Origin of the sequence: Maribacter aquivivus, from assembly GCF_900142175.1 — a bacterium.
GTDB classification, from domain to species: Bacteria; Bacteroidota; Bacteroidia; order Flavobacteriales; family Flavobacteriaceae; genus Maribacter; species Maribacter aquivivus.
Window position 1 is genome coordinate 2,074,912 of record NZ_FQZX01000001.1, and the last position, 57,671, is coordinate 2,132,582.

Sequence of the window (57,671 nt, forward strand, 5' to 3'; positions counted from 1 at the left end):
GATGCCATTCTCACTGGTTTAACACCGCCCCCAGGTTATTTTCCTCAGAATGTGATGTTGAATATACAGGGGTACGAAAGTATTGATGAAGTTGTCAAAAAAGGGACTAAACCATTAAAAGTCGATGAATTTGAATCATTATTAAAAGAAGAATCAGCAATTGTTATAGATACTAGAGAAGCTCAGGTTTTTGCCAAAGAATATATTCCAGATTCTTACAATATAGGTATTGACGGAAGTTTTGCCAACTGGGTAGGAACAACTATTGTAGATGTTAAAAAGCCAATATTGATAGTTGCCGAAAAGGGTAGGGAAGAAGAGGTGGTTACTCGCTTGGCTCGAATAGGTTTTGATAACACCTTAGGATATTTAAAAGGCGGTATTAATGCTTGGAAAAAAGCCGATAAAAAAATAGAGACCATACCAACTATAGAGGTGAAAGCACTTGCACATAAAATGATAGATGCCGATTTAAATATATTAGATGTACGTAGAGCAAGTGAATACAATAGTGAACATATTGAGGGAGCCATTAATGCTCCACTTGACTATTTAAATGATAGTATGACCAAAATAAATAAGAACAAAACATACTATGTTCATTGTCGAAGCGGATATCGTTCAATGGTTTTTGTGTCAATTCTAAAATCATTGGGCTATACCAATTTAATAGATGTTAAAGGCGGCCTAAAAGCAATAAAGGAGTTGGGGAAATTTAAACTATCCGATTATCATGAACCAACTACCATGCTTTAATTAAAATCAAACAAAATGAAATCAAGGTATCAAATATTGATTATAGGGGGAGGTACGGCAGGTTTAATGACCGCAAGCAGTTTATTACGTAAAAACCCTAAGTTGCAGGTAGGTATTATAGAACCATCTGAAGATCATTGGTACCAACCCGCCTGGACTTTGGTTGGTGCAGGCACTTATGATTATAATAATACTAAAAGACCAATGGCAAAAGTTATTCCGACCAATGCAGATTGGATTAAAGACAGTGTCAACTCTATTGATCCAGAGAACAATAGTCTTGGTTTAAAATCTAACCGAAAATTGGTTTATGAATATTTAATTGTTGCACCCGGTCTTAAACTAGATACCAGTTTAGTAGAAGGTTTATCAGAGGCTATTGATAAAGGGGTAGTATGTAGTAACTATACCAACCCGAACCATACGTGGCAAGTTATTAAAAATTTTAAAGGTGGTACAGCATTGTTTACACAACCACCTAAGCCCTACAAATGTGGTGGCGCACCACAAAAGATTATGTACTTGGCCGATGACCATTTTAAAAAAATGGGTGTTAAGAAAAAGACTAAAGTTGTTTTTGCAACCTCCGGCGATGCTATATTTTCGGTTCCTGAAATAGCCAAAACTTTAATGAAAGTAATAGATGAAAAAGGTATACATATTAAATTTTCTTACGAATTAAAAAAAATAGAAAGTAAGAAACAAATAGCTTGGTTTTTGGTAAGTCCGCAATCTAAAGAGCATAATCCGATAACGCTAGATATTTTAAAAGAGAATGGTTTAGTAGGTATAAAATACAACATGTTACACCTTGTACCACCAAATACGGCTCCAGATTTTATAATAAATTCACCACTTGCAGATTCTTCTGGATGGATGGATGTTAATCAATATTCCTTACAGCATACTAAGTATAAGAATATTTTTGGTTTAGGCGATGTAACCAATGTGCCTACATCTAAAACCGGTGCAGCAATACGCAAACAGGCCCCGGTCGTGGTACAAAATATGTTGTCGTTGATAGGTAATGGCAAACTAAGCTCTAAAAAATATGATGGGTATTCTTCATGCCCCTTTGTTACAGGTTATGGCAAAATGGTATTGGCTGAATTTGATTATACCAAGAAATTTACACCAGACCCTAAGCTAAAACGAATGCTCATTAAAGATTCTTCAAAAGAACATTGGCGACTTTGGATTCTTAAAAAATATATACTTCCATATCTATATTGGCACAAAATGCTTAAAGGAAAAGAGGTATAGCTATGTTGTTTCTAAACTCAAATATAAATTTTTAAGGTACGGCTACACAGTTTTATCAAGCAAATTATAAACTGTAAAACACAGTCATATTTTTCTATTTAACTGGTCTATAATGACTTGAGTCATTTCGATGTTTTGTTAGATAAAATACATTTGTTAAAGGAATTTAATTTATTAAAGCTATAACAATGAAAAATTTATCCTTATTACTATTATTTACAATGTTGGGAACAAGTATAACTATTGCCCAAGATCAAATACAAGATCGTGATCAAGACCGGCTCATGATGGTAGATGGCGATGTACTTCAAATTCGCGATCGTGATCAAATTCGTTTGCAAGAACCTATCATTTTAAATGATGGTACAGTGGTCAACTCAGACGGTTCGTATGTTACTAAAGACCGCAAGAGATTAGTTTTAAAAGATGGTGAATGCTTAGATAATGATGGTATCAAGTATAGAAATGAATACCAATATAGATATAAAGTTAAGCGAGAAAATACGGGGTTAAATCAAGATCAAATTAACGAGCGTAATCAAAATAGATATCAAATAATGAAGATTGATGGTGAAACCTATCAAATTAGAAACAGGGAGCAAAATCGAATTCAAAATCAAGTAAATCTTGGTGACGGTATCATAGTAAACCCAGATGGATCTTATCAAAATGAAAAGCGGGAACAATTACGTCTAAAAGAAGGGGAATGTTTGAATATGAACGGTGCCATGTTTAAAAATCTTTATCAACATCGTAAAATGACGGTTCAAAAAAATAAGATGATTAACAGAAATACAATTAAATCTGGCGTAAAGAAGCCTAATACCAAAAAGAAGGGTAAAAAATCGGGTCAATAATGACATTTTAATACACCAATACTAATTTATCATGAATGTTAAAATTCTCTCTTTTTTGTTGTTTTATGGTTTGCCCATAATTTTAATAGCTCAGAATAATAGAGATTTAGCTAAAGAAATTTCTAACGATATTGAATCTTATTTTTTAATGGATATTAGCTATATTAATGATGCTGTATTTATGGGAAGGAGAGATTCAATAGCGGCACCGTATATATATCCTTCTATAGGTTATTATAATGCATCGGGCTTATTTGTTGATATTTCAGCATCATATTTAGTTGGGTCAGAAGATAATAGAATTGACCTATTTATGCCCAGTTTAGGATATGATTTTAGCGACCTTCATTTAAGTGGAAGAATTTCTGGTACCGCGTATTTTTTTAATAAAGAAAGTTATAATGTAAAATCTGCAGTGCTTGCCGACGTTTCGGGCTTTTTGAGTTATAATCTGAAAATACTTGAAGCAACTCTTATGACCAATATCTTTTTCAATGATGGCGGCACGTCTGATTTTTTTGTTGGGTTAATGGTCAACCGTATATTTTACACCAATGATCGTAATTTTTTAGTAAATCCTACAATAAGCCTTTATGCGGGATCTCAAAACTTTTATGAGGTGTATTATAAAACAAGTAGGTTGGGTAATCGTAGAGGCTCTGGTCAAGGTTTGGGAGCTACAAATTTAAATTCTGCAACTACGGTTGAAATCTCAGAAGCGACTAAATTCAATATTTTAAATTTAGAACTTAGCTTTCCATTACAATATTATCATAAGCAATTCATTTTTTCATTGAATCCAATTTTAGCAATACCTCAAAGTAGTGCAACTATTACAACCGAAAATTCAGTTATTTCTGAAGATTTAGAAAGCACATTCTATTTTACTGCGGGTATTAGTTATTGGCTTGATATGGCTAAAAGAAAGTCTTAAAACCTTTTTTATAGAAATTTCTCAGCATGAAATTGAGTACGGCTTGATTCAGATAAGATTGTAAAATATTATTTTTGAAATTTGGATTTTTAAGTTTCAAACTAGTAATAGAATTCTTTACTTAATATTCATTCTCGTCAATAAAAAAAGATGGTACGTACTATCACTTTTTATATAATTCGATAAGGGTTATTTCGGGTCTCATACCCAACCTACCAGGAAAACCCATCCATCCCAAGCCACGAGTTACATATAGATATTGATTATTTTCTTTGTACAAACCTGCCCAATGTTTGTATTTATACTTTATAGGGCTCCATTTTTTTGTTCTAAAGTTGATTCCTGCTTGCATACCATGTGTATGTCCTGATAGTGTTAAGGTAATATTGGTATGGTGGGCAACTTCTTCTGACCAATGGGTAGGGTCATGAGACAGTAGTATATTGAAGTTAGCACCATCTACGTTTTTCATTGCTTTTTGCAAATCACCATATTTTTTAAATTCTGGATTGCCCCAGTTTTCAACACCAATAATAGACAAAGATGTATTAGCTTTTTCTATTAATTTTGCTTCGTTTCGTAAAAGTGAAAAGTCTGTTTTTATGTAAAATTCTTGTATTTCATTAAAATTTATTCGCTTTTCTTCTGGCGTCGCCCATTGACTATAATCACCATAATCGTGATTTCCTAGCACTGCAAATTTTCCATATTTGGCTTTTAATTTTTTTAATACCGTGTGCCACCCTCTAAGTTCCCAAGAAAAATTATTTACTAAATCTCCTGTAAAGACAATTAAATCAGGATTGAGTTCATTTATCTTTTTAACGGCACGTTCTAAAATATGATACTTGTAATTAAAACTACCTAAATGAAGGTCAGATATGTGAACGATACGTATACCGTTAAACTGCTGAGGTAAGGTTTCTAATTTTAAACTGATATGATGAACCTTAAAACGATAAACAGCACTAAAAATGGCATAAAGAATTATGAAGAATGGTAAAAACCCTGAAAGAAGACCTATAACAGGTATAACAATTAATGACGCTTCTTGTGAAAACATAAAATTAGAAAAGTAGAGTAGACTAATTACAATTACGAAAATAAGTTTGGGGATAAATGAAGATACGGTTAAACCATATAATTTTGATATAATCAATTGTTGACGCTCTGGTGCAACTAAATCTAGTTTTATTTTAAGAAGTAGAATAGAGGTAATTAAACCAATGGTGAAAACCCAGAAAAGAATATATATTAAGTTTTTTAAAATTTCAGATTCAATTGGTCTTGTTATTGAAAGTAACCAGTAAAAAGCGAAAATATCAATACCTAATATCACTAAACATAAAAGAACAATAGAAAACAAAGAATAGGATCGCATATTATGATTTATTATTTATGTCTTTTGATCTTCTTTCATCGTTTAAAGCATAAAGAAAACTTTTTACATCTGCCACCCAAGTATCGTACATAAAAATGAGGGTAATTTCTTCAATGGTTTCCAAAAGTCCGATAACGATCATACAATAGAACAACCAGTAAACAGGACCAAAGAATAAAAACCAAATAATAAATACTGCCTGAACAACAGCAGATATTTTCGCTAAATAAGTGTGAAACGCGGTCGCCTTACCATATTTTACGAATGCAATAGCCATTTGAAGTAAATAAGGTATAAAAGCTATTGATATCAAAACTAAATTCTCTTTAATGAAGTTAACTTCAAAGACTAACAGACCAATTAGACCCATAATAAAGGTTAATTGATCTCCTATCGAATCTAATTGCGAACCTCTCTCGCTCGTAATTTTTAGTTTTCTGGCTAAATACCCATCAATAGCATCTGTACTATAACTTATTAGAAGAAACCATGTAAACAGTTTTCTCTCATTAAACCATAAAAGAAGTATTAAGATAGGTATTGCAGCTACCCTATAAAATGAAAACCAATCTGCAATATTAAAATTTTTAAATTTCCACATAGGTGTTTCTAAACAATTAGTTTCTTGCTATTTATGATATTTTAAACAGGTATTTGTTGTCCTAAAGCTATAGAAATTAAAGGGTTGTGTAAATGATATTTATCATAGAGGTAATTGTTGTAAGCTATAATGAACTTTAAGATTTTCTAACTTATATAGTAAGGTTTAATGTAAAGAAAATGTGTGCTATAAATTATCTTCTACTAATTATGAGATAGGTTTAAAAAGTAATTGTAAAAAAATATACTGACTGACCTACATCATTTTGAACGCTTAAAGTTGAGTGTATTTTTGGTATATAATTTAATGTATAACCTTAAAACAAATTAATATGTCACTAGTAAAATTTAAAAGAAGACCTTTCGGGAACTTGATTACACAAGATTTTTTTGACATGGATGATTTTTTTGATAATCGCCAATGGGTAAGAAATATGATGCCAGAAAATTTTTGGAACGGCAAGAGATCAGAACCTGCTTTAAACATCAAAGAAACTGATGATAATTTTGAAATTGAACTTGCTGCTCCGGGCTTTAGCAAAAAAGATTTTGAGGTAACCATTGAAGATGGGTGTTTGAACATTAAGGCTGAAAAGTCTACTTCAGAAGAAGAAACAGACGATAATTACACGCGTAGAGAGTTTAGTTATAATGCTTTTGAGCGGTCATTGCAACTACCCGATAGTATTAAACAAGAAGCTATTAAAGCAAAGTATAATGATGGTATTTTAAGTTTCAACCTAGCAAAAAAAGAAGAAGCGAAAAAACTACCGCCTAAAAAGGTACTTATTGCTTAGAAATTGTCTTAAAGACAATTTTAACCCCACATTTAATACCCTTCAAACCTTAACCTATTTAACTTTTAAGTTAGTAGATAAGGTTTAGAGGGTATTATAATTTATAATCAACTGATTTCATTAATAAAAATAAACTAATGGTCCAAAAACCGTTTGCTCTGTCTATTGAAAAGGTTGTAACTATTTTAGAAAGCAATGCTCAATCTGGACTTGAAGAACAACAGATTCAAAATTTATTGAACAAATATGGCCCAAACCAAATACCAAAAGATGCACCTAAAAAAAGGTGGCGTATACTAGTAGACCAGTTTTTAAATCCTATTCTATATATTCTAATAGCTGCAGCCATACTAGCTTTCATTTTTAGTGATGTCATAGAAGGTTTTGCTATTCTTGTTGTTATTGTAATTTCAGCAGGTATTGGTTTTTTTATGGAACTAAGAGCAATACGATCTTTAGAAGCACTTCGTAAAATGGGTCAATCTAAAATACATGCTATAAGATTAGGAAAAAGGGTTCATATTAAAGGGATGGAAATAGTGCCCGGTGATATTATTTTATTGCGAACAGGTGACATTGTGCCTGCTGATGCCCGTTTAATTACAGTAGATAATCTATTGGTCAAAGAATCTGCATTAACTGGCGAAAGCGTACCAATACGCAAAGTGGTTAAGGTATTAAAGGGAGATTCGCCAATTACCGATCAATACAATATGGTCTTTAGAGGTACCATGGTAACTTCTGGGTTTGGAAAGGCAATTGTTACCTCTACGGCAAAATTTACCCAATTAGGTCATATACAACAACTAGGTATTGATGCATCGCAAGAACATACTCCATTAGATAAAAAGCTAAATCATTTAAGCAAATGGCTCATTTGGCTCACTTTATTTTTTGCATTCGTAGTTATTGTTGCAGGTTATATTAGGGGAAAGGATATTTTATTAATGATTGAAACCGGTGTGGCGTTAGGGGTAGCGGCAATACCGGAAGGTTTACCCATTGTTGCTACCATTGCCTTGGCACAAGGTATGTTGAGATTATCTAAAAGGCAGGTTATTATTAAAAAAATGGAAGCTGTACAAACCCTTGGAGCTACAGATATTATCTGTACAGATAAAACTGGTACCCTAACAGAAGATCGTATGAAAGTACATACCATTCTTTTTGGCGACAAATCTTTGGATGATGTTTTTATGACCCATGTTTCGATGGCAATAAGAGAACAGCCTATTTTTAAAAATATAATTTTGGCTAGTATTCTGTGTAACAATGAAAACTTGGGCACTGCAATTGAGGGTCAAGGCGACTCAATTGAACATGCATTACTAGAATTTGTTAAGTACTTAGGCTATGACTCTGTAGCTTTTAAAAATACTAATCCAGAAGAATTGGAATTACCTTTTGATGCGACCAGAAAATTTATGGCGACAGCACATAAAAATGGTAAGATTATTAGAGTATACGCAAAAGGAGCATTTGAAGCTCTTATACCTCATTGCGATTATATAATGGATGAAAAAGAAATTACACCTTTTAAAACAAAAAGTGAATGGCATACTAAAGTGAATACTCTTGCTGACCATGGTCTACGTACTTTGGCCTTTGCCTTTAAAGAAATGAATGAGCTACCGACCTCAGAAACTATAGTTGACCGATTAGTTTTTTTAGGAGTAATCGGTTTTCTTGATCCGGCACGTAGCGACGTTATGGCGACTATTGATGTTTATAAAAAAGCTGGAATAAAAGTGGTTATGGCTACTGGTGACCATCCTGGTACCTCAAAAAAAATTGCAGAGGAAATTGGTTTGTTGAAAAGGGATGCTGATCCAGATGAGGTATTAATAGCCCAAAATCTTAAATTCATAGAGCATATAGACCCAACATTATTTGAAAAAATTTCTAAAGCTTCGGTCTTTGCCCGTGTTTCGCCAAAGCAGAAATTAGATCTTGTTAAATTCTACCAAAAAAACAACCATATTGTAGGTATGATCGGTGATGGGATCAACGATGTACCGGCGTTAAAAAAAGCTGATATTGGCATAGCAATGGGCATTCGAGGTACAGAAGCAGCTAGAGAGGCAGCAGATGTAATTTTAAAAAACGATAAGTTTACAGCCATAGAAATGGCTATAAAACAAGGTAGGGTAATCCTTGAAAACATTAGACAGTTTGTGGTTTATCTTCTTTCTTGTAATCTGGCAGAGATTCTTTCTGTTGGTATAGCGGCATTTTCCAATTTACCATCTCCTTTGCTACCAATGCAAATTTTGTTTCTCAATTTAATAACCGATGTTTTTCCCGCATTGGCGCTAGGTCTTGGAAAAGGAGAAAATGACATAATGGAAAGAGCTCCAAAAGACCCCAAGGCACCTATCATTAGTAAGAGCGACTGGAATTCAATTGTGTTATTTGGAATGTGCGTAAGTGTAGCAGTTATAGGTATAGTAATGTATACCCATTTTGTGTTGAATTTATCAGAAAAAATTATAAATAATATGGCTTTTTATACCTTAGTAATGGCTCAATTATTCAATGTTTTTAATTTACCACGCCAGACCGAATCTTTTTGGGTCAATGAAGTCACTACCAATATCTGGGTATGGGCTGCAATAGTCATATCTCTATTGTTAACATTTGGAGTAACTCTTATTGCCCCAATTTCTGATGTTCTTTCATTGGAATCTATTACAATTTATCAATTGTTTTTGGTGATAATTTTTGCCATGGGGTCATTGGTGTTGGCGCAGATTATAGGTAGGTTAATGGTTTTTTTAAAAAATTAAAAATCAAATTTTATTAAATAGAGTTGGTCAAATATTAAAACTGTCACTTACCTGTATATTCTAATACCACGAATGCCTTATTAGAAAGTGTCAAAACTATTTTCAAAATGCCTTATATTTTTTACTATTCAAATACATGACAATTATCATATTGAATTATAGCAATGACCAATGTCATTTTTATAATTAAGGGTGAATAATACATTTATAATATAAGGTGGTAGGATCTCGGGTTTCTTTATCGCTAAAGAAATAGTATTTGTCACGAATAGGCGATGTGTACTTTAGGTCAAAATAACAGTCAAGTATGCGATTATAGAATATTCTTTTAGAATAAGTACGCTACATAACAGAAGGTGAAGAGAGTCTTAGATACTTGCTTAAATAGATGGAAAGTATGGAATACTAAGATTAGTTAACCTACTAAATTAACTGCTTTTTAGATGTTTTTATTTAAGCTAAAAATGTACTGTTTTAATTAACGGTTATCGTTTGTGAAATAATTAATACAAGCATTGATTACCATATTGAAAAATTTGAATTAAAATGACCAAATCAAAAAAAATAATAAATAAAAAGCTAAGGGTAAGTGACACTGCCTTATATCAAGCCGTTTTTGATTCTTCAATAGCAGGTTTGTTTGTTATTGATAGTAGTGGTACTATCTTAAAAGTGAACGATCAAGCAGTACAAATGTTCGGTTACTCAAAGAGTGCTTTAATTTCAGAAAAACTAGATATTATTTTTTTAAATGATAATTATAAAACCATTAAATTATTAATGAAAAATTCAATCTCTGAGCATGTTCAGCTCATGGGGTTGCATACAAGTGGAAAAAAATTTGAAATAGATCTTAGATTAGTTAAAACCATTGCAGAAGGACAAACGGTTTTCGTCATTTTCTGCAAACACGTCGATATTTCGGTTTTTGAAAGTGATAGAAAGCTTCGTTACCTTATTGCTAATGTGCCAGGCATTGTTTTTAGGTGTACAACTGATGAAAATTATTCTATAGAGTTTATAAGCAATGCATGTGAAACAATTACTGGTTATTTGCCGGAGCAATTTTATGATACAGGAAATTTAAAATGGTTATCACTAGTTCATATACAAGATAAAGCTATTGTAATTGAGAAAAGAAGAGAAGCTATATTAGAAAAAAAAACGTATCAGATATCTTACCGAATTTTAACATCAACCAATAAAATTAAATGGGTTTCAGAAATAGTTTCTTGTGTTCAAGACCGATCAGGTAAGGTAGCTTTTTTAGAAGGTTTTATTCAAGATGTTACTGAACGTACAGAAGCGAAAATATTATTAACCAAAGAAAAACAATTGCTTTGGAAATATTTAGACACTACAGCTTCTGTGTTTTTAGTCATAAATAAAGATCATACTATTAAAATGGTCAATAAAAAAGGTTGTGAGGTTCTGGGATATAGTGCCAAAGAATTACAAGGTAAGAATTGGTTTGACATATGTATTCCAAAAGGAAAGAGAAATAAATTAACTCATTTTTTTGATGATTTAATTAATGGAGAACAAGAAGTACCCGAAATTAAAGAGAACTGGGTACTAACTAAAGGAAATATAAAGAAGTTCATTCGTTGGCAAAATGCATTATCTAAAGACGAAAATGGAGCGGTGACGGGTATGATTTGTTCTGGCATTGATGTTACTGAGAAAGTATTGGCAGAACAACGGCTACATTTCAGTATAGAAAAGAATAAGGCTATTTTAAAAGTGGTTCCTGATGTAATGACAGTACATGATAAAACAGGAAATGTTTTAGAAATACATATACCTGCAGATTCAAATGCAATTCTCTCAAAGGAAGATATTGAAGGTAGTAGTTTAAATGAACTTCTTCCATTAAGAGTTGCAAATATGTTTAAAAAAGCTATGGCTAATGTATTACAAAAACAAACAATGCAAATATTAGAAATACAAGTGCCTATAAGAAATAGGATATTTGATTTTGAGTGTAGGCTTGTACCGTTAAATAATAATCAAGTTCTGACCATATCTCGAAATATATCTGAAACCAAAGAAATTCAAAAGACCTTACGTTTAAGAAATAAGGCTTTAAATGCTGCTGGAAACGGAATTGTAATTGTAGATGCCCAGAAATCTAACTTACCTATAATTTATTGTAATGATGCCTTTACTGAAATTACCGGTTATGACAGAGAAGAGGTAATTGGAACTAATTGTAATTTTCTCCAGAACGATGATACAGATCAAGATGCTAATATAATTATGGTGAATGCAATTGAAAAAAGGGAGGCAAGCCGGGTGCTTTTACGAAATTATCGTAAAGATGGTACATTGTTTTGGAATGATTTAAGTATCACACCCCTTTTGGATGAAAACAATAATCTCACTCATTTTATAGGTGTTCAAAATGATGTAACAGAAATTCAAAGAGATAAGAATAAATTAAAGCAATACGCAAATAGTCTTGAGGAAAAAGTAGCTGATCGTACAAAAGAAATAGAATCTACAGTACAAAAATTAGTAGAGAACAATCTTATTCTTGAAGATCAAATTTACGAAACCAAACTAGCTGAAAGAAAAGCACAAAGTAGTCAAGCTCAACTTATAGCAATAGCTGAAAATTTTCCAAATGGATTTATCGCTGTCTTCAACGCTAATTTTGAACTTGTTTTTATTGAAGGTGAAGAATTGAAGCGAATGAAATTAAAAAAATCAAAATTTGAAGGCAAGAAAGTAGATCATATTTCAGTTTTTACAGAAATACAGGCAAATGCGATCAAGCGTAAAATTTCAACTACCTTTTCTGGTATAAGTCTTTCTTTTGAAGTTACGTTCGGCGGACTCATATATGCTGTTAATACCACTCCATTAAAGTCTGATAACGGACAAGTGGTGTGGGCTCTTTTCGTTTATAATAACATAACCCAACAAAAGAAAGTTCAGGAGAAATTAACTAAAGCATTAAAAGTTGAACAAGAACTTAACGAGTTGAAATCACGTTTTATTTCAATTGCTTCGCACGAGTTTAGAACGCCTTTAAGTGCAATTTTATCTTCTGCAATTTTAATTGGAAAGCAAAACGAACCAGGTTTGGAAGATAAACGCCAAAAACATGTGACAAGAATTAGAACCCATGTAAAACGTTTGGTTGTCATATTGAACGATTTTTTATCGTTAAGCAGATTAGAAGAAGGTAAGGTAGAGGCAAAACCTACGTTTTTTGAATTGATAAAATACTGTAAAACCCTAATAGAAGAAATGGAATCAGCGAAAAAGGAAGAACAAAGCATACATTTTATTCATACCGAAGCAGAAATAATGGCTTTTTTAGATCCAAAATTATTGAGTCACATTTTAATTAATCTACTATCGAATTCATTGAAATATTCAGATGAGGGCAAAGCAGTTACATTAGAAATTAAAAGAAATAATAAAATAATAGAATTTAATATCATTGATGATGGAATTGGTATTGAAGAAAAAGAGCAAAAACGATTATTTGAACGTTTCTTTCGGGCAGAAAACGCCACCCATATTCAAGGTACCGGTCTTGGACTTCATATTGTAAAACAGTATGTTGAGTTAATGGGAGGTACTGTAAGTTTTAAAAGTGAATTTGGCATCGGTAGTACTTTTACCGTGCAACTTAATCTTAACCATAACCTATACAAATATGAAAAGGATTTTATTAATAGAAGATAATGATGATGTACGTGAGAACACTGCAGACATTTTAGAACTTGCCAACTATGAGGTCATCACTGCCGAAAATGGTAAAATAGGAGTTCAAAAAGCGAAAGAATTTCTTCCAGATTTGGTAATATGCGATATCATGATGCCACAAATGGATGGTTTTCAGGTTTTACAAAGCTTTGAGAAAGATATTTCTATGGCAAGTACCCCATTTATTTTTCTTACCGCTAAAACTGAAAAGGAAGATATGCGTATGGGTATGAACCTTGGTGCTGATGACTATTTAACGAAACCTTTTCAAGAAAATGAATTGCTAGGGGTAATTGAATGCAGGTTAAATAAACATGACAACCTAAAAAAGGAAATTGCCAGAAATTTAAAGGGTATAAATACTTTTATCGAAGAGGTTTCTGAGTTTGAAGATATGGAGGGCTTATCTAAAAACCATATGCTTAAATCTTATGAGAAAAAGGAAATTATCTTTTGGGAAGGCGATAATGCTCATTCATTATTTTTTATTGAAAGTGGTAATGTAAAAACTTATAAGGGTACTGAGGCTGGTAAAGAACTGGTAACGGGACTCTATGGTCCTGGAGACTTTATTGGTCAGTTATCACTTTTACATGCGGCAGGTACTTATGTAGAAAATGCCGTTATTTTAGAAGATGCACAACTTTGTGCCATACCAAAGGCAGATTTTATAAAATTGTTATATGGCAATCCTTCAGTCTCACAAAAATTTATAGCTATAGTATCCAATAATTTAATCAATGTACAGTCTCATTTGGTAGATATGGCTTTTGCTTCTGTAAGGCAGCGTGCGGCAAAAGCTTTATTAGAGTTATATGAAAAAGGTCTTATAAAAGATAAGCCTAATGGAGGCATGTCAATGCCCCGTGAAGATTTTGCAGGTATGATTGGTACAGCAACTGAAACAGCCATTCGTACACTTTCAGATTTTAAAGATGAGGGTTTAATAACAACTGATAGCGGTAGAAGAATTATAATTCTGAATAAAGAAGAATTGTTAAGTATTGCAGATTTTTAATTTTAAAATAAATTGTGATAAAATTTATAACTGATTTTGGTCATTCTTTAAGGTACTGCTTTTAATTAAATTAGATATCTCGGAAAGTGTTTTAATACTATTAGAACCGAACTTTCTAAGTTATGAAAGCAATACTTTTAAAACAGGAGCAACAAATTTTTTCAATTAATAGTTATCAAAAACTTTGGCAATTGAAGACGGTAATTCATCAATTGAATATGCTTACTGCAAATAGTTTACAACTTTCTGTTCTAGGTAAACTAAACCAAAATGTAGTATTGAAAAGTAGCCAGAATGAACAAGCTAATACGGAGTTAAATCAAAACTTAAAAAGTATTTTTGGAATTGAAACCGATTTTGCAACTTTCAACAATCCAGAAATAGGTACGCTTTTTATCACCGGTACCGTAGTATCCCATTTTTTACAAGAGATGTATGGCAGCAAACAATTGGGAGAATTCCCTTCTGGACCTTACGGCATACTTAGAGGTCTTGGAATTACGGAGAAAAATACATACAACTGTCTGCAAGACTTGAATAATAACTATTTTCTACTCATCATAAGATGTCAAAAACGTGAATTGAAGTTTGTAAATGAATTGTTTCAATAAAAATGAATCAATACTATATGCTAACTGTTGTTATAGATTCTTCGAATTTTAAATAAGGACAAAAAAAAACAGGAAACCAAAGTCTCCTGTTTTCCCGCAATACTTTTGAATTTATGTATGCTTTCAACCAAACTTGTACGCCATCTTATTTCTAAAATGATTTATAAATCGATTTAAACAATCACAAATTTTCTGGCATCGCTATGGTCATCTTTCCCTTACGGAAATGAAAACCAATATCAATTATTTAAAAGAAACCGAGGTGCCGAAGTACCTCGGTTTCCTAGAAGATGTTCTTCAACCCAACCGCCACTTAATGATCCTACTTAAATATATTGCTATAACCGTTCGAGATACAATTAGTATTGAAAGAGTGGTCGTAACCTCTTCTTTTCTTAGATTCTAGGCTTTTAATAAAAAGCTAGATCTGTATGGTTTTCAATGAACGTTTAATTATACAGCTAAAATACAATGTTGTGTCGTTGTTTAAAATGACCTAGGTCAGTTTCTCTATTTTTTTTAAACAAATTCAGGATATGATTGTACTACTATTTCATTTTGTACATTTCTTACTCCGGCAGCTTTATATGCTGTTTTTTCAATTAATTCTCTTTCTTTTATAGAATGCACTCTTCCCTTTAATTGTACTGTGTCACCATCAACTTGAACTCGTATGCCTTTTGCCATTATACTGGTATAACGTTCTAAGGCTTTGGTAATTTGATCTTCAATATTATCAGCTTTTAATAAAGGTGTTATTTCTATGTTATTGACGACACCTTTTACACCCAAAAGATTTTGAAGTATATTTTTAGCAGCTTCACGTTGGTGAGACCAGGTTACTTCTCCTGATAAATAGATATATCCGTCTTCAACAAAAATTTTCACTTTTTCGCTAGGTATAGTAGCATTCCATTCAAGGGCATTAACTGCTGCTTTTGCAATTTCTTTATCTGTTTTAGCATATTCGTCACCATATTTTACTTCAATATCTTCGGCAACAGCTTTTACACCTTTAACACGTTTAGCAACCTTATTGGCTAAAGCTTTTTTAAAATATTCGTTGACTACACCACTTAATGTAACAATACCGTTTTCTACAGTAACTCCAATTTGAGTTTCATCAATATTAGGTTCAAAAACAAGTTCGTCTAAGATGTCTTGTTTTATTTGTGCATCTGTTTTCATATGGCTTTATTTTGAATAAAAATACGTTGTACTATTCATTTGTAAAATGATGTGAATCAGTAATGCATATTGTTCTCTTTCAGTTTATAAGTCGATAATTGACACTGATCTAAATCATTTGATAGTTTCAAGCAAATTTCAATTTTTGGGGGTATTAATATCTAAATTGAATGAAAATGACAACAACAAAAACAAATACAAAAGCTGCATTATTGTTACTAGGAGCAAGCCTAGAATTGCTGCATCAAGAGAGTATGGAATGGTTAGACATTGTTGCCTTTTGGAAAGATGAGACAAAATTCTTCGCCAATCTTTTAAAAAATAAAAAGACTACGGGTTCTGAGTATGCGAAAATGCTTGAAAATCTAGATAAAATTCATGAAAACCTATTTGATTATTTAGAAGATGATATAATACTTCATGAAAAGTTATTATCTCGTTTACATAAAGGTGAAAAAGGGTTGTCTGATTGGGATTATCGTGAAAAACATAGAAGTTTAGGGGAGCGAATGGATTTGTTTACCACCGACTTTAGGGAATTTAAAAAAATGGTTTTTGGCTATGTAAAGAAGCTTTGATAATTAAAAACAAAAGCTATGGAAATGACCATCTTTATTAAAGAATTTAGGCAGTTAGATAGTATTGCCCGATTCATGGATTTTTACCATAGCTTACAAATGAACTATTTGGCAAGTGATTTGTTAGAACAAGGTTTATCACCACAACAGATTACAGATGCTGTAATCAAAGCAATTAACATTGGCAAGGTCTCAGGGTTGATGATGAAAGAGCATTTTAAACCTGTTTTTAGTGGTTTTAACAACGAAATAATTAACGATTGTAAACTATCTCACTTGGCATATGGTCTTGTATTGTTAAATGCCGATATAAAACTTACTGTTGTAGGCAATTTTCAGATAAGTGTTTTGAGGTCTCATATAAATAGATCTTAGTGCATATAAAATCTATAGGAGATTACAATGGTGGTTAATTAGGCACTATATAAACTCTCTTTCTAACGACTAACTGCCCTATTTTTAGTTGAAAACAGCTACACACATTTATAGATTATAGGGTAATATTTAAATACAGCACATTGTATTTTTCATTAAAGCTCACAATTCTTTTATTTGAATGGCAGCATTGATTATTTAAGGGGTGGTTATTCTATGGAACACCATTTAAAAATCTATTTTTTAAATCTCATTTAGTTAAAACATTCTTACGGCTACAATGTCTTTAAGGTTTGACTTTTTTTTGCCCATGTTTTTCTGTGATTTTTTATAATTTAATTCTTCTTATAAAATATTAAAAAGCCTTCGTTTAACTAGTAAACGAAGGCTTTTATTGGTTGGAGTGTAGTAGGTTTTAATTATTATTATACATATGAAGGGTAATATTGTATTTTAAGTTTATTAACAACATCTAAAACCCCTGGAGCTCTATAAGCAGCTTTTTCAGCTTCTTCTTTCTCTTTTATAGAATGTACTTTTCCACTAAGGGTAACGGTGCTGCCATCTGCTGTTACCACAATGCTTTTGGCATCTATACGAGCAGACCTCTCAAAAGCTTCCTCAATAGTATCTTTTACTAAAACTGGTTTAACTGTTTGTTTTAATTTTATATTATTGGAAACACCTTTTACACCTACTAAATTTTTAATCGCATTTGAAGCAGAATATTTTTGGTAAGACCATTTTACTTCTCCCGTTAGGTATACCCAACCATTTTCAACTTTAACAATAACAGCATTGTCTGGTACTGATGAATGCCATTCTAAAGCTTCTACCGCTGCCTTAGCGATATCGGTATCTGATTTATCTATGCTTGATGGATATTTAACTATAATGTCTTCTGCTACCGCTTTTACGCCGCTAACACGTTTGGCCGCTTTTTCTGCTGCGAGTTTTTTAGAGAAGCTATCCACCTCACCGCTTAAGGTAACAATACCTTCGTCTACTGCAACACCAATTTTTGTTTCATCTATACTAGGTTCCCAAGATAATTCGTCTTGTACATCTAGTTTAATTTTTGCGTCTGTTTTCATCTTTATATAATTTATAAGTTACTATTCTTTCTTACTATTTATAGTTTAGGCTAATTGAAAATTTACTTGTTTTTATTCATTTTTATTAGATTTAGGTTATACTTATACAAGTAAATGTATATTGATAATGAACTGGTTAAAATGATGTTTATCAGTATCTTATATTTTAACAAATGGTTATGTTATCTTTAAGAAGAATGATTTAAATCATGTTCAAGATTATATTTTATTGCCTTTTCAATTTTTCTTAAAAGGCATTGGTCTAACATCTATTTTAAACTGATGCCTATGTTTTTTTATGGTCAATTTTGTGATTGTAGACGAGAATCAATACAAACTACCTCTCAGTTTTTAGTTGTAGATCGTTGAATACAAATAAAAATGTATGAGTTACCATATCATTTTTATATCTAAATATGGTTTATTACCGTAGAATGATGGTCGAGCCTTTATGAACTATTTTAAAGATCGTTACTTTCTATTTTAAGTACATTAATTATAAAATTCAAATTCTAAATTTTTACATTTCGTCGTAGCCATTTAAAAATGAGTTCTACATCTTTAAGTTGACAAAGTTTAGTTCCTCTTTTGAGTGTGGCTGCTGCGCCACATGCAATACCATATTCGGTCATAACTTTGGCATTTTTGCCTGCTTGTGCTTTTATGAGCATACCAGCTAACATGCTGTCGCCAGCACCGATAGTATTTTTTTCATCGACAATAGGTGCAGCTATGTATTGAAATAGATTTGATGTGACCAATAAGGCACCACGTTTTCCTAATGATATCACCATAATTTCGCAAGCATGAGTAGCCATAAATTTTTTTGTTGCTTCTTCTAAAGATTTTGTAGATAAAGTCTGTTCATTGTAGAGGCTCGCAAGTTCATTTAGGTTAGGTTTAAATAAATACATTTCAGATGTTATGGCAGGTGCTAAAGCTCTACCCTTTGTATCTACTACAAACTTTGCCTTTTTTCGCTTTACGATGTCACCAACTAGTTTATAATAATTATCGGGAATACCCGCTGTCAACTTTCCGCTAGCAACTAAAAAATCATTTTCATTTAATAAGCCTTGGATCTGTTCTAAACTATTTTGCCATTCATGTTTTTGTACAAAAGGACCAGGTAAGCCAAATCGATATTGTAAATCAGAATTTGTATCATATACAGAAAGATTTTCTCGGGTATTATCCTTCAAATTAATTATACATTGGTCAATAGAATCCTTTGATAATAATTCTTGAAGATGATTCCCCGTTCTACCTCCTGACAGGTATAGTGCAGTTGATTCGCCACCCAAATTTTTAATAGCACGAGAAACATTAATACCACCGCCTCCAGAATAAAATATAGGTTCGGTACAATTTAATTTTTGATTGGGAATTAAGCTAGGTATTGTGGTGCTTTTATCAACAACAGGGTTTACGGTAAGAGTTAGTATACGGCTCAAAAGAGTGATTTTAAATGAATATTTAGTCGCTAATCTCGGTTACCTTCTTAGTAGTATGTTTTTGTTCTGCCTTGTTAATGTTTTCAATACCTTGAAGTAAAGCATCTGGATTAAAGGAAATACTATCTATGCCTTCATCGACCAAGAATTGTGCAAATTCAGGAAAATCACTTGGCGCCTGTCCGCATAACCCAATTTTTGTATGGGTTGATTTTGCGCTTTGTATCGCCATTGAAATCATTTTTTTGGTAGCTACATCATTTTCATCAAATAGCTTTCCCATTATTTCAGAGTCTCTATCTATACCTAAGGTTAGTTGGGTAAGGTCATTAGAACCAATTGAAAATCCATCGAATATTTCAGCAAATTCTTTTGCGAGAATAACATTGCTCGGTATTTCTATCATGGTATAGATTTTTAAATTATTATCCTTTCTTTTCAGTCCATTTTCAGCCATTACAGTAACCACTTTTTTTCCTTCTTCTATAGTTCTGCAAAATGGTATCATAACCTTTAAATTGGTTAAGCCTATGTCTTCACGTACTTTTTTAATTGAGGCACATTCTAGTGCAAATCCTTCTTTATATAGCTCATTATAATATCTGGATGCCCCTCTAAAACCTAACATCGGATTTTCTTCGTGGGGTTCAAAATCGGCACCCCCTATTAGGTTTGCATATTCATTGGTCTTAAAATCGCTTAAACGTACAATGACCTCTTTTGGGTAAAAAGCTGCAGCAATGGTAGCAATACCTTGAGAGAGCTGGTCAATGAAATATGCAGGTTTGTCTGCATAGTTTTTAGTCAATTTTTCAATTTCTTTTCGAGTGCCCGCATTTTTGATCTGGTTGAATTTCACCAATGCCATTGGGTGTACTTTGACTTTATGAGTAATTATGAACTCCATTCTAAGTAGCCCCACACCGTCATTTGGATAGCGAGAAAGGTTGAAGGCATTTTCTGGGTCTGCAAGAATTAATTTAGCCTCGGTAAGTGGCATCTGTATTCCAGAAAAATCTATTTCTCTCTCTTTAAAAGATAAGTTTCCTTTATAAACATATCCTGTTCTTCCTTGTGCACAAGACAACGTTATTGTTTCGTTATTTTGAATTTGTTCTGTTGCATTGCCACACCCTACTATTGCCGGTACGCCCAATTCACGAGCTACTATGGCCGCATGGCTTGTTCTACCACCTTTATTGGTGATAATTCCGCCTACTTTTTTAAGCAATGGATCCCAATCTGGAGTAATAGTGTCGGTTATTATAATCGTATCCTTAGTTAAACTTGGCGCTTCGTTCGGGGATTTTAAAATAATAGCTTTGCCCACTTTAATTTTTGACCCAATAGCATTACCCTGGGTATAAATTTTGCCTTTTTCCAATAATTTATATTCAACATGAATTTGTTTGTCTTTGTTTTGATGAACGGTTTCTGGTCTTGCTTGGGTAATAAAAAGTTTATTTGAAATTCCGTCTTTTGCCCATTCAATGTCCATAGGTTTTTTGTAATGCTGTTCAATCAACAACGCCCAATTGCCCAAGGTGATAATCTCATCATCTGATAATACATAGGTTTCCTGTTTTTCTTTTTGTGTAGGTACATTTAGGGTGGTCGCCTTTTTGGCCTCGTCGGCATAAACCATGGTTAGTTTTTTATCCCCTAATTTTTTTTGTACGATCGGATACTTTTTTTTCGATAAACTTGGCTTGAATACATAAAACTCATCTGGGTTTATTGTTCCTTGAACAATGTTCTCGCCTAAGCCCCATACTCCAGAAAGTAATATAACATTCTCGAAACCAGATTCTGGCTCAATAGTGAACCCCACCCCAGAACAACCTTTATCTGAACGGACCATTAACTGTACCCCAACAGAAAGGGCTATGTCTTTGTGCAGAAAGCCTTTGTCTTCACGATATTTAATAGCTCTATCTGTATACAAAGAAGCAAAGCATTTTTTTACGGCTTGCAATAATGAGTCTCTCCCTTTTATATTCAAAAAAGTATCATGTTGGCCTGCAAAACTGGCATCTGGCAAGTCTTCTGCGGTAGCGCTACTTCTAACGGCTACGGGCATGTCAGTATCACCACATAAATCATTGTAGGCATTTATGATAGATTCTGTTAATGCTTTTGATAATTCACTTTTAAGAATTAGATTTCTTGCTCGGTCCCCTATCAGTGCTAAATTGGAATATTCTAATCGATCTAAACCGGATATGACATTTTCTAAAGCCTCTTGAATATTATTTTCTTTTAAAAATTTCCAATAAGCATAAGATGTGGTTGCAAAACCATTGGGTATACCAACACCTTTAGAAGTTAATTGATTGTACATCTCTCCAAGCGAAGCATTTTTTCCCCCTACTAAAGAAATATCGGTGATACCAATATGTGAAAATTTTTTAATAAGCATATGGCAATGGTTTTAATGTGAAACCAAAATTATCTTAAGGAGGTTTAATTTGGTATGATGTAGGTCATTACCATATGTTTGATTTACTTTTTTCAGAAAATTGTATTGAGAAATTTCAGTAATGATACAGTTATACTCTACATGTATAATGTACTTGAGAATAAGTAGGTAGATTATCTTTTATTTAACTTTCTTTCAAAGCCAAAATTCAATTGCTAGTCTTAAATCTATTTTTTGTGTGGCTTTCATTTCATGGTTTTCATGATAGCTCTACCATTGTCTGCAAGTTTGTTTATTTCAATATTCTTAACTGACCCACGTCATTGTAATCATTGGCATACCTAAATAAATTAGCCAATAATACCAAGAGAAATATTAAGTAAACACAAACTTTTAAGTATTAACTAAAAATTAAAAATCATGAAAAAAGTATTATTAGGATTATTAGCAATTGGGTTCACCGGTCAGGTTTTTTCCCAAATTATTAAAACAGAACAGCTTTCTGAAGTTACTGTTTTTGCCACAAATTATAAGTATTTAAGCGATATGAATACCAAAGAAGAGGTATCTATACCTGTTGAGTTATTACAACGTAAGGTAGCGGCATTCGATGTAAAAGAGTCAGAGTTTTACCAAGATGATTATGATACATACCAAATCAATTTTTTTATACCCGAAGGAACTATTTTGGCTGCATATGACGCGGATGGAAAACTAGTACGAACTGCAGAAAGATTTAAAAATGTCAATTTGCCAAAAGCGGTAAGAGAATCTGTATATAAGCGTTTTCCGGGGTGGACAATTACAAAAGATATTTATTTGGTTAATTATCAAGAAGCCAAAGGAGCAAATAAGAAGTATAAATTAAAATTAGAAAACGGTGAAAAAGTTGTAAGGGTAAAGGTAGACGAAATGGGAAATTTCCTTTAAAAGATATAGAGTATTAATTTAAAAAATAGAAATTATGTCAGTATTAAAGGTCATTGAACTTATGGGAAACTCTACCGAAAGCTTTGAGAAAGCAGTTGAAAATGTTATCTCGCAAGCGTCAAAAACGGTTAATAATATTAAATCTGTCTACATTCAAGATATGCAGGTAACGGTAGAAGACAATCTAATTGTTCAATATAGAGTAACTACAAAAGTTACCTTCGAAATTTCAATGCAAGAAGCATTTTAATTATTAATTGAGAGCGTTGTTATGAACTATAGGTTTATATCAACCTCTCATTTATTTATCAATAAGAAAAATAGAGCACAAAAAAAATATGTTATGGAACCTCAAGTTGTATCAAAGACGCCCCGTCGTCATTTTAGAAAGAATATGAGTAGTTTGGAACTCGTGAAACCCAAAATAGGGATTACGGTAGAAGCTAGTAGTTTACAGGAACTATTTAAAAAAAGTTTAAAAAATATGGCAAACACCTTAAAAAGCAAAATTTACGATCCTACCAGACATACAGATTGTATAATGAAAATTGAGGTTGAAGCATTAAACAGTAAAAACTTACTTAAGAAATTTTTAAATCAAGTTTTAGAATTGACCCATGAGCATCATACTATTTTTTGTACAATGTATATAGAAGAGCTTACAGAGAATAAAATCAATGCACAATTGTTTGGTAATTGGTTTGATGTATTTGATAATAAATTAAAATCTATTCCAGAAAATGGCATTATTTTGATAATTGATAAAGAATCATTACGCCCTTTTAATAGCTCAATCATTTTTAACTATTAGAATGAACTATAGCCTTTTTAATAAGTGAGTTCGTGGTAGGTTTATTGTTACAATAATTAAACCAATGTAATGTCATTATTTGTTGCAATACAAATTGATCACCATATTATTGCAGCCTTATAATTTTCTCAATTTTTTTCTTACCTAAAATACATGTATAAGTTAGTTGCTTTTTTTATATATAGTTAATGTAGCTTGACTTTCAATAATTATTATATTTAGTATTATAAATTAATGCTACTTAGCACAAATATTATTGAAACAAAAAAATGGAATTAGTTCAATTTTTAGTTTTCAAAATTTAGAGTTTTCTCTCTATGAAATAGGGTATATACAATCAGTCCATATCCAATTGCTATGACGATGAATGCCAACAAGGACCCTAAGAAAGGTATGAAGGTTATTAAACGTATTGCTGCAGCTATACCTAAGGTTATAAATGCCCTGGTCCACATACCCCAATTTTTATTTTCTTTAGTTTCTAAGAAGTAGGTGAATAACAATGCAGTTACCAAATGGCCAAATAATAAACTAAACAAATAAAAGCCACCCAAGAATATACCAATAGGAATACCGATAATTATTATGAATGAAACTAAAATAAGAAGAGGTATGCCAAATATGTAGATGGAGCCGTACCCTAAATTTCGTAAGAAATTAGTATCTAAATTGGCAGAGATAGTACGGAGAAAATTACCGAATGCCCAATTTAAAATAAGAATAAACAAAAATGCAGATAAGAGATAGAATATCCAAAATCCAATGGCGGCAATGCCAAAACTTTTCATGGTAAAATCTTTTTGGTCACCTTTAAGCGATTCATCAAAACTGGCGTTTACACCAACCAGTGAATTTTTAAAATCTAAACTACCTTCTTCAGACCAATAATTAAGATTGTTGTTGAAGATGGCATTTTTACCAATGGTTATTGACTCTGCTGCAAGTTTAGAAGTTCCATTTATTATTCCGTCTATATAAATTTTTTCAGCATTTATCTCGGCTTCTTTTTCAACAGTTCCGTTTATTTTTATTTCTCCGGAGTACGATTTTATATTTCCTAAAATTTGGCCGTTCATTTCAATATCACCCGAAAAATTAATCAGATTACCATGAATGATTGCGTTTTCGGTAATTAGAACTTCACCACCAGCTATTATAATGTCATCGCCTACCTCAGTATCAATGGTCAATTTTCCACCCGCAGCTCTAATATCGTCTTTAATAAAACCCTTAACTATGATTTCCCCTCCGGCTACGATAAGATCTTGGTGAACGGTATCTTTTACGGTAATATTACTGCCGGCCAATACCAGGTCTCCATCTATAATTGCATTGATTTCTATATTTTCACCGGCCAAGTAGAAGTCGTCCGTTTGATGTTCGGTTATATTTATGTCCTTATCTTTTTCTTTCTGGCCAATTGCCGTAATTGAAATGAGGAGCGTAAAAAAAAGTAGTAATGTTTTCATAATGATTGCTTTAAACTGTTTGTGCGAGCTTAAAGGACATAAATTCTAACTTAGCATGAAATGATCTGTATCAGCCATCTTTATTTCAAATGGTAGATTTTTCTACTTTTTGACCTCTTTTAAAAAAAAGTTAGAGTTGAATGTATTGATCTAACTGCTAAAAAGTAACCAAAGTTGAGTTACAAAAAAGCAAACTATAAAACCTAGGGTCAGCGGTAATAATGCCGAAATAATGGTCCATTTTATACTTTTGGTTTCTTTGTAAATTGTGTAGAGTGTAGTTGAACAGGGGTTGTGAAGAAGGCTGAACAGCATTAAATTAACGGCTGTTAAAAGTGTCCAGCCGCCAGCGGTTAATATTCTTTTGGTATCTGCAACAGAATCAAGTTCAAACATAACACCGGCACCTTCGCCAATATCAATTAAACCTGAATTTACTACGGTGAGCATAAGTATGGTAGGAATTACAATTTCATTTGCAGGTATGGCAATTATGTAAGCAAGTAATATTACCCCGTTAAGACCAAAGTAAAAAGCAAAGGGATTTGCCCAATCAATAAAATATTCAGCTAAGCTTAATTCACCGGTATATATGTTAGCTACCAGCCAAATAATAATGCCTGCCGGAATGGTAAAAGCAATAGCACGCCAAAGAACAAGAATTGTTCTATCTATTAATGACGTATATAATGTTTGTAAAATTCGAGGAGGTCTATATGGTGGTAATTCTAAGCTGAAAGTGGATGCCTGGCCCCTTAAAATAGATTTGCTTAAACCCCATGATACTAAAAGACTGAAAACAATACCTAATACAGCAATACTAACTACTGCTCCTGCAGATACCAATCCTGCCCAATGAGATGGAACCAAACCACCGATAAATATAGTTGCTATTAATATTTGCGTTGGCCACCTACCATTACATAGCGAAAAGTTATTGGTAATAATGGCTATTAATCTTTCTCTAGGACTATCAATAACCCTAGTTGCGACCACACCGGCAGCATTACAGCCAAATCCCATGCTCATTGTCAAGGCTTGTTTGCCATGTGCGCCAGCTTTTCTAAAAAGGCTATCCATGTTAAAGGCTACTCTGGGCAGGTATCCTAGATCTTCCAATAATGTGAATAAAGGAAAAAAGATAGCCATTGGTGGTAGCATTACCGAAACAACCCAGGCAAATGCCATATAAGCCCCGTCGATTAAAACACCATCTAACCACCAAGGCATTCCTATTTGCGATGCAATATTCTTTAAAAACGGATGAATAGTATCCAATAATATGGCAGCTAACCATGAAGATGGAATATTTGCGCCAGCTACAGTTATCCAAAAAACGATTGCCAATAGCAAAAACATTATAGGAAAACCAAACCATTTGCTGGTTATTATGTTATCTATTTTTTGATCTAAAATTGTACTGTTCTTAGCATCTTCTATTTGTATACTTTGCTTGGCAATTTTAGAGGCATCTGCGTAAATTGACTCTATAATTTTATCATGAAAATCTATTCCCAACTCCCAACGTAACGTGTTGGTCAATGAGATAATATCATCGCTTTTTATTTCTTGATTATTGAACATTATTTAAAACAAAAGTTATTATACTGATTTTAGATTTTCACTTAATTGTCCTAATTCTTCTGTCCTTACTGCTTCAATAATGCGTTGATCTCCTTCTAAAAGCCTTAATGCGACCCAATTTAAGTTGGGTATGTTTTTAAACTTTCTTGAAAGTTTTTCTACTAAAAGAGCAACTGCATGATCTAGTTTGGGAGAAAAGCTCTTAATACGATGTGGCTTGCAAACATATTTTCCTGTAGCTACGTTCTCAATAGTATTTATGAGTACATCCATCCCTTTTTTTTGACGGGCCACCGCTGTAACAACAGGTATACCCAATGCTTTTGATAATGCCCTGTCGTTTATTTTAATATGGTTGCGTTCGGCCTCGTCCATTAAATTAAGACATAGTACTGCTTTATCTGTAATCTCAAGTATTTGAAGTACTAAGTTAAGGTTGCGTTCTAAACGGGTTGCATCGGCTACTATTACAGTGACATCAGGTTGGCCAAATAAAATAAAATCACGTGCAACTTCTTCCTCTTTACTTGTTGAGAGTAAGGAATATGTGCCAGGTAGATCTACCAGTTTATACTGCTTGCCTGCATATGAATATCCACCTTCAGCTCTGGTAACGGTTTTTCCCGGCCAATTGCCGGTATGTTGGCGTAGCCCTGTTAGATTATTGAATACCGTACTCTTACCGGTATTTGGATTACCCGCAAGGGCAATGACATAGTCGTATTGATCTATTCCAATGCCAAGTCTAATTAATTGTTCTTTACGATACGCTTGACAATTCTCGCAACCTCGCTGTTTGCTCATTTTTATTTTGCCTTGATTTTATATAAATGTTATCTGCTTGCTTTTTTCTGATAGCAATGGTAGCACCCATTATTTTGTATGCCGTAGGATCGCCAAAAGCGCTCTTTAATACTGCAGAAATTTCTGTGCCTGGTACAATGCCAAGATCCATTAAACGTATACGCTCTTGACCACGACATTTAGGTGAAATTCCAATAACCTGGGCTTTGTCTCCCACATTTAAAGAAGAAAGTGTTTGATATTTTTTTTGTGTAGGCTCAATTTTAGATAGCTTTTCTACGGTAATGTTTGACGCAAAAAGAACATTGAGAATACACTCTTTTCCGTTTGCCGCAAATTGAATCTTTTCATCTGTAACATCCATAATATAAACTTCCATGCCCGGGTAAAGGTCTAAAGCGACTAGTTGGGCATATATGATAGACGGTTCGTCTTCTATATGGGTAATTCTGGCTATATCTCCCTCTTTCAATGAACTTAAAGAAGATTGCACTTGGTATGTAGGTAATTCTCCTTTATTTGTAGGTATTGGGTCGCCATGTGGATCAAAAACGGGGTTACCCATATTTGCGGCTAAAATATCAACTTCTTTTAATGACATAAGGTGTTCTTTTGAATCTGCCCCATGATGCCATTCTACATTACCAATTGCAGTTTCATCAGCCAGGTACTTTTCCCATAAACGGTGTATTCTTATTATTTTAAGCGCATCTGATCTACCAGCGTCAGTTAGCCTAATTTGGTCTTCTTTCATTACAATTAGACCTATAGATTGTAACTGTGTTATAATCTTGGCAGCTTTATTTGTAGATAGGTTCATATTGCCCGAAATTGAATGTAAACCACAACTTTTATGTTTGTACTCACAATCAAAAATAAATTTTAGTGCATCTTCTTGTAGCTTCCGTTTCATGTTCTGTGATCTTTTTGACCATAATGAAATAAGCCCTTTTCTAGGCCAAAGTAGCCATGCCAATAGCATCAGAAATATAGTTCCAATTAATAGTGCAGTAATAGGCTTTAACAAAAGTACCATGAGTTTCATTTTGGTTTTGATCGCTATAATTCAGGCTTATTGACGACAGGGCATAAAAACCGTTTATTAAATCTAGAAAGAACTAGAAAAGAAAGAAATGATTAAAATCAGTGCAATTAAAGATTTGGTAACTAGAAAATGTTATTCAATTAAAAGTTTAAATGTAATTTTTATGGGTTTCTAAATGATGTTTCAATAATTGCTTTAAACTCTCTAAATAATCTTGCATGGTCACTTGATCAATATGTGGATGGTCATTTGTAGGTATCGTAAGAGGGTTTTCATCTAGAAACCGATAAACCTCGGGGTAATTGGTTTCTATAGTGTTGGTAAGCTGAGTGATTTCTACGAGTACATTGCTTAAGTCGTTCATTTTTAGAATTGTTGAGTTTTAGACATAAATATATTCCGTGATTTAATTTAAGCACATGACAGGGGTCATTTGAAAGCATATTGAATACTGATATTTTTGTTTTTGACCTTAAAGACACGCAAATTGAAAACAATAGTATACGCTACAGATTATTCAAAGAATTCTGTTGAAGCATTGAAATATGCCTACTACTTAAATACCAAATTAGGTACTCGCTTAATCATAATGCATGTATTCGATTATCCTACAGTCTTAGGCACCAAAGCACTTTCAGAACCTTTTCCCAATTTAGAAAAGGACAATTTTAAAATGCATCGTGGCAAATTAGAGGAATTTTGTACCGAACACTTGGGCAATGATTGGAACGAGTCTAATATTCATTTAGAGATAAAAGAAAATAAATCTGTAATAAAAGGTATTTTTTCAAGTGCAGCTGAATGGCATGCAGATTTAATTTTAATTGGTATGAAAGGTGGTAGTGGTATTCGTGAAATAATAGTAGGAAGCACTACCAAACAACTTATTGAAAAAGCACCTTGTCCAGTATTGGCAATACCTACTAAGGTTGGTTATAGACAGATTAAAACAATTGTTTATGCTACAGATTTTGAAGAAGAAGATATTCGTACCATAAAGCAACTTGTTGAAATAGCAGAGCCGTTGCAAGCAAAAATTCACATTACACATATTTCTACTCAAGATGAATACAAAGGTGATATGCAGATGGAGTGGTTCAAAGATGCACTTAAAGAAAAAGTCAGCTACAAGAATATGATTTTTAAACTGGTACTATCAGATGATATCTTTAATGCACTTCGCATTTATTTAGGTGATGTTGGTGCAGATATGGTAGTCATGCTTGAAAGGGAAAAGAAAGGTTTTACAAAAAAATGGTTTCATAAAGACATTGTTAAAAAGATGGAATCATATGGTAAAATTCCCTTATTAAGTTTTAATGAATTTAATCATCAAACTCTCTATTATTAATAGAACCGTTTAAATAATTACTTATGTCTAGACGAATATTTAGATTAATTATAGTATTTGCCATACTGTTGGCAATTTATTTGGTTGCTTTGAAAGACGACCACTCTAAAGTATTTTTAATTGTTGCTTCTAGTATCACTTTTTTGATATTCAGTTTAGGAATTCACGGACTTATAGCACATTCTATTAGACCAGATACAAAAGGGAATATTATTGTATACCCTCTATTAATGTGGATTCTTTGGGCTATTCTTTTCTTACTTTTTGTATTTTTTATAATACCTGTTTATTGTCCAGATTTTTTAATGGAATTATAGATTTTAAACTTCTTGGCTTCTACTGATTTGCATCATGGTAATGATGTAATGTTGAACGTAATTTTAAGGTTATATATAAAAAGTATATGATGTTAGAAACTATATTACCGCAAGATGGGCTAAATTACTTTCAACAACTGGCTTCTGTAGAGATTGATAATCAAATTTGGTTTGTAGCCGATGATGTCACTAAAATGTTGGCATTGAACGACCCAGTAAAAGTGTTGGAAATTTTAGATGAAGATGAACGAAATTTAGCTGAAATTTATAGGGATGGTAAGTTGAAATCAATGAACTTAATTTCTGAAAGTGGATTATATGCATTGATTTTACGAAGCGATACCGACAATGCCCATAAATTTCGAAAATGGATAACCAACCATATATTACCATTACTTAGAGTTCAGGGATATTATACCACAAAACGTCTAGAAATACCAAACTTTGTTATTCGTTTTAATGATAATTGGAATAGGGTAGATAAGGGATATTTTTCTGTGTTGAGCGAATTGTTTATTCGTCTATATGGTCGATTTGAACACGAAGGTTATACCTTGCCAAGTAGGGCATTGAACGGTAAAGAAATGCGTCCAGATATTAGTGTAGCCAATTATTTTGACGAATATTTAAAAGAAAAGCATCCCGAAAAAAGAGCCAATTATAAAATTTATAAACATCGACTGCCCAATGGTAGGGAAATAGAAGCGAGACAATATCCAAATTACTTGCTTCCTGTTTTTATTGAATTTATTGATGCTGTATGGCTTCCTAATTATGCCTACAACTATTTTAAGAGTAGAGATATTAAGGCTTTGGCATATTTGCCTAAATTAATATTGAAATAGCTTTTTGTTTTCTTTAAAATATATCATTTCGAACTATAGAAAATCTTGGTTTTTTTGTTCAGATGTATAGTATCAATTTTTTTTGGGTTACCTGTAACGTATATTTTACCACTGCCTTGACCATTTATTTTAAAACGATCAGCTGCAAATACCTCGGTATCTTCAGAATTTAATGTGTGTAGGTACACGTCTTTAGCCAATAGTGCCCATGCAGATAATTTTGCTTTATTCTCAATGGTAGCACTTAATGATTTAGCTTTTCCTTTTATGCTAACCATACTTTTGTCTGCTTGGTTAACAATCACTTTATCTGCAATAATTTTCATTGAAGCTGCAGAAGTACCTTTTGCATCAATTTTTACATTTTGGGCATTTATAGATAAATTGCCCGTACCGGCTATGTCTGATATTAATTGAAAATCTGAACAATCTACAATAAGGTTATAGGTTGAATCGCCCAAAGAATATATCGTTAAATTATTTGAAATTACTTTGTTATTAGCTTCTATAGAAGCCTTTTCTGATAGTATTATATTTTTAGGTTCACTAACGTATAATATAATTTCTATAGAGCTGGCAAACATATTTTCTTGTACGGTAAATACTTTTAGAGTGCTATTTTGGTAATTCCATTTAATAATGTGCTTCAAACTTCGGTTTCCCTTCATCTGTAAACCATTGAAGTAAGTAGGGTATAGTGTTACACAAAGATTATCATGTATCTCTATTGTTTTTAAGTCATCTAAGGTCATATAGGTGCTAAAAGTTTTATTGTCTTGAGCTACTACGCAAAAGAAACATAACAACGTTATAAAACATACTGTTCTCTTCATAATTATAAGATTATATGAATCTGTAATCTATGTAGGATTACAAAATTTAAAAATGACCTCAGTCATTACATATGATTTTAAAAGGCTATAGATTAACATATTGAAAATTACAATATGTATGAAGGCAGCGTATCTTGTTAAATATGGAAATGCCGAAAAGGCGTTTCAAATAGGGGAAGCCAATAAACCTCACCCTAAACCAAATCAAGTATTAATAAAAGTTGAGGCCTTCGGTTTAAATTTTGCAGATGTTATGGCGCGTTTGGGACTCTATAAAGCTGCGCCTAGATTACCTGCTATTTTAGGATATGATGTGGTAGGTAAAATAGAAGAAATTGGTGCAATGGTAGACCATGTAAAGCTAGGCGACAGGGTTGTTGCATTGACCAAGTTTGGCGGATACGCAGAATTTGCATTGGCAGACATAGATGTTGTACATAAAATACCTGATTCTTTCTCTGCAGGTGTTGCTGTTGCTCTGGCTACCCAGTATAGTACAGCATATTTTTTAAGTCATAATATGGCCAATTTACAAGAACAAGACAGTGTACTTATACATGCCGCAGCCGGTGGGGTAGGAACGGCACTTGTACAAATGGCATTGCTTAAAAAGTGTGTCGTTTTTGGTACATGTGGTTCTCAAGAAAAAGTAGCTTATCTAAAGAGTAACGGTGTGCAATACCCAATAAATTACCGAATAAATGATTTTGAAAAAGTGGTTGGTAATGTAATGGAGAATAATGGGTTAGATGCAGTTTTTGATCCAGTTGGCGGGTTGTCGGTTAAAAAAGATTATCGGTTGCTTGGGGCTGGTGGCAGGGTATTTTCTTTTGGTGTTTCTAGTATGAATAAGACTAAAACCATATTTGGAAAATTACGTGTGTTTTGGCAATTTGGGTTATATCATCCAATTCAATTTTTGAGTGGTTCTAAGGGAATGATAGGAATTAATATGTTGAAAGTTGCAGAAGAAAACCCAAATAAAATTGCAAAGGTTATGCAAGAGGTCATTCGCTTGACAGAAACAAATATTCTTAAGCCACATATTGGTGGAGAATATCAAGTTGAACAACTTGCAGAGGCTCACGCATTTTTAGAATCTCGAAAATCAATGGGTAAAATTGTTATAAAATGGTAATGCTATGAAGAACAATTACTTAAAAAATAAAGTGGCTTTGGTAAGCGGCTCAAGTATGGGTATAGGTAAGGCAATTGCTTGGGAGTTGTTGCAGCAAGGGGCAAAAGTAATTTTAAATGGGCGTGATTATGAAAAGTTAATACGTACAAAAAATGACTTTTCTACTAACGGTTTTAAGGTGAAGTCAGTAATTGCAGACATTCGGGATCAAGATAAATGCAAGTTTTTGATTGAGCAAACCATAAGTATTTATGGTCAACTAGATATTTTGGTGAATAACGCCGGCATGAGTAGTAGAGGGTCTATTGAACATTCTTCAGATAAAAATTTTACTATTCTTTCTGAAACTAATTTTACCGGTGCCGCCCACTTAAGTAAATATGCAATTCCCTTTCTAAAAGAAACAAAAGGTCATGTTATTTTTATAAATAGCGTTGCTGGTTTTAGAGGAATGCCTTTCAATTCTGCTTACAGTGCTTCTAAAATGGCTCAAGCAGCCCTGTCAGAAGCATTAAGAATAGAGTTATATGATTTTGGTATTCATGTTGGAATTGCCTTTGTGGGATTTACTCAAAACGATCCGGATAAAAAAATTTTGGACGTAGATGGTTCACTTGTGTATTTACCCAAACGTAACAATTTGCGATTGGCCACTGCAGAATCTGTGGCAAAGAGTATTCGTATAATGATTGAAAAAAGGAAAAAAAGAATAACCTTAACAGGATTGGGAAATTTAGCCAATTTTATATTTCGTTATTTTCCTATATTCAGTAATTGGTTAATCTGGCTTAATCGTGAAAAAATAAAAAGCCAGTATACAATGATCGGTGGTAAAAAAGTAAATGAAAATGCTCAGGTAAATAACCAATATAAAGAAATAATTACTGGGGTAGAAGGTAAGGTAAAGACGGTTTTAAAGTCCCCCAACATTAAAACTTATTAAAGGAACTGTACTTTTTTTTACCATTGTTTTTACCAGGTCTGAATGAAAATATTTATTGTAAAAAGTATTTTCTTTTCGTTCTAACATGGCCAATACATCAGCTTTGGTATGTTCAAGGTACCATAGCAGGTCTTCTATAAATTTTTCTGAAAAGACTAAATCAAATTCTATTTTGGCATAGTCTACTTTTGCTCTTACGTCTTCTTTGAACCATTCCATTTGAGCCTCTACTTCGTTTTCCTTTCCTGTAGTTATATGTACAACTCTAATTTGTGCATTGAATTTATTAGCAATATTTGCCAGTTTATTGATAGCGAAAATATCTGCTGTCTCAAAATCTGTAGCGTAAATTATTTTATTGAAATGTATTTTTTCACATCCTTTAGGTACCACTATTAATGTACAAGGAGATTTTCTTAGAAGCGAAATTGCCGTATTTCCCAATAGAAACTCTTTAACCGTGTTTGTTCCCTTAGCTCCAACACATATAAGGTCTACACTAAATTTAACGGCTTTTTCTAAAAGACTGTTCGTAACCGAATTTTCTTCATCAACGACAAAACTTATATTTAGATCATTTACCGGTTCGTCTATATGTTTTGCAAAAAAGTTTTTCAACATCTTGCGATTTTTAACATAATGTTTTTTTTCTTTTTTCAAGTAGGTTAGCGTTACCGTGCTAGCAAGTGTTATAGGTATATCAAAAACATGTATGATAATCAATTTAGCATTGAATTTTTTAGCTAAAATATATGCAACCCGTAACGCCGAAACGGAATTTTCTGAATAATCGGTAGCATATAGAATAGTCTTCATGACAGTAGTTTTTTGTTTGTAGATATAAATCTAAGGTTGCCACTTATCAAAAGAAATGATGAAGGTCATAATTGGTTTTTCATGCTAATGATTTAGATCATTTCTTGCAGGGTATTTCTCTTATAGATTTACAGGATAGCGATTAAATTGTAGATGATGAGTGATTTAGACTATAAAAACGATTTGAAATTATTAGAAAATGGCCCTTGGGACGAGCTTTATGTATTGACCAATCACTGGGTTTCAGATCTTCAATTTTATAGGGATGATCTTAAGTTTTTAAATCATCTAATAGAAAAATATTTCATTTGGCTTTCAAAAGAAGAAAATCTGCAAATGATTAAAGAGCTAAAATTAGGTTTACAGGAAACTAATAAAATGGTTAATGATTTACTTGAAAAAGTAAGTAAGCATAGAAATAGATTAGGTCTTTTAGTGGAAGATGCCAATAGAAAAGATGCAAGTGTAATAATCATGGAGCATGAACATTTAGAAGAGGAAATAATCCGCTTTGTTTCATTTTTTAGATTAAACAGAAAAGAGACTTTTAAATTAACCGAATATATAATGGAAAGCGAAGAACTTTCAACTATTATTAGAGGATAGATATTTTTCTTATAAACCAGGAGTTATGAGCTCTTTTCTTAAACTAGCGATTTACCATTAACAGACGGTAAAATTTTATTTGTGCTTAAAGTGTTGAGATCTTAATTGAACTTTCCATTTTTATTCAGCAAATTAAAATTGCAAAGACCTAAAGGTGCAGAAGACCTCATTAAAATAAACATTAATCTAAAAACTAAAATATGAAACGTCTTAAAAAAATTCTATTTCGAATTTTAGCTGTAATGGTCGCCTTCTTTTTATTTCTTGTTTGGTACCAATATAAATATTCTATGGATGATGTGAACCCTTATACAGTTAATGCACCAACCTTGGATAAGAAATTGTTGATAGCTACCCAAGGAAGTGATTTTAAGGATAAAGTGACTAGTGGTATTGTTAATCATTTTAAATCTGACTCGGTCTATATTGAGGTAGTCGATATTGAGTCTTTGAATGTTATAAACCCAAATGATTTTAATGCGCTGGTTATAATACATACCTGGGAGAATTGGAAACCACCATTAAGTGTGCAATCTTTCATTGAAAAGTATGGCAATGAAAGTAATAAAATTATTGTCTTGACCACATCTGGAGATGGTGATTATACTATGGAAGGAGTAGATGCTATTGCTGGCGAATCTAATTTAAGTGAGGCACCTCTATTTATAAATAAAATTATTGACCGTTTGAACAAACTGCTAATGTGAATTTGTAAGAAAGAACCGTGAAAATTATGAGATGATGAAACCTAAAAGAATTGGAACAGATAACATCACATTTGAAAAGTTATTGTTGGTTATTCTAATAGTTTTATTAGTCATAGATTTTATCATTGGAGTATTTGTCATGTTTGGTTTTATTTTCTAATACTCGTAGGGTTTTGTATAAGTAAAAGTCTGATTTACTTTTTTTAAAATTATGATGACCCTTAGTTTTTAATTATATGTATCAACTTTTTAACTTAAAAATCGATAAATGAAAAAGGGGTTAAATTATAGTCTAGGTATCATTTTTGTAATAATGATTTTAGGTTCTTGTCAGCCTTCAGTAGTTTTTGGCGATCCACAACCTGTTACTGTTGATCCACTGACAAATATTCCCGATATTTATAGGGGAATATACTGGTGCAATGTAGATAGTGCTTCTTTATATGTGGATGATAAAGCTTTTGTAAGGCGTAAGGAGTTTTTGATAAAAACAACACTGCAAGAAATAGAGACAGATCCTGATTTGGATTTAGTGAATGAGCAACTATATGTAAATGATTGGGAAGGTTACTTTCCTGTTACTGAATTTGGCGATAGCATAACTTCTCAAATAATACTACGCGATACTATTTTTGCAATAAGTGATAAACAGCTTGTAAAAACTTTTAGAGGTCATCTTGTTTTAAATTATAAATTGAACAATGATACTTGGGAAGTTTTAGTTGTTTCTCAAAGTAGTGATGGGTTATTGACAATTTCAAAAGCGACAATACCAGAAGACTTAGCAAAATTAGATTCTATTACTACTATTAATTTTCTAAAAGACTCAGAAAGAACTCAAACTCAAATTTACTTGAAACCTACAGCCAAAGAGTTCGCAAGAATTTATAATGATGGCTTACTTTTTTCTAAATCATGTACTTATTACGAAAGAATTTTTCCTTTGAAAGAGATTATTGATTAATAATATACTAATCTATTCTAAATCAATAAATGAATATTTTTTTATATTATTAGATTCTATAAATAAATGAGAGTGTTAAAATAAAGGTGGATTTCTTTCTGGTAATTGTATTTTAAACGTACTGCCCTTATTTAAGGCGCTCACATATTCAATACTACCACCTAGGAGTTCTACATATCTTTTTACAATACTTAAACCCAAACCTGTTCCTTGAAAGTCTCTAACATTTTCAGCTCTAAAAAACCGTTTAAAAAGGTTTTTTTGGTCTTCTTGAGGTATACCAATTCCTTTATCTTTAACAAAGATGGTTAATTCACCATTATTATTTATAGTATTTAAAACCACATCTGTTTCTGAGTATTTTATAGCATTGGTTAAGAGGTTAACCAATATATTATGAAGTATTTTTTGATTCTGAAATGTAGAAGGGTTTCCTTCGTGCGAATATAAAATTTGCTGTTCTGGTTTAAGAATGCTGTCCATTTCTTCGGTTAGTAACCTTATAAATTCAAACATGTCAAAAGTTTCTTTCTTTACCCTTACAATACCCTTTTCTAATTTTTCTAGTGAAAGAAAATCATCCAATATTGAGGTAAAGTTTGTAGTGGCTAATTTAATACGTTGAATATGCTTGTCTAGTTTATTGTAATCTCCAATATTTATAAATTTCTCCATTAGAATTACTGATGACATAATAATTGTTACAGGAGTGCGTAGTTCGTGTGAAGCAATAGAGATAAAGGCGCTTTTCATTTCGTTAATATCTTTTTCAGATTCAAGTGCCTCGCTCAACTCTTTGGTCCTCTCCAAAACTACTTTCTCTAGTTCTAAATTGTATTTTTCAATTTTTATGTTTTCTTTCTCTAGGTCTTCATGCCGCACTTGCAAAATTTCCATATTTCTAATTTCAGTAATATCATGCATGGCAATACGACAAAAACGATTATTATCATTAGGGTTGGTATCAACTGTACCGCTTAATTGAGCGTTAAAGTTAGTATTGTCTTTTCTGTGTATTATAAATTCAATATTTTCTAAAATGCCTGTGCTAAAAGCCCGCCTTAGATTAAGAAAAAATGAATTTGCATCACCAATCATTAAATATGCTGAAAATGGTTTGCCTTTTAGTTGTAAACGATCCACACCTAGCATATGACAAGCAGTAAGATTTATGTTTACAATAGTACCTTTCTCATCTATAATTAGATAGCCTACTGGGGCAAAGTCAAAGAGATCAGAATATTCGTCTCTTGATTTTTCTAGCAGTTGTTGGGTTTCGCGTAATTCTTGATTCTGCATTTCAAGTTCAACTTGATGTACTTCAAGTTCATGCACTAAACTTTTAACCTTATCCATAGTTAAGTCTAAAGGAGATAGAGGTGTACTTTTAACCTCTGCTTCCGCCTTTTGTCGTAACGCTTTATTAACTGGATTTAGGGCCATTATTTGAATTTTTTTTAAGTTTTGCTATATTTTTTTCAGCTTCATGCAATTCTGTTATGTCAATTAGGGTACAAGCAATTCCTTCTACGGTATTATTCTTTAATATTGGTCTAATCATTACATCATATAGATAAGCGGTATTGCCAATATTTAGAGATACATTTTTGCGAATGGTCTTTTTATTTTTGATAACCTCCAGTTTCAATTCTTCTAACCTAGCTGTATCTTCTTTAGAGTAAAAATCACTGTCTTTCTTTCCAATCATTTTTACAAATTGAAAATTAGGTTGAATATTACCAATTGTGGTATAGACTAAATTTTTGTCTTGGGTATAGACAATGGTTCTTGACATCTCTAATAAATGCTCATAATTTTCCTTGGCAGTTTTTAGCTCATTGGTCAATTGTTTTTCATTGGTTATATCAACAAAAGTAATTACTACCCCTTCGATCATGTTCTCAGAGGTGCGGTAGGGTAAAATTTGCATTTTGTACCATATGCCATCGCCACTTTTAACAGATGTGGTAATTGGGGTAAGTTTATTCAATACCTTTTCTACATCATTACTAAGGCCATCGTAGATTAGGTTCGATGATAAATGATTTATAGGGCGCCCTATATCTGTTTGTATCAGATTAATGATTTTAGTCATCGGCGGGGTAAACCGTTTAATTTTCAATTGGGCATCAAGAAAAATAGTACCTATTTCAGTACTTGCCAATAAATTGTTCATGTCATCATATGCTTGGGCCAGTTCATCTATTTTCGATGAAAGCTCTGTATTCATAGTAACAATTTCTTCATTTACGCTTTGTAATTCTTCTTTTGAGGTTTCAAGTTCTTCATTTGTACTTTGTAGTTCTTCATTACTTGACTGTAATTCTTCATTACTTGATTTTAACTCCTCGTTAGAGACTTCTAATTCTTCAATGGTAGAACGTAAATATTCTTTAGTAGCGATTAGTTCTTGTTCTAATGCAAACATTTCAGACACTTCATGTGTTTGAGCAGGCTTAACTTCTATAGTTGTTGCCTCAATTTGTTCCATTTCTTCAAAAGTTATCATATAATAACCTTCATAGTTTTTGGGCGATTCAAATGGTCTTATTTTAAGGATAATTGTTTCGAATTTTCCGTTCGTTTTTACATTTACCCCTTTACGAACTTCTGTTTTTTTACTTTTTCTGGCCTTTACTATTAGTGCACGCAGATCGGTCTTGAGCCCTTCACGCGCCATCTCAACAATATTTAATTTAGCCTCGCCTGGTGACGGTTGTAGATATTTACCCGTATTACCAGAGAAATATACAGCATCACCCTCATTATTAATAATAGTGCAGGCTGGTGCATATGTAGCCAAAAGAAGTCGTTCGGTTATACCTGATAAATTTTCACGTGGTTGTATTTTTATAGGGATTGAATTTTCTGTATTAATTTGAATAGGCTCATGAAATAGTTGAGTTATATCGGGTATTTTTTTAGTAATGACATCTTTGTGTTTGAAAATTTTATTTTTTCGGTCTATAACAGAATACAGGTTGGCAAATTCTCCTAAAGATTCTGAATTTCCTAAAAATAGCAAAGCACCTGTGTTCAATGCATAATGAAAAATAGTGTATACCCTTTTTTGAGCCTCTAAATTTAGATAGATCAAGAGGTTTCTACAACTTACCAAGTCTTGTTTAGAAAAAGGAGGGTCTTTTATTAGATTATGTTCCGCAAAAATAATTTGATCGCGAATTTCTTTTTTAATTCTATAGGTAGATTTTTCTCCTTGAAAATAACGTGAAAGACGTTCTGCACCTACATCTACAGCAATAGTTTCAGGATATACACCTTGTCTGGCCAAACCTATTGCATTAACGTCTAAATCTGATGCGAATATTTGAACTTTAAGTTTTTTGGTTCCTTTTCGTATTTCTTCATCAAAAAGTATAGCTAGTGAATAAGCTTCTTCGCCTGTTGAACAACCTGCTACCCAAATACGAATAGTTTCGCCATCTTTCTTTTTATCTAATATCTCAGTAATTATAGCTTTTCGTAAAGCCTCAAATGCTTCTGGATCACGAAAAAAACCAGTAACCCCTATAAGTAGTTCATTAAAAAGTTTTAATACTTCATCACGTTCTTTTTGTAGATACTTAACATAATTTTCTAGCTTATCTATTTGATTTAGAGCCATTCGTTTATCAATTCTACGAATAACAGTACTGCTTTTATAATCCCCAAAATTACATCCTGTCTCGTTTCGTAATAAAATGAAAACTTTTTCTAAATGTTCTTTTGCTGAATCAAAATTGGAATTTTTTTTATTCGTACCGAATTTTCGATTCTTTGCGTATTGTAATAATTTTTGAGGTATATCTTTTACAGGTAGTATAAAGTCGTGGGCATTAGCTGCGATTACACTTCGTGGCATACCATCATATTTTGCGCTTTTTGGTTCTTGCACAATGGCGAGGCCACCTTGATTTTTGATGTTTTTTAAACCTAATGTACCTTCGGTACCAGTGCCAGATAGTACAATGCCAATGGCTTTATCCATTTGATCTTCTGCCAATGAACGAAAGAAATAATCGATAGGCTTTCGAAATCCACGTGCTTGGGTGGGATCCATAAGGTGTAAAATACCATTAAAAATTGCCATGTCTTTATTGGGCGGAATAACATAGATATGGTTAGGTAGTACTTTGGTATGTTCAACAACTTCAGATATTTTCATCTGGGTATGTTTTTCTATTAAATCTACCATTAGACTTTTGTGGGTAGGATCTAAGTGTTGCACTAGAACGAATGCCATGCCTGAATTTTCTGGCATGATTTCAAAAAAATCATTGAAAGTCTCTAGACCACCAGCCGACGCTCCCATACCAACAATTAAAAAATTGTTTTCAGAATTTTCATTGGTACTCTTTTTTAATGGAGCATTTGTTTTACTACTCTTTGGAATGGGTGCATTTTTCTTGGCCATAATCTCTTTAACTATACCTTTATTGATGGTTACCAAATATAAGCAAAAGCACATACTTGATTCAATTTTGGTTACTTACAAGGTATATTTAAAAAGCGAAATGTTTAATGATAAAAATCATTTAACAAAAGTATAAATAGGTCAATTTTAATTTTCTGATTAACCTATTTATTACAAAGTTAACAGTCTTCTATTACATATATTTTGAAAGAAATTTAAAAAATTCTTTTTTTAAATCAGCATAGATTTGTCGTTGGGTTTCCATTTGATTTCTAAATTCTAAATGTTTTTTTGTTAGCACAGTGTCCATTGATTCTTGACCTGTTTTTGACTGACCTGCAATACGAGTTTCATGCTTTTCTATAGTTTCTTGAAGTTTATCGATTATGCCTTCATGAAGTATAAATTCATTTTGGTAATGTTCTAACTGGGCTAAAACTTCTTTGTTTGTCCAACGTTTAATTAATTCGCTTAATCTATTCTTGAAAGATTTTAACTCATCTTCCCAAAAAGCAAGTTCACTATGCCATTGTTTGTGTTCAAAATGTAAATCTTCATTGCTAAGTACTTCGTTTATTGTTTTCATATCATTAGTATTTAAATTAGTTCTCTAGTTCTTATATTGATTTTAATTCTTTTATGATTTCATTTGTTATTGTTGCTTTTCCACTAATTCTTTTAATTCTCGTTTGCCAAGCAAATGTTCTAAACTATCTTTTTCTACCACTTCTTGTTTTAATAAGAGTTTGGCTAGTTTTTCAAGTTTAACTCTATGCTTTACTAATAAATTTTTTGTTCTCTCGTAGGCAGTAGTAATTAATTCTTGTACTTCTTTATCTATAAGTTTTGCCATTTCTTCACTATATGGTTTGCTTAGTATATGTTCGTTTTGCCCAGTAGAATCGTAAAAACTAATGGGTCCTATTTCTTTATCCAAACCATAATAGGCAACCATTGCATAGGCTTGCTTAGTTACTTTTTCTAGATCGTCTAAAGCACCTGTAGATATTTCGTCAAAAATGATTTCTTCTGCTACTCGTCCGCCTAACGATGCACAAATTTGATCCATGAATTGTGCTTTGGTTACTATTTGGCGCTCTTCGGGTAAATACCATGCAGCGCCTAAAGATTTTCCTCGTGGTATTATAGAAACCTTAAACAAAGAATCTACATGCTTTAAATACCAACTAGCAACGGCATGACCAGCTTCGTGATAGGCTACTATTTCTTTTTCTTTGGCCGAAATAATCTTGCTTTTTCGCTCTAATCCTCCAATTACACGATCTCTTGCTTCCATAAAATCTGCATGTTCTACTTCTTTTTTGTTCTTTCTGGCTGCAATTAAGGCTGCTTCATTGCAGATATTGGCAATATCAGCACCAGAAAAACCAGGGCTCAGTTTGGCAAGTAATGAACTATCAACATTTTTTGATAGTTTTAAAGGGCGTAGATGTACACCAAAAATTTCTTCTCGTTCTTCTTTTGTTGGTAGTTCTAAGTAAATATGGCGATCAAAGCGGCCGGGTCGTAAAAGTGCCTTGTCTAAAACATCGGGCCGATTAGTTGCCGCCAATACGATAACTCCGGTGTTTTTTCCAAAACCATCAAGTTCTGTAAGCAATTGATTTAAGGTACTTTCTCTTTCGTCATTGGCTTGAAAGGCATTTATTTTTCCACGAGAACGGCCAACGGCATCAATTTCGTCGATAAAAACAATGCTTGGGGCTTTTTCCTTTGCCTTTTTAAACAGGTCGCGAACACGTGAAGCACCGACCCCAACGAACATTTCTACAAACTCAGAACCAGAAATGGAGAAAAAAGGCACCTTGGCTTCACCTGCCACTGCTTTTGCCATTAATGTTTTTCCTGTTCCGGGAGGGCCAACTAGCATTACCCCTTTTGGAATTTTAGCCCCTAGTTTGGTATACCTTTCTGGGTTTTTTAGAAAATCGACAACCTCCATTACTTCGGCTTTAGCTTCTTTAAGACCGGCTATGTCATTAAAGGTAAAACTACTTTTGGTGTCTTTCTCTGTTAAGGTAGCGGTAGATTTTCCAAAATTAAATAATGTACCACTTGCAGAATTTCCACTTCCTAGTCTTCTTAGTAGATAGATCCAGAAAAAAATAATGAAGACAAGTGGCAATAACCATGCTAGTATATTTGTCCAAGAAGTTTGGCTATTATATTTTACATCAATTAATTCTTCTTTAGAAAAATCTTGTTGGGCCTGTTGTAATTTATTTTCAAAAGTTTCTACAGACCCTATGTTCATTCTAAAGTGTGGACCCATTTTGTTATTAAAGAACCCATCGGTAATCCATTTATACTTTTCTTTTTCAAAAAGCTCGGGTTTAATATAAATATCGGCAATCTCTTTATTGATTACTACAATCTTTTCTACATCATGTTCTGCTAAAATTTCTTGCTCAAAAGTTGACCATCCTATTTCTTTAGTTTTATTTGTACTTGAGACAGTTATGTAAAAAACAATCATTAAAATAAACAACATGATGTAGAACCAGCTATAGCCATAGCTGCCATATGGTGGCGTTCTATTTCTATTTTTGTTATGTATATTCTTATCTTCTGTATTATTCGAATTTTTCATTCCTTATAGAATATTGCTCCTTAACTAACTCATCTTGGGTTCAAAACTATTTCAATAGAATTAGGCATAAAATGATTCAGGTCATTTACAAACTCTTCATAATCGGCTTCTTTTGTTGTATAAAATTCAAAGTGATGGATAGCAACCAAGAGAACAAATCATTAATGTTATTTATAATCGTGTTGATTTTATTATTCTTTGCCAGTTGTGGCCCCGTAGTATTATCAAGTAGAATAGGTGAGCCACCACCACCATGGTTCTATCCAAATCGTTTGGAGGTTGTTAGGTATGTATATTTTCCTGAATACAGTTTTTATTATGACCTCTCTGCCAGAACATATATTTACCTAGATGGTGGTGTATGGGTTAGGCGCAATGTATTACCCACTAAATACCGGCATGTTGATCTAAACAGAGCGCGGTATGAACGTATTCGTAATTATAATGAAGAAAATATTCGTCGATATCATGAAGAAAATAATGCAAATAGAGGTAGAAGCAATAGAACTGCTACTCGCTCAAATTCAAAAAGAAATTAATCCATAAATACGTAAAAAATGAAAACTCAATTAATTTTAATACTGGTATTACTGTTTACTGCGTGTAAGGGTCAAGAAAAAGAACCAATAACCAATGAAATAGAAAAAGATTCGGTTGATGCACCTAAACCTAAACGTACGTGGAATGTTAATAGGGAATATGATGAACAAGGCAATTTAATTAGGTATGATTCGGTATACTCTTATTCATATACTAATATTAAAGGTGATTCTATTAAAGTAAATTTAGATAGTATAATGGGCTCTTTTAGATCTTACTTTAAAGAAAATACACCTTTTGAATGGGAAAATGATTTCTCATTTTTTCCAAAGAACGATTCTCTTTTTATGCAAGATTTTTTCAGGGACGATTATTTCTTTGATCGCTGGGAAAGAAAACCTATAGAAATGGAAGAAATGATGCGAAGAATGGATTCTACAAGAAATGCGTTCTTAAAAAGATTTCATCCAGGACTCATAGAATCTAAAGAAAAAGATTGATTAATCTTAGTTTTTATAAACTACGGCAATCATTAAAAATTATTTTAAGACTGGCATTATCATTATAGGTACTTCAGTCTTAAAAGTCATATTGCGAATAATTGGTTCGTTTATTAGTTTTTTAAAAAAGCTGTGTTCAGTTTTGAGAAAAACGACCATACCAATATTTTTATAGCGTTTTTCTAAATCTTTTAAGGTTGCCGTAACTGAACTCTTTTTCTTGACCTTTATATAACGATGCTTGGTATTCTTTAAGTGTAGATCAAGTAATTCTTTATTTGATTGTTGAACGTTTTCAAGTTCCTTTTTAGAATTTACATATACTATGTTTATTATAGAACCCCATAGCGAAGCTATTTTTATAATTGGGGACAATTCTGCAGGTTTGAACGTATGTTTATAGTCGTTTGCAAAAAGTATATCATCGGGTATATCGTAATCATATTCGCCGGGTACAGCTATAATTGTGCTGCTGTTTATATTCTTTAACACACTTGTGGTAACGCTGCCCATAAATACATCTTGTACGGCAGAAAAACCTGTGGTTCCCATAAAAACGAATTGAATATCTTTTTCTACAATTGTTTTATCTATAGCACCTAAAGCTGTATCAGATACTAGAATACTTTCAAAAGTATGTTTAGCACTTTTTGTAGCTTCTAGTTTTTTATACATTGAATCTAATTCTATACTTGCATCGAATTTGGTTCCTGTTTCAGAAGGTACCAGGTAATATGCATGTAATAGATAAAAAGTGCATGGCTCACGTTCAAAAAGATAAATGGCATAATCAATGGCATTTTGTGAGTTTTTTGAAAAATCTGTGGGTAGTAGTATACTGTGCATCGTCTTCTATTTTTTTAAAAATAACTAGGTCAGTTATAGAAAACCATGATTCTAATCAGCTGGCACTATTTAAAAACTGAGTTATTTTATTAATACAATGTTGAAATGATCTTAATCATTTTAAAAAAAGAAGTTATTCGTCAATTTTATATTCACTTATAAAAATAGTGTCAACTAAAACTTATAGAATGGCTTCAATAATACATTTTAATATTTCTGCAGAAGACGTGCTAAGAGCCAAAAAATTTTATGAAAAGCTATTTGGTTGGAAAATAGAAAAGTTTCCGAAAGGACCAAAGGAATATTATCTAATTGAAACCCTAGCTAAGACCGGAGAAAAAGGAGTAGGAGGCGGTATTGCTAAAAGACAAAAAACAGAACAGCAAATTACCAATTTTATCGAGGTTGATTCAATTGATGAAGCTATTTCAAAAGTTAAGGAACTTGGAGGCGAAATCATTGATTCAAAATCAATAATTGACAATACAGGATTTATAGTAAGGTGTAAGGATACCGAGGGAAATATTTTTGGGTTAATGGAAATGGTGAATTAATAACCAGCCTAGCCACAAAGTATACGTTTATCAAGGAAGTTTGATACAGTTACAGTTCACTGACCTAAGTCATTTTCAACCTTTTTTTATTAGATGTAGTTTTAAAATAATAGGTTGTTACTATATCCTACAACTTAAAGAATTGATATAATGAAATTATAATACTTGACTTATATGGCAAAGACCAAAGATTTAAATACCGACAAACTAGAATATGACTTTCAACAATTTTATAAAGAATTGGAAGATTTTAATTATGATTTAAAAGAATTTATTCACGGTAGTTTAAAGGCTGCAGAAAATCAAGGTCATCTTGATAAAGGCTATTATAAAGCTGATGAAATTCTTGATGAAATCTATATAGAGATTTACGAAAATTATTCTTTAATTACTGATATATCTGAATTTCAACGATTACTTTTTAGAGCGGGAATCAATAAACTAGAAGCGATAAAATCTAAAGAAGTGCCAGATGATATTACCTATCATTCTCTATTAAAGGCTGAATTAAAATCTTTAAATGAAAAATTCACTACAGACGGTGATGGAGATCGTATAATGTTCGAAGAATTAGATGACATATCATACGTTCAAAATAAAGGTTGGTTAGAAAACATTTTCTTATATGAACCATTAGAAAGACAGTTGGTACATAAATTAGGGCTAGAGGAAGCCGCATTGTTATCTATTGAGAAAAGAAAGTTATTATGGGTATTATATTCAACCATACCAGAAAGAAGTAAAACCGTGGTAGAGTTGCTAGTTTTTGGTAATCAAGACTTAAAAACTATCGCTGAAATATTAGATGTGCCACAAGAATTTATTGATAGAATTATATTCAAGGTCAAGGAAAGATTTAGGTTAGTGTAAATTCTAAATCATTTTAACCTATGCAAAAATACACTCTCAATTTAGCTAATATTTTTTATTTTTTATTTTCCATAACGCTATGCGTTTGGATTTTAATTGCCGCCAAGGTGATTATTATACCATTAGTTTTTAGTTTTTTTTTGCCCTAATGTTAAAGCCCATAGTAACTTATTTTGAGAGTAAATTCAGTAATAGAATTTTAGCAATATTTACGTCTTATATTTTAGCTGTTGCGCCTCTGTTTGTTCTAATTTTTTTCTTCTTCAATCAAACTAGAATTCTATTTGGTAAACTACCATCTGTTCAGGGCAGACTTTCTGAAATGATTATCGTGTTTTCAGAATCGTTCGATCAAAAATTCAATCTAGAGGCAGATACAACAGCTAGTTGGATTTCAGAAAATGTTTTGGCCGTTTCTGATTTTTCAATTGATATTATTAGAGGAAGCCTGCAGTCTACTTCAACGGTATTGGCGCACTTGGTGCTAATTGTAGTTATAACTTATTTTATGCTACTTTACAGTACCGCATTCAAAAATTTTCTGTTGGCACAATCTAATAAAGAGAATAGAAATAGGCTTGATCAACTATTCAAAAGTGTCCAGTATTTAGCAAAACGATATATGTTAGGGCAAGGTTTGATCGTTATAATTTTAGGATTATTAATAGGTGGCGGACTTTGGTTGATAGGAGTTCCTTATCCTTTTTTCTGGGGGTTTTTAGCTGGTTTTCTTGAAATCATACCCTATATAGGCACATCTATAGGTGGTGTTTTACCCGTAGTTTATATGTTTATGATTTCGGATAATTTTTGGCAGCCAATTGCAGTCATTGTCCTATATATTATAGTGCAACAATTAGAAGGAAATCTTATTTCACCTAATGTTATGGGAGCCAGTGTTAGAATAAACCCATTATTCGTGATTTTAGGGCTTTTTATAGGGGGTGTTTTATGGGGTATTGCCGGTATGATTTTGGCCTTGCCCATATTAGCGATGTCAAAAGAAATATTCAGAACTTATGATTTGTTCAAACCCTTGAGTTATCTTATGGAAGATGGTTTGTTGCGTAAAAAAGATATTTTTTTAGAACGATTTGATGATGAAAAATATAGGTTTTTTAACCTTTTTTTTAAAGAAGGAAAAGAGAAGAAAAATTTCTGATAAATTAATTTTACATTTTTTCACTGTGTATATCATCGGTTTGCCTTAGCATGCTGTACAAAGCTAAATCTAGGGCTATGAACCACATAATAAATAGCGTAAAGGTAATTTTTTGTACCACAGGTAGTATATGTATAATTATACCAGTTTCATAAATATAATAATTGGCAAGAAAGATAAAAATGCAAACTACGCCTAGTACAAATAGTTTTTTATAGCTTGTTTTATATAGTTCTATACAACAAGTGATAAAAGCAACAAGTCCAAATATACCTGCTATGCGAACAACTATATCATGGTAGTCAAGCACTAAAAATAAAATTGAAAATAAAGATAGATATCCAGATCCACCCATTAATTTTTGGATGTTATTTTTTGTTTTGAATAATTTAGGTAGTAAAGACCAAATAAATAAGATACTTATACATAGTAAGCATAATGCTACAATTGCATATAACCTAGCTTTGTTAGGCTTACCGTTAATGGCATTGAAATCTAAAAGATCGCAAAGATAATTGTGCCAAAAACTAAAACCATTTATATCTGGTTCTAACCAAGATCCTCCAGGATAATGTATGGCAGCAATAACATAGAAAAAAATAAAGAATACAATACCTAATAATGATAAATATAATAGACGAAGCCCATAGGTCTCCAATACTGGCTTAGTCTTCATTGAGCTGGTATTTATATTTGATTCTAAAATAGAAACAGGAGACCTAAGGTCTCCTGTTTCCTTTGAAGTGTTCGTTTTATTCTTTGTGTTACATCTATCCTTAAGTCATCTTATTGCTAAAATGATATAGGGGCGATTTGGACAATTAACAATTCGAACACTTTCCGGTATTTATTAACTTTCGATAATAATACCTTTTCTTAATATCTGTTTTAAAAAGGACCGGAATGCCAGAATATCCGGTCCTTTATTAGATATTGCAATTCTATAAATTTTGAACGCAGACCAAGTAACTATGTATCAACTACATATTCAGTTTGTAATTCTAGTAAAAGAATTATTTGCAATACCATTATATGACTGCTAAGGCATTACTGCTTAGAAGCCTTTTTGTAATTAAATTTTAAAGAAAAAACAGGAAGCCAAAACTTCCTGTTTCTCATAAAGAATAGAATTTGTTGTGGCCTTTTATCAATCTTTTAATTAACCTATTGCTAAGTTGATTCGAAAATTAATATAGATTACTACAGCATCTTTTTCTTTACTATGATCTGTACTATCTTACGATAATCCAAATCAATGCCTTATAATTTTATAAGAAACCAAGTCATCGCAATGACTTGGTTTCTAAGAAGTCGGTATTTTTTTCAAATTACACTTACACTGATCCTTTTTTATGATTATTTCTAAACATATGAAGAATTCAAATGGTCTTTTGAATTTGAAATACTTTCTTCTTTTTGAATTGAACCTTGGTTCCCCCGAGCAAGATTCAAATGATTATTTATTTCAAAGAACTTATTATAATTGATTGAATAATTATAGTGCTAAAATAATACCACAATTACCTTTTTAAAATGACCTAGATCAGTTTGGTGAAAATTTTTCAGTTTTTGGAATTATAAATGTTAAATTCATGATTTTACCTTTTCTTAAGATTTTAGCTTTCAGGGTGTCACCATATTGTAGGTTATGTATAATAGACCAGGCTTTTGTCATATTTTTCTCATTTGTTAATGGTACGTCATTAAAAGATAATAATACATCGCCACCGACAGCTAAATTATCACCATCAATCTGTAGGTAATAATATGATTCTTGTAAGCCTAGGTTGGCTCCTAATGATTGCGGAGCTACTTTTTGTACCATAACACCGGCAATTTGCGGTAAATTAAATATTTCTGCTAATGACCCGGTAATGAAATAAGCCTCAATACCGGTCCAAAGAGGTCTTTCATCACATAGTAGTTCTTTTGCTATGTTGGAAGTTGCGGCAAAAGATATGCCCTGAAAACCTTTAGAATGACTTATAATAAAGCTAGCAATACCTATTACCTCTCCATTCATATTAAATAATGGTCCGCCAGAACTACCCTCGTTTACCGCGGCGTCGGTTTGTAAGAAATCGGTTTTTATGAACCCGCTAGATACTTTTTCGGGAGAATACTTGCCACTTACATAACCCACTGATAAAGAATGTCCTAGACCAAATGGTGAACCAATAACGAAGACTTGGTCTCCTATTTTAACTTTATCCGAATCTGCCAAAGTAACAACTGATAGTGGAGTTTTTTTTAATTCTGTCAATCTAATTAATGCAACATCGGCAGTAGGGTATGAGTATAGGACTTTCGCAGGTACTTCTTCACCATCTGAAAAAACTACTTTAATAATAGCAGCATTTTGTACAATATGTGCAGCAGTCATTATATCACCGTCATTTGAGATGACAAAGCCTGATCCAAGACCTTCTAAGGTCAGCAATGTTTTAAAATTACCTTGGCTATAAATTTCTGGCTGCCATGTTTTAATGAGAACAACAGATGCATTGGCTTCTTCATACAATTTGCTTATGTTTTGAGAAGTTATTTGTTCGGTATAGAATATGAAAAGTAGAATTAGAATTATTTTCATGGCTAGATGTTGTAATTAAGTACTTTAATTTTCAACATTTGATACCTTTTGTTTCAAGAATTTGAAGAACTGCTCTAATCTTAAGATTTTAAGGATATTAAAGTTGAAGTTTAAAAGAAATTAGCAGTAATCTAAGATTAGCGATTTTAGTAAGAAATGATTTAAGTCACTCAGTTGCTGGCGACATCCTTTTTCGAAATTTATAATTGACTAATATTCAATGGAATAAAAAATATTTAACAGGTTTCAATTAATTAATGGTATTATTCCTACCTAATATGTAGTTTTTTTGTATCTTTTTATATCCCCATAAGCTTGAACTTAATAGGTTGTGCTATGATCAGTATTCTTATAATTGAAGATAATAATGATATTCGGGAAAATACTTCTGAACTTTTAGAACTGGAAGGCTACGCTACGCTAACAGCATCCAACGGAAAAATTGGTTTAGAAAAGATTATATCTAATGTTCCAGATTTAATCTTATGTGACCTTCGTATGCCCGAAATGGATGGATTTACCGTATTAAGTCATCTTGGTCATTATCCACATTTAAAAAGAATTCCATTTGTTTTTTTTAGTGCTAAATCTGAAAAATTAGAAATTAAAACTGGTATAGATGCCGGAGCAGACGGCTATTTGGTAAAGCCTTTTGAGCTGGAAGATTTGTTGACCATTATTGAGAAGTGTATAATTAAAGTAAAGAGTTCTTCATTACAATAAATTAGATTTTTTATCTATCCTATTTTTTCAGATTTAATCAGAATTTCTTTATACCTGATTCAAATCATTTAGCTGCTTTGTCGTTTTAGGTACTTTGGTAGAAAATAGATAGAACATGTATACTGCTGAAAAACTACCATTGCCAAAATCTACATTTGAATCTTTAATGGCAAAAAAGACCCTTCATTGTGTTTCCATATACCTTTCAATGGATAAAAAAGGAATGGAACAAAATCTTCACCTAGCTCAAGCTATATTAAAAAATTGTCTAGAAAAGGTGCGCACGGTATTATTACAATATCAATTACACGAAAATGAAGTAGAAGATTATCTTGATCCAATAACACAATTATTAGGTAGAGTGGATTTATGGCGAAACCCATCGGATGGACTGGCTATTTTCTTGAATCCAGATACTGGCTTGCAGTATTTTCAAGTACCACTTTTATTTGAAACACAAACATATGTTGCAAACCATTTTTATCTAAAACCTTTATTACCATTGTACCACAATGACGGTACCTATTACCTACTTGAACTTAGTAGAGATTATGTTAAGCTGTACAAAGCATCACGATATCAATTTAAGGATTTATTTGTTGAAGATTTTGCGCCAAAGCGTTTAGAAGAAGCTGTTGGGTTTGATCATAGACCAAAAGTTTTACAATTTAGAAATGCAAATAATTTGAGTAGCGCAGGGGTGTTTCATGGTCATGGAGAAGGAAAGGATGATGATAAAAAAGAGATGGTGAAATTTTTTAGGGCTTTAGATAAGGGGCTTAAGAAGGCCATTGAAAACCAAAATGCACCATTATTATTAGCCTGTACAGACTATTTGTATAGTATTTATAAAGAGATAAGTACTTATAAAAATGTTTATGATGGGCATTTGGGTGGTGATCCAGAATTTAAGGTGAAGACTTCATTACATCAAGATTCTTGGAATTTAATAGCACCCTATTTTAAAAAATATGAATCTGAAATGATACAAAAATTTAAAGATTTAAGTTATTCGCAAAAAACCTCATACGAAATAGGAGAAATACTTAGAGCAACTTTTCAAGGTACTGTAGAGGTTTTGTTCGTTGAAAATGAAACTGATGTTTTTGGTACGTTCAATTTAAAAACCAATAGAGTAACTGTAGAGAAATCAAAAGATATAAGTAATACTTCTTTAACCAATTTAGCTGCTTTAGAATGCTATAAGCGTGGTGGTAAGGTATTTCTTTTACCTGCTGAACATATGCCAATGAAAAATAGTAATCTAAATGCAATATTTAGGTATTGACCCTTCAACTTAGAACTATTAAATATATATAGGAGAATATTTGGTGACATTGAGATTATTTAAATCAGTGAAATTATTTTTTAATTGATCAAATCTTTTAAGAAACTAAAAATAAAGACATGAAACTAAACTGTATTGTATTGGAGAATTCGATTATACAGCAAAAGATAATGGAGAAAAAGGTTAACTACCATCCTAATTTAGAATTATCTGGTGTGTATAACAACGCGTTAGAAGCTAACCGACATATTAAGAATTCTAATGTTGATTTAATGTTTTTAGATGTAGATATGCCATTGATTTCTGGATTTGATTTTTTAGAATCAATAGAGGATCCTCCGGCAACAATTTTGATGTCAAATAATGCTGATTATGCAGTTAAAGCATTTGAATATAATATTTCTTATTATTTGCTAAAACCTATAACATCAATCAGTTTTAATATTGCGGTCAGAAAGGTCTTAAAACACCATAACCTGATATATCCAAAAAATGGCGAGGGCGAATTTGTATTATTGAAAAGTAATTTAAAAAAAGTAAAAGTTGTATTACGAGATATTATATGGGTGAAGGCAATAGGTGATTATGTGAAAATTGTAACCGATAAGCAAAATTTTGTTGTTCAATTTACTATGAAGCGATTTGAAAAAATGCTACCGGATGACAAATTTTTAAGAATTCATAAATCATATATAGTAAACCTTAGAAGTGTTGATCAGTTTAATGGTAGAAATGTTGAAATAAATGGAAACTCGTTGCCTTTGAGCAGGAGTAAAAAGGAGTTGCTTGAAAATAAATTAATGTTCAGCTGAAAACAAATATATCTTTTATGATATCGTTTTGGATAATTAAAAGAAGAAGGTTTGATAAAATTTGTTTTGAATTGGTTTATCTATTGGTTTGAATTTTTGATGAAAAATATTCATTGTGACTCAGGTCATTTTACCGCTCTTTATTTCTTTCGACTTTTAAGTAATTAATAAACATAAGTTATGATGAATACAGAAATCTTTAATCAGAATGTTGAAGCATATGAGCAATGGTACAAAGATTACCCTCAGGTATTTGAATCAGAACTTTTGGCAATAAAAGAACAGTTACAGAAATTACCAGAGAATCTAAAAGGTATTGAAGTGGGTTTGGGAACAGGTAGATTTTCAGAATCTTTAGGTATAAAAGAAGGTGTAGAGCCATCAAAAGAAATGGCTGCATTGGCTATTAAAAGAGGAGTTTCGGTTTTAAACGGTTATGCCGAACAATTACCTTTTGGAGATTTAAAATTCGATTTTGTTCTCTTTGTTACTGTTTGTCATTTAGATAACATAAAACACGCATTTGCCGAAGCATATAGGGTTCTTAAACCTGCAGGAGCAATTTTAGTCGGTTTTTTGGATAGCGAAAGAAGTGTAGCTCAACAATATCTAGAAAGACGTCATAGAAGTGCTTTTTTTGCAAATGCAAATTTTTATACTGTCAGCAGAATAAAGATCTTATTAAATGAAGCAGGTTTCAAAAAAATGGAATTCAACCAAACACTATTTGGCAATTTAGATGAAATTGAAGATGTTCAAATACCTAAAGAAGGTTTTGGTGAAGGATCTTTTATAGTTGTAAATGCCACTAAAAAATAGCAAATAGTATAACAATTGAGATGATTAGATTATTTAATTGGAAATATTCAATCATATTTCTGAAACTTTTTTAGAATTGAAAGAATCTAATATTTGAATGGCTTTTTGATCGGTTACCTCTTCAAAGTTTTTATAAAATTGCCCTACGGCTCTAAAATTATTGGGTTGTAATATACAAATGACTTCTTCTACTTTTTCTAAATTACTTATTTTATAGATTGCAGATGGAGGTGCTACGGGTATTGCAACAACAATCTTTGAAGGTCTTTGTTTGTGTACCAGCGCTATAGTTGCTAATAAGGTATTACCGGTTGCAATACCATCATCAACAATTATAACTGTCTTATTCTGTAATTTTTTAGGAGAGCGATTTTTATAATATTGTTCGTGTCGCTCTTTTAGTGTTCTACGAATACGTTCGGTCTCTCTTTCAATATAATTATTATCTAAAATATTAGAATTTGAAAGTATTATACTTTCAAGGCTAACTGCTCCAATCGCATATTCTTTATTATTTGGATGACCTATTTTTTTAGTCAGTACCACATCTAATGGCGCATTTAAAAAGGTAGCAACAGATGCTCCAATAGGTAAGCCACCTCTTGGTATTGCCAATACAATTACTTCATCATCTTTGTATTTTGCTAATAGTGTTGCTAATTGATTTCCTGCATCATTTCTATCTTTAAACATTGTTTTGTTTTTTAATTTTATAAATACATAGCAAACCAACTGGCTGATATTTGTGCCACTTCATTTAATTTGCCCAGTTCTTCGAATAAGTGACTTGCATTGGGTATAATTTCTAGTTTTCTTTGACATTGTAATTTCTGATAAGCTTTTTCATTAAGCTCAATAACAACTTCATCATTGCCGCCAACTATTAATAATGTGGCAGCTGTTACTTTATTAATGTCGTTTAAAGCAAGGTCTGGTCGCCCTCCTCTTGAAACTACCGCTCTAATTGTTTTTTCGTAAAATGCAGCAGCCCTTAATGCCGAGGCAGCACCTGTACTTGCTCCAAAATATCCAAGTGATAAATTTTTTGTTTCTTTTTGTTGTTGAACCCATTGGGTTACATCAATAAGGCGTAGGGTTAGTAAATCTATATCAAATCTATTTTTGTAAACACTATCCTCATCTTCTGTCAATAAATCAAAAAGTAAGGTAGCCAAATCATTTTTTTGTAAAACTTCAGCAACTAAATTGTTGCGTGGGCTTAGACGACTACTTCCGCTACCATGAGAAAAAATGACTAAACCAATAGAATTTTTAGGTATAACTAAGTTTCCTTTTAGTATAACACCGTCTATCTGTATATTGACGGCTTCACTTTTATAATCATTTTTCATTTTGTAGATTTTTCACAAAGATTTAAATGTAATGGAAGGACTGAATTATACAAATGACCCAAGTCATTTATACAGTTTTTGGGAGGTTAATTTACAGGGTCAAATAGCTTATTCGATAATTTTAATTTTTAAGTATCTAGAAATTATATCGAATAATTTATGTTCAGTTTATCTCAAAAGCAATGAGTTGAGATAAGAAAAGCATACTGTGCATTGAAATCGGGATTTAAATTTTCATTATTTTTTGTTGACACTTAAATATCTTAAAAATTCATGCACGTTTAATACAAGCCTTCTGTTTATAGATTGTTTAATTTTTTTTCTTGTTTCTCTAATTTTCTAAAGTAGCCTCTAGTTAAAAAATTATGCTTTAGTGCTTCCATGTTTTCGTTAAATCTTTCTGTACCCTGTTCTATATTTTCCATGCTTTTCTCAAGCTGGTTTACAAACAAAGAGTCTTTTGCCAGATAAGAAATAGCGCCTTGTCCATCATTGATTTCAGAAATGATGAGGTTTAAGTTCTTAGACATTTCATCAATTTCAAAAGAGGTTGTCTCTAGGTTTTTAATTACGTTTTTTATTTTTTCGCCAGAAATGGTATCGTTGAATAATATGTCAGCAACACTTCTCTTAAAATTTAGTTGCCCAACTATATCGTTTAAATGAGTAATAGTTGAATTTGCTTTATAGCTTGTATATTTTAAATTGACCATTGTTTTATACAAGTCGTTCGCCATTATAGTATCATTGAGTAACCTGCCTAAAGTTCCTTGCCCATTTGTTATGGTCTTTGAGATTTTCAATAAATCGGCAGTCAGTAAAGCGGCATTTTCATTGGTAATACTTAAAGTACTCATCATATCTTGAGTGCCTATTTTGTTTGAAGATAATAGTTCATCTCCTGGAGTTATTAAGGAAGAAGTACCTAAACCAGGAATAATATTGATTAACATGCTGCCAACCAATCCATTTGTGCCAATACTGGCAATGGCATTTTTTTTGATATGGTGACGCATATTATCTTGTATTACCATACGAACTTGTATGGTAGTATCGTTAATCATTTCTATGCCATTTACAGTGCCAACATTAATACCTGAAAATCGAACGTTATTTCCATTTTGTAGTCCGGTAGCATTTTTAAATACAGCTGTAATTTCAAATGTTTTACTAAACATATTTTGTCTATTTCCAATAAGGTATGCTGCAAATAGAAGAAGTATGGTGCCTAAAACAACAAAAATACCCAACCTCAAATTTTCTAATTTTGTTTTTGCCATAATTTTATTTTTTAAAGAATGCTTCTACTTTTGGGTCTGTCGATGCCGATAATTCTGAATAGGTGCCTTCGGCATAGTTAATTCCATCTACTAAAAGAACCATTCGTTCAGAAATTACTCTTGCACAGTCCACATCATGAGTAATAATCAAGGAACTTGTACCGTACTTTTTTTGAATACTTCTCATTAGCTCAATTATTTCTTTTGCCGTTATTGGATCTAAACCGCTGGTAGGCTCGTCATATAGAATAATCTTTGGTTTCAATATTAGTGTTCGTGCTAGTGCTACACGTCTTTTCATACCACCAGAAAGTTC

At 32.3% G+C, this 57,671-nt stretch carries 54 protein-coding genes and 1 pseudogene (2 of these 55 only partly in view); 31 read left to right on the plus strand and 24 right to left on the minus strand.

Annotation, left to right across the window (positions count from 1 at the left end; all coding sequences use genetic code 11):
- From BUC31_RS08705 to BUC31_RS08720, 4 genes are all read left to right on the plus strand, one after another.
- Positions 1 to 756: the 3' portion of an MBL fold metallo-hydrolase gene (locus BUC31_RS08705; protein WP_073243108.1), read on the plus strand. 666 nt of this gene lie to the left of the window's left edge; 756 of the gene's 1,422 nt are visible here — the last part of the coding sequence; its start codon lies beyond the left edge, outside the window; its stop codon occupies positions 754 to 756.
- 15 nt (positions 757 to 771) lie between these two features.
- Positions 772 to 2,019, plus strand: a complete 1,248-nt coding sequence (locus BUC31_RS08710) for an NAD(P)/FAD-dependent oxidoreductase (protein ID WP_073243110.1) — start codon at positions 772 to 774, stop codon at positions 2,017 to 2,019.
- Positions 2,020 to 2,207: 188 nt separating this feature from the next.
- Positions 2,208 to 2,876, plus strand: coding sequence for a DUF6799 domain-containing protein (locus BUC31_RS08715; protein WP_073243112.1), 669 nt, complete (start codon positions 2,208 to 2,210; stop codon positions 2,874 to 2,876).
- Positions 2,877 to 2,907: 31 nt separating this feature from the next.
- Complete coding sequence (locus BUC31_RS08720) at positions 2,908 to 3,810, plus strand: hypothetical protein (RefSeq protein WP_244534025.1); 903 nt, start codon at positions 2,908 to 2,910, stop codon at positions 3,808 to 3,810.
- Between the two features lie 163 nt (positions 3,811 to 3,973).
- Here the strand turns inward: BUC31_RS08720 and BUC31_RS08725 are convergent, their stop codons facing one another.
- Together BUC31_RS08725 and BUC31_RS08730 are read right to left on the minus strand one after the other, a co-directional pair.
- Positions 3,974 to 5,191, minus strand: coding sequence for a metallophosphoesterase (locus BUC31_RS08725; protein WP_073243114.1), 1,218 nt, complete (start codon positions 5,189 to 5,191; stop codon positions 3,974 to 3,976).
- 1 nt (position 5,192) lies between these two features.
- Positions 5,193 to 5,792: a CDP-alcohol phosphatidyltransferase family protein gene (locus BUC31_RS08730; RefSeq protein WP_073243116.1), complete on the minus strand. Its 600-nt coding sequence runs from the start codon at positions 5,790 to 5,792 to the stop codon at positions 5,193 to 5,195.
- A 331-nt stretch (positions 5,793 to 6,123) separates the two neighbouring features.
- Between BUC31_RS08730 and BUC31_RS08735 the strand changes: the two genes are divergently transcribed.
- From BUC31_RS08735 to BUC31_RS08755, 5 genes are all read left to right on the plus strand, one after another.
- A complete protein-coding gene (locus BUC31_RS08735) occupies positions 6,124 to 6,588 on the plus strand; it encodes an Hsp20/alpha crystallin family protein (protein ID WP_073243118.1) in 465 nt (154 codons plus the stop codon).
- Between the two features lie 137 nt (positions 6,589 to 6,725).
- Complete coding sequence (locus BUC31_RS08740; protein ID WP_073243120.1) at positions 6,726 to 9,374, plus strand: cation-translocating P-type ATPase; 2,649 nt, start codon at positions 6,726 to 6,728, stop codon at positions 9,372 to 9,374.
- 546 nt (positions 9,375 to 9,920) lie between these two features.
- Positions 9,921 to 13,073 (plus strand): PAS domain-containing sensor histidine kinase, encoded by a 3,153-nt coding sequence (locus BUC31_RS08745; RefSeq protein WP_073243122.1) that lies wholly within the window; start codon positions 9,921 to 9,923, stop codon positions 13,071 to 13,073.
- On the plus strand, positions 13,045 to 14,112 hold the full coding sequence (locus BUC31_RS08750) for a response regulator (RefSeq protein WP_073243124.1): 1,068 nt from the start codon (positions 13,045 to 13,047) through the stop codon (positions 14,110 to 14,112). The genes BUC31_RS08745 and BUC31_RS08750 overlap by 29 nt, the downstream gene beginning before the upstream one ends.
- 122 nt (positions 14,113 to 14,234) lie before the next feature.
- Positions 14,235 to 14,723, plus strand: coding sequence for a hypothetical protein (locus tag BUC31_RS08755; RefSeq protein WP_073243126.1), 489 nt, complete (start codon positions 14,235 to 14,237; stop codon positions 14,721 to 14,723).
- Positions 14,724 to 15,242: 519 nt separating this feature from the next.
- On the opposite strand, the gene BUC31_RS08760 is transcribed toward BUC31_RS08755, so the two are convergent.
- Entirely contained in the window at positions 15,243 to 15,911 is a 669-nt protein-coding gene (locus tag BUC31_RS08760) for a BON domain-containing protein (protein ID WP_073243128.1), read from the minus strand.
- Positions 15,912 to 16,087: 176 nt separating this feature from the next.
- Between BUC31_RS08760 and BUC31_RS08765 the strand changes: the two genes are divergently transcribed.
- On the plus strand, positions 16,088 to 16,489 hold the full coding sequence (locus tag BUC31_RS08765; RefSeq protein ID WP_073243843.1) for a hypothetical protein: 402 nt from the start codon (positions 16,088 to 16,090) through the stop codon (positions 16,487 to 16,489).
- A gap of 18 nt (positions 16,490 to 16,507) precedes the next feature.
- Complete coding sequence (locus BUC31_RS08770; protein ID WP_073243130.1) at positions 16,508 to 16,864, plus strand: hypothetical protein; 357 nt, start codon at positions 16,508 to 16,510, stop codon at positions 16,862 to 16,864.
- 425 nt (positions 16,865 to 17,289) lie between these two features.
- Here BUC31_RS08770 and BUC31_RS08775 read toward each other — a convergent pair whose 3' ends face one another.
- The 3 genes from BUC31_RS08775 to ppsA all read right to left on the minus strand — a co-directional run bounded on the left by BUC31_RS08775 (position 17,290) and on the right by ppsA (position 21,831).
- Positions 17,290 to 17,958: a BON domain-containing protein gene (locus BUC31_RS08775; protein WP_073243132.1), complete on the minus strand. Its 669-nt coding sequence runs from the start codon at positions 17,956 to 17,958 to the stop codon at positions 17,290 to 17,292.
- 512 nt (positions 17,959 to 18,470) lie between these two features.
- On the minus strand, positions 18,471 to 19,412 hold the full coding sequence (locus tag BUC31_RS08780) for a 1-phosphofructokinase family hexose kinase (RefSeq protein WP_084134974.1): 942 nt from the start codon (positions 19,410 to 19,412) through the stop codon (positions 18,471 to 18,473).
- Positions 19,413 to 19,434: 22 nt separating this feature from the next.
- The gene (gene ppsA, locus BUC31_RS08785) at positions 19,435 to 21,831 is read right to left on the minus strand and encodes a phosphoenolpyruvate synthase (RefSeq protein WP_073243136.1); all 2,397 of its coding nucleotides are present in this window, start codon (positions 21,829 to 21,831) and stop codon (positions 19,435 to 19,437) included.
- A gap of 420 nt (positions 21,832 to 22,251) precedes the next feature.
- Between ppsA and BUC31_RS08790 the strand changes: the two genes are divergently transcribed.
- The 3 genes from BUC31_RS08790 (at position 22,252) to BUC31_RS08800 (ending at position 23,572) form a co-directional block, all read left to right on the plus strand.
- Positions 22,252 to 22,761, plus strand: a complete 510-nt coding sequence (locus BUC31_RS08790; protein ID WP_073243137.1) for a nicotinate-nucleotide adenylyltransferase — start codon at positions 22,252 to 22,254, stop codon at positions 22,759 to 22,761.
- Positions 22,762 to 22,795: 34 nt separating this feature from the next.
- Positions 22,796 to 23,011 carry a dodecin family protein gene (locus BUC31_RS08795; RefSeq protein WP_073243139.1) on the plus strand — a complete coding sequence of 72 codons (216 nt, stop codon included), beginning with the start codon at positions 22,796 to 22,798 and terminating at the stop codon, positions 23,009 to 23,011.
- A 93-nt stretch (positions 23,012 to 23,104) separates the two neighbouring features.
- Positions 23,105 to 23,572 (plus strand): archease, encoded by a 468-nt coding sequence (locus BUC31_RS08800; RefSeq protein WP_170861939.1) that lies wholly within the window; start codon positions 23,105 to 23,107, stop codon positions 23,570 to 23,572.
- Positions 23,573 to 23,859: 287 nt separating this feature from the next.
- Here BUC31_RS08800 and BUC31_RS08805 read toward each other — a convergent pair whose 3' ends face one another.
- The 5 genes from BUC31_RS08805 to BUC31_RS08820 form a co-directional block, all read right to left on the minus strand.
- On the minus strand, positions 23,860 to 25,041 hold the full coding sequence (locus tag BUC31_RS08805; RefSeq protein WP_073243143.1) for a polymer-forming cytoskeletal protein: 1,182 nt from the start codon (positions 25,039 to 25,041) through the stop codon (positions 23,860 to 23,862).
- Between the two features lie 150 nt (positions 25,042 to 25,191).
- Positions 25,192 to 26,625: a nucleoside recognition domain-containing protein gene (locus tag BUC31_RS20675; protein ID WP_396627741.1), complete on the minus strand. Its 1,434-nt coding sequence runs from the start codon at positions 26,623 to 26,625 to the stop codon at positions 25,192 to 25,194.
- Positions 26,626 to 26,643: 18 nt separating this feature from the next.
- Positions 26,644 to 27,429, minus strand: a complete 786-nt coding sequence (locus BUC31_RS20680; RefSeq protein ID WP_396627742.1) for a FeoB small GTPase domain-containing protein — start codon at positions 27,427 to 27,429, stop codon at positions 26,644 to 26,646.
- Complete coding sequence (locus tag BUC31_RS08815; protein WP_073243145.1) at positions 27,386 to 28,465, minus strand: metal-dependent transcriptional regulator; 1,080 nt, start codon at positions 28,463 to 28,465, stop codon at positions 27,386 to 27,388. The genes BUC31_RS20680 and BUC31_RS08815 overlap by 44 nt, the downstream gene beginning before the upstream one ends.
- A 157-nt stretch (positions 28,466 to 28,622) precedes the next feature.
- Positions 28,623 to 28,838 carry a hypothetical protein gene (locus BUC31_RS08820; RefSeq protein ID WP_073243146.1) on the minus strand — a complete coding sequence of 72 codons (216 nt, stop codon included), beginning with the start codon at positions 28,836 to 28,838 and terminating at the stop codon, positions 28,623 to 28,625.
- A 123-nt stretch (positions 28,839 to 28,961) separates the two neighbouring features.
- Here BUC31_RS08820 and BUC31_RS08825 point away from each other — a divergent pair, with 123 nt between their 5' ends.
- From BUC31_RS08825 to BUC31_RS08835, 3 genes are all read left to right on the plus strand, one after another.
- Positions 28,962 to 29,825 carry a universal stress protein gene (locus tag BUC31_RS08825; RefSeq protein ID WP_170861940.1) on the plus strand — a complete coding sequence of 288 codons (864 nt, stop codon included), beginning with the start codon at positions 28,962 to 28,964 and terminating at the stop codon, positions 29,823 to 29,825.
- Positions 29,826 to 29,848: 23 nt separating this feature from the next.
- A complete protein-coding gene (locus tag BUC31_RS08830) occupies positions 29,849 to 30,142 on the plus strand; it encodes a hypothetical protein (protein ID WP_073243148.1) in 294 nt (97 codons plus the stop codon).
- A gap of 89 nt (positions 30,143 to 30,231) precedes the next feature.
- Positions 30,232 to 30,987, plus strand: coding sequence for a BRO-N domain-containing protein (locus tag BUC31_RS08835; RefSeq protein ID WP_211573851.1), 756 nt, complete (start codon positions 30,232 to 30,234; stop codon positions 30,985 to 30,987).
- Positions 30,988 to 31,010: 23 nt separating this feature from the next.
- Here BUC31_RS08835 and BUC31_RS08840 read toward each other — a convergent pair whose 3' ends face one another.
- Complete coding sequence (locus BUC31_RS08840; protein ID WP_139251914.1) at positions 31,011 to 31,820, minus strand: GIN domain-containing protein; 810 nt, start codon at positions 31,818 to 31,820, stop codon at positions 31,011 to 31,013.
- 118 nt (positions 31,821 to 31,938) lie between these two features.
- Between BUC31_RS08840 and BUC31_RS08845 the strand changes: the two genes are divergently transcribed.
- Both BUC31_RS08845 and BUC31_RS08850 read left to right on the plus strand, forming a co-directional pair.
- On the plus strand, positions 31,939 to 32,958 hold the full coding sequence (locus BUC31_RS08845) for a quinone oxidoreductase family protein (RefSeq protein WP_073243151.1): 1,020 nt from the start codon (positions 31,939 to 31,941) through the stop codon (positions 32,956 to 32,958).
- Positions 32,959 to 32,962: 4 nt separating this feature from the next.
- Positions 32,963 to 33,901: an SDR family NAD(P)-dependent oxidoreductase gene (locus tag BUC31_RS08850; RefSeq protein WP_073243152.1), complete on the plus strand. Its 939-nt coding sequence runs from the start codon at positions 32,963 to 32,965 to the stop codon at positions 33,899 to 33,901.
- Here BUC31_RS08850 and BUC31_RS08855 read toward each other — a convergent pair.
- Positions 33,872 to 34,717 (minus strand): universal stress protein, encoded by an 846-nt coding sequence (locus BUC31_RS08855; protein ID WP_073243153.1) that lies wholly within the window; start codon positions 34,715 to 34,717, stop codon positions 33,872 to 33,874. The genes BUC31_RS08850 and BUC31_RS08855 overlap by 30 nt on opposite strands.
- Before the next feature lie 156 nt (positions 34,718 to 34,873).
- On the opposite strand from BUC31_RS08855, the gene BUC31_RS08860 reads away from it, so the two are divergent.
- From BUC31_RS08860 to BUC31_RS08870, 3 genes are all read left to right on the plus strand, one after another.
- Entirely contained in the window at positions 34,874 to 35,323 is a 450-nt protein-coding gene (locus BUC31_RS08860; protein WP_073243154.1) for a hypothetical protein, read from the plus strand.
- A 200-nt stretch (positions 35,324 to 35,523) separates the two neighbouring features.
- Complete coding sequence (locus tag BUC31_RS08865; protein ID WP_139251915.1) at positions 35,524 to 36,030, plus strand: hypothetical protein; 507 nt, start codon at positions 35,524 to 35,526, stop codon at positions 36,028 to 36,030.
- Positions 36,031 to 36,298: 268 nt separating this feature from the next.
- Positions 36,299 to 36,994, plus strand: coding sequence for a hypothetical protein (locus BUC31_RS08870; protein WP_073243156.1), 696 nt, complete (start codon positions 36,299 to 36,301; stop codon positions 36,992 to 36,994).
- Positions 36,995 to 37,069: 75 nt separating this feature from the next.
- Here BUC31_RS08870 and BUC31_RS08875 read toward each other — a convergent pair whose 3' ends face one another.
- The 4 genes from BUC31_RS08875 to ftsH all read right to left on the minus strand — a co-directional run bounded on the left by BUC31_RS08875 (position 37,070) and on the right by ftsH (position 44,019).
- Positions 37,070 to 38,437, minus strand: coding sequence for a PAS domain-containing sensor histidine kinase (locus BUC31_RS08875; protein ID WP_073243157.1), 1,368 nt, complete (start codon positions 38,435 to 38,437; stop codon positions 37,070 to 37,072).
- Positions 38,418 to 41,462 (minus strand): CheR family methyltransferase, encoded by a 3,045-nt coding sequence (locus BUC31_RS08880; RefSeq protein ID WP_084134977.1) that lies wholly within the window; start codon positions 41,460 to 41,462, stop codon positions 38,418 to 38,420. Before BUC31_RS08880 ends, BUC31_RS08875 begins: the two co-directional genes overlap by 20 nt.
- A 139-nt stretch (positions 41,463 to 41,601) precedes the next feature.
- On the minus strand, positions 41,602 to 41,994 hold the full coding sequence (locus tag BUC31_RS08885) for a hypothetical protein (RefSeq protein WP_073243161.1): 393 nt from the start codon (positions 41,992 to 41,994) through the stop codon (positions 41,602 to 41,604).
- A 66-nt stretch (positions 41,995 to 42,060) separates the two neighbouring features.
- Positions 42,061 to 44,019: an ATP-dependent zinc metalloprotease FtsH gene (gene ftsH, locus BUC31_RS08890; RefSeq protein ID WP_073243163.1), complete on the minus strand. Its 1,959-nt coding sequence runs from the start codon at positions 44,017 to 44,019 to the stop codon at positions 42,061 to 42,063.
- A 134-nt stretch (positions 44,020 to 44,153) separates the two neighbouring features.
- Between ftsH and BUC31_RS08895 the strand changes: the two genes are divergently transcribed.
- Positions 44,154 to 44,558, plus strand: coding sequence for a hypothetical protein (locus tag BUC31_RS08895; protein ID WP_244534026.1), 405 nt, complete (start codon positions 44,154 to 44,156; stop codon positions 44,556 to 44,558).
- A gap of 18 nt (positions 44,559 to 44,576) precedes the next feature.
- Complete coding sequence (locus BUC31_RS08900) at positions 44,577 to 45,059, plus strand: hypothetical protein (RefSeq protein ID WP_073243165.1); 483 nt, start codon at positions 44,577 to 44,579, stop codon at positions 45,057 to 45,059.
- Positions 45,060 to 45,098: 39 nt separating this feature from the next.
- On the opposite strand, the gene BUC31_RS08905 is transcribed toward BUC31_RS08900, so the two are convergent.
- A complete protein-coding gene (locus tag BUC31_RS08905; RefSeq protein ID WP_073243167.1) occupies positions 45,099 to 45,905 on the minus strand; it encodes a universal stress protein in 807 nt (268 codons plus the stop codon).
- A 188-nt stretch (positions 45,906 to 46,093) separates the two neighbouring features.
- Between BUC31_RS08905 and BUC31_RS08910 the strand changes: the two genes are divergently transcribed.
- The 3 genes and pseudogenes from BUC31_RS08910 to BUC31_RS08920 form a co-directional block, all read left to right on the plus strand.
- Positions 46,094 to 46,459 carry a VOC family protein gene (locus BUC31_RS08910; RefSeq protein WP_073243169.1) on the plus strand — a complete coding sequence of 122 codons (366 nt, stop codon included), beginning with the start codon at positions 46,094 to 46,096 and terminating at the stop codon, positions 46,457 to 46,459.
- 174 nt (positions 46,460 to 46,633) lie between these two features.
- Positions 46,634 to 47,329 carry a hypothetical protein gene (locus tag BUC31_RS08915; RefSeq protein ID WP_073243171.1) on the plus strand — a complete coding sequence of 232 codons (696 nt, stop codon included), beginning with the start codon at positions 46,634 to 46,636 and terminating at the stop codon, positions 47,327 to 47,329.
- 145 nt (positions 47,330 to 47,474) lie between these two features.
- Positions 47,475 to 48,491 (plus strand): annotated as a pseudogene (locus BUC31_RS08920) (AI-2E family transporter); the annotation flags it as partial.
- A gap of 10 nt (positions 48,492 to 48,501) precedes the next feature.
- On the opposite strand, the gene BUC31_RS08925 reads toward BUC31_RS08920, so the two are convergent.
- Both BUC31_RS08925 and BUC31_RS08930 read right to left on the minus strand, forming a co-directional pair.
- Positions 48,502 to 49,167, minus strand: a complete 666-nt coding sequence (locus BUC31_RS08925) for a hypothetical protein (protein WP_073243175.1) — start codon at positions 49,165 to 49,167, stop codon at positions 48,502 to 48,504.
- An 867-nt stretch (positions 49,168 to 50,034) separates the two neighbouring features.
- Positions 50,035 to 51,081, minus strand: coding sequence for a S1C family serine protease (locus tag BUC31_RS08930; RefSeq protein WP_073243177.1), 1,047 nt, complete (start codon positions 51,079 to 51,081; stop codon positions 50,035 to 50,037).
- A gap of 336 nt (positions 51,082 to 51,417) precedes the next feature.
- Between BUC31_RS08930 and BUC31_RS08935 the strand changes: the two genes are divergently transcribed.
- The 4 genes from BUC31_RS08935 to BUC31_RS08950 all read left to right on the plus strand — a co-directional run bounded on the left by BUC31_RS08935 (position 51,418) and on the right by BUC31_RS08950 (position 54,723).
- On the plus strand, positions 51,418 to 51,804 hold the full coding sequence (locus BUC31_RS08935) for a response regulator (protein WP_073243179.1): 387 nt from the start codon (positions 51,418 to 51,420) through the stop codon (positions 51,802 to 51,804).
- Between the two features lie 115 nt (positions 51,805 to 51,919).
- Positions 51,920 to 53,092: a baeRF7 domain-containing protein gene (locus tag BUC31_RS08940; protein WP_073243181.1), complete on the plus strand. Its 1,173-nt coding sequence runs from the start codon at positions 51,920 to 51,922 to the stop codon at positions 53,090 to 53,092.
- A 119-nt stretch (positions 53,093 to 53,211) separates the two neighbouring features.
- The gene (locus tag BUC31_RS08945) at positions 53,212 to 53,904 is read left to right on the plus strand and encodes a LytR/AlgR family response regulator transcription factor (RefSeq protein WP_073243183.1); all 693 of its coding nucleotides are present in this window, start codon (positions 53,212 to 53,214) and stop codon (positions 53,902 to 53,904) included.
- 180 nt (positions 53,905 to 54,084) lie between these two features.
- Positions 54,085 to 54,723, plus strand: a complete 639-nt coding sequence (locus BUC31_RS08950) for a class I SAM-dependent methyltransferase (RefSeq protein WP_073243185.1) — start codon at positions 54,085 to 54,087, stop codon at positions 54,721 to 54,723.
- 51 nt (positions 54,724 to 54,774) lie between these two features.
- On the opposite strand, the gene BUC31_RS08955 is transcribed toward BUC31_RS08950, so the two are convergent.
- The 4 genes from BUC31_RS08955 to BUC31_RS08970 all read right to left on the minus strand — a co-directional run.
- Positions 54,775 to 55,416 (minus strand): phosphoribosyltransferase, encoded by a 642-nt coding sequence (locus BUC31_RS08955; RefSeq protein ID WP_073243187.1) that lies wholly within the window; start codon positions 55,414 to 55,416, stop codon positions 54,775 to 54,777.
- Positions 55,417 to 55,433: 17 nt separating this feature from the next.
- The gene (locus BUC31_RS08960) at positions 55,434 to 56,075 is read right to left on the minus strand and encodes a dienelactone hydrolase family protein (protein WP_073243189.1); all 642 of its coding nucleotides are present in this window, start codon (positions 56,073 to 56,075) and stop codon (positions 55,434 to 55,436) included.
- Positions 56,076 to 56,374: 299 nt separating this feature from the next.
- Complete coding sequence (locus BUC31_RS08965; protein WP_073243192.1) at positions 56,375 to 57,355, minus strand: MlaD family protein; 981 nt, start codon at positions 57,353 to 57,355, stop codon at positions 56,375 to 56,377.
- Between the two features lie 4 nt (positions 57,356 to 57,359).
- Positions 57,360 to 57,671, minus strand: partial view of an ABC transporter ATP-binding protein gene (locus BUC31_RS08970; RefSeq protein ID WP_084135008.1) — the 3' portion only. 486 nt of this gene lie beyond the right edge of the window; the window shows 312 of its 798 coding nt (coding positions 487–798); its start codon lies beyond the right edge, outside the window; its stop codon occupies positions 57,360 to 57,362.

Coding starts and splice junctions, on each gene's coding strand:
- BUC31_RS08710 (WP_073243110.1), top strand. CDS start 772: ATGAAATCAAGGTATCAAATATTGATTATAGGGGGAGGTACGGCAGGT.
- BUC31_RS08715 (WP_073243112.1), top strand. CDS start 2,208: ATGAAAAATTTATCCTTATTACTATTATTTACAATGTTGGGAACAAGT.
- BUC31_RS08720 (WP_244534025.1), top strand. CDS start 2,908: ATGAATGTTAAAATTCTCTCTTTTTTGTTGTTTTATGGTTTGCCCATA.
- BUC31_RS08725 (WP_073243114.1), bottom strand. CDS start 5,191: ATGCGATCCTATTCTTTGTTTTCTATTGTTCTTTTATGTTTAGTGATA.
- BUC31_RS08730 (WP_073243116.1), bottom strand. CDS start 5,792: ATGTGGAAATTTAAAAATTTTAATATTGCAGATTGGTTTTCATTTTAT.
- BUC31_RS08735 (WP_073243118.1), top strand. CDS start 6,124: ATGTCACTAGTAAAATTTAAAAGAAGACCTTTCGGGAACTTGATTACA.
- BUC31_RS08740 (WP_073243120.1), top strand. CDS start 6,726: ATGGTCCAAAAACCGTTTGCTCTGTCTATTGAAAAGGTTGTAACTATT.
- BUC31_RS08745 (WP_073243122.1), top strand. CDS start 9,921: ATGACCAAATCAAAAAAAATAATAAATAAAAAGCTAAGGGTAAGTGAC.
- BUC31_RS08750 (WP_073243124.1), top strand. CDS start 13,045: ATGAAAAGGATTTTATTAATAGAAGATAATGATGATGTACGTGAGAAC.
- BUC31_RS08755 (WP_073243126.1), top strand. CDS start 14,235: ATGAAAGCAATACTTTTAAAACAGGAGCAACAAATTTTTTCAATTAAT.
- BUC31_RS08760 (WP_073243128.1), bottom strand. CDS start 15,911: ATGAAAACAGATGCACAAATAAAACAAGACATCTTAGACGAACTTGTT.
- BUC31_RS08765 (WP_073243843.1), top strand. CDS start 16,088: ATGACAACAACAAAAACAAATACAAAAGCTGCATTATTGTTACTAGGA.
- BUC31_RS08770 (WP_073243130.1), top strand. CDS start 16,508: ATGGAAATGACCATCTTTATTAAAGAATTTAGGCAGTTAGATAGTATT.
- BUC31_RS08775 (WP_073243132.1), bottom strand. CDS start 17,958: ATGAAAACAGACGCAAAAATTAAACTAGATGTACAAGACGAATTATCT.
- ppsA (WP_073243136.1), bottom strand. CDS start 21,831: ATGCTTATTAAAAAATTTTCACATATTGGTATCACCGATATTTCTTTA.
- BUC31_RS08790 (WP_073243137.1), top strand. CDS start 22,252: ATGAAAAAAGTATTATTAGGATTATTAGCAATTGGGTTCACCGGTCAG.
- BUC31_RS08795 (WP_073243139.1), top strand. CDS start 22,796: ATGTCAGTATTAAAGGTCATTGAACTTATGGGAAACTCTACCGAAAGC.
- BUC31_RS08800 (WP_170861939.1), top strand. CDS start 23,105: ATGGAACCTCAAGTTGTATCAAAGACGCCCCGTCGTCATTTTAGAAAG.
- BUC31_RS08805 (WP_073243143.1), bottom strand. CDS start 25,041: ATGAAAACATTACTACTTTTTTTTACGCTCCTCATTTCAATTACGGCA.
- BUC31_RS20675 (WP_396627741.1), bottom strand. CDS start 26,625: ATGTTCAATAATCAAGAAATAAAAAGCGATGATATTATCTCATTGACC.
- BUC31_RS20680 (WP_396627742.1), bottom strand. CDS start 27,429: ATGAGCAAACAGCGAGGTTGCGAGAATTGTCAAGCGTATCGTAAAGAA.
- BUC31_RS08815 (WP_073243145.1), bottom strand. CDS start 28,465: ATGGTACTTTTGTTAAAGCCTATTACTGCACTATTAATTGGAACTATA.
- BUC31_RS08820 (WP_073243146.1), bottom strand. CDS start 28,838: ATGAACGACTTAAGCAATGTACTCGTAGAAATCACTCAGCTTACCAAC.
- BUC31_RS08830 (WP_073243148.1), top strand. CDS start 29,849: ATGTCTAGACGAATATTTAGATTAATTATAGTATTTGCCATACTGTTG.
- BUC31_RS08835 (WP_211573851.1), top strand. CDS start 30,232: ATGTTAGAAACTATATTACCGCAAGATGGGCTAAATTACTTTCAACAA.
- BUC31_RS08840 (WP_139251914.1), bottom strand. CDS start 31,820: ATGAAGAGAACAGTATGTTTTATAACGTTGTTATGTTTCTTTTGCGTA.
- BUC31_RS08845 (WP_073243151.1), top strand. CDS start 31,939: ATGAAGGCAGCGTATCTTGTTAAATATGGAAATGCCGAAAAGGCGTTT.
- BUC31_RS08850 (WP_073243152.1), top strand. CDS start 32,963: ATGAAGAACAATTACTTAAAAAATAAAGTGGCTTTGGTAAGCGGCTCA.
- BUC31_RS08855 (WP_073243153.1), bottom strand. CDS start 34,717: ATGAAGACTATTCTATATGCTACCGATTATTCAGAAAATTCCGTTTCG.
- BUC31_RS08860 (WP_073243154.1), top strand. CDS start 34,874: ATGAGTGATTTAGACTATAAAAACGATTTGAAATTATTAGAAAATGGC.
- BUC31_RS08865 (WP_139251915.1), top strand. CDS start 35,524: ATGAAACGTCTTAAAAAAATTCTATTTCGAATTTTAGCTGTAATGGTC.
- BUC31_RS08870 (WP_073243156.1), top strand. CDS start 36,299: ATGAAAAAGGGGTTAAATTATAGTCTAGGTATCATTTTTGTAATAATG.
- BUC31_RS08875 (WP_073243157.1), bottom strand. CDS start 38,437: ATGGCCCTAAATCCAGTTAATAAAGCGTTACGACAAAAGGCGGAAGCA.
- BUC31_RS08880 (WP_084134977.1), bottom strand. CDS start 41,462: ATGTGCTTTTGCTTATATTTGGTAACCATCAATAAAGGTATAGTTAAA.
- BUC31_RS08885 (WP_073243161.1), bottom strand. CDS start 41,994: ATGAAAACAATAAACGAAGTACTTAGCAATGAAGATTTACATTTTGAA.
- ftsH (WP_073243163.1), bottom strand. CDS start 44,019: ATGAAAAATTCGAATAATACAGAAGATAAGAATATACATAACAAAAAT.
- BUC31_RS08895 (WP_244534026.1), top strand. CDS start 44,154: ATGGATAGCAACCAAGAGAACAAATCATTAATGTTATTTATAATCGTG.
- BUC31_RS08900 (WP_073243165.1), top strand. CDS start 44,577: ATGAAAACTCAATTAATTTTAATACTGGTATTACTGTTTACTGCGTGT.
- BUC31_RS08905 (WP_073243167.1), bottom strand. CDS start 45,905: ATGCACAGTATACTACTACCCACAGATTTTTCAAAAAACTCACAAAAT.
- BUC31_RS08910 (WP_073243169.1), top strand. CDS start 46,094: ATGGCTTCAATAATACATTTTAATATTTCTGCAGAAGACGTGCTAAGA.
- BUC31_RS08915 (WP_073243171.1), top strand. CDS start 46,634: ATGGCAAAGACCAAAGATTTAAATACCGACAAACTAGAATATGACTTT.
- BUC31_RS08925 (WP_073243175.1), bottom strand. CDS start 49,167: ATGAAGACTAAGCCAGTATTGGAGACCTATGGGCTTCGTCTATTATAT.
- BUC31_RS08930 (WP_073243177.1), bottom strand. CDS start 51,081: ATGAAAATAATTCTAATTCTACTTTTCATATTCTATACCGAACAAATA.
- BUC31_RS08935 (WP_073243179.1), top strand. CDS start 51,418: ATGATCAGTATTCTTATAATTGAAGATAATAATGATATTCGGGAAAAT.
- BUC31_RS08940 (WP_073243181.1), top strand. CDS start 51,920: ATGTATACTGCTGAAAAACTACCATTGCCAAAATCTACATTTGAATCT.
- BUC31_RS08945 (WP_073243183.1), top strand. CDS start 53,212: ATGAAACTAAACTGTATTGTATTGGAGAATTCGATTATACAGCAAAAG.
- BUC31_RS08950 (WP_073243185.1), top strand. CDS start 54,085: ATGATGAATACAGAAATCTTTAATCAGAATGTTGAAGCATATGAGCAA.
- BUC31_RS08955 (WP_073243187.1), bottom strand. CDS start 55,416: ATGTTTAAAGATAGAAATGATGCAGGAAATCAATTAGCAACACTATTA.
- BUC31_RS08960 (WP_073243189.1), bottom strand. CDS start 56,075: ATGAAAAATGATTATAAAAGTGAAGCCGTCAATATACAGATAGACGGT.
- BUC31_RS08965 (WP_073243192.1), bottom strand. CDS start 57,355: ATGGCAAAAACAAAATTAGAAAATTTGAGGTTGGGTATTTTTGTTGTT.